The sequence below is a fragment of the Pseudarthrobacter sp. As-47 genome (assembly GCF_058215595.1).
Window position 1 is genome coordinate 3,684,202 of the sequence record NZ_CM177088.1, and the last position, 52,863, is coordinate 3,737,064.

The window sequence follows — 52,863 nt, forward strand, 5'->3', positions numbered from 1 at the left end:
CCCAGCCAGGCCACCCCGCCACGCGCCTCAGCGCGGCCCTTCCGTCCTGGCGAGCAGCCGGCCAAGGACGCTGGAGGACAGGTTCTCCAGGAGGTCCCGCGGCCCTTCGTAGACCTCCGCCGCGCCTGCATCCCGGAGTTCGCCTGCACTTGTCCCCCCGCATGTCACGGCAATCGACGGGATCCCCAGGGCTGCAGCAGCCTTCATGTCCCACACGGCGTCTCCGATGTAGACGGCGTCTGCGGCCTGGACGCCAATGGCATCCAGTGCCGCCACGAGGATGTCCGGTGCCGGCTTGCTGTTCTTTGCGTCGTTGGCGCTGGTGGCGCCGTCGATGAAGGCGTCGGCGCCCAGGACGGACTTCATGACGTCCAGGTCTTTCCTGCGCGCCGAGGAGGCCAGCGCAACGGCCAGGCCTCCGGCATGGCACCGGGCCAGCAGGTCCCTGGCTCCGTCAAAGGCACGGAGCGATGGCCAGTGGGATGCGTAGAGCGCCCCGTGGCTGGCCATGACCTCCGGGTCGAGGGACCGGTCGCGCCCCTCGGGCAGGAGGCTGTCCACCAGGCGGTCGCCGCCCATGCCCACATGGTGGTGGATGGTGGCCATCGGGATGTCGTAGCCCTGCTGCCGGAAGGCACCCCACCAGGCGACCGTATGGATGTAGGACGAGTCGATCAGGGTGCCGTCAACATCAAAAAGAACCCCCCGGCGTCGTCCGCCAGGGGGTACAGGGTTGTGGTGTGCCATCAGCCGACCGCTGCCCGCTTGGCTGCCGGTGCCTTTTTCTGGCGGGCCGCCTCTTCCTTGGCAGAATTCACGGGGCGGACGCGTTCCCGGAGGACCGTTCCTGCGCCGTCGTGGCTCTTGTCCCGGATCAGCCCGGTCCCTGCGATTTCCCGCGCCATCGCCACGCCGGCAACAGCAGCCCTTTTCGTGGGGAAGGTGACCGAGATGGCCATGAGGCTCCCGGCTTCATCCAGCATCCGCACCCTGTAGCCGCCGTCTGGCGCATCCACGAGCTCAAAATATCCGGCCATTCGTATCACTCCTCCATCAGTCACCGCGTTGTGCTTCGTCAGGAGCACTGAGGTGTTAGTAAGTATACTTATCTGTTCTGCGAAGGAGAAGCCACCCCTGTCCGCGCCGCCTCAGCACGTCCCGCCGTCTCCGGCGGAATGGGGGTGTCACTTCGCCGAACCGTATCCTGATGCAGCTCCAGGGCGCTAGTCACAAGCGCGAAGTGGCTGAAGGCCTGCGGGGTATTGCCCAGCTGCCGGCCGGCCTTCACCGCCCATTCCTCGCTCAGCAGCCCCACGTCGTTCCGCAGTTCCAGCAGCCGCTCGAAGAGGTCACGTGATTCCTGGTGCCGGCCCGCACCCAGGAGCGCCTCCACCAGCCAGAAGGAGCAGGCGAGGAAGACGCCCTCGTCCCCCGGCAGGCCGTCGTCGCTCTCTTCAGGACGGTAGCGGAGGACGAACCCGTCCTCGGTGAGATCGCGCTGGATGGCGTCGATGGTCCCGATCACCCGCGGATCGTCCGGAGGCAGGAAGCCGACGCGCGGGATCAGGAGGAGGCTGGCATCGAGCTCCGGCCGGCCGTAGGACTGGACGAACGTGTTGCGGGCGGCGTCAAACCCGTTGGCCATAACGTCCCGGTGGATGGTGTCCCGCAGCCGCTCCCACCGCTCCACCGGTCCCGGCAGCCCGGACTCGCGCACGCCTTTGACCATCCGGTCCGCGGCTACCCAGGCCATCACCTTCGAGTGCGTGAAATGGCGGCGGGGCCCGCGCATCTCCCACAGCCCGTTGTCCGGCTGGTCCCAGATCTTCTCGAGGTGCTCCATCAGGGAAAGCTGGACGTCCCATGATTCATCCGGATGCGTCAGCAGGGAGTTCCGGGTCAGGGCGAGGCAGTCCAGCACCTCGCCCCATACGTCGAGCTGCAGCTGCTCGGCTGCTCCGTTGCCGATGCGCACCGGGGAAGAGTTCTCGTAGCCCTTCAGCCACGGCAGTTCCATCTCCGGCAGGCGGCGCTCGCCGTGGATGCCGTACATGATCTGCAGGTCGGCGGGGTCGCCGGCCACCGCGCGGAGCAGCCAGTCCCGCCAGGCCGCCGCCTCGGCCGTGTAGCCGGCTGCCATGAGGGCCTGCAGCGTCATGGTGGCGTCCCGCAGCCAGCAGTACCGGTAGTCCCAGTTGCGCGGACCGCCCAGCTGCTCGGGAAGGGACGTGGTCACGGCTGCCACGATGCCGCCGGTGGGGGCGTAGGTCAGTGCCTTCAGGGTCACCAGGGACCGCATCACCGCGTCCTGGTACTTCCCCTTGACGGTGCACTGGGATGCCCAGCCGCGCCAAAAGGCGGAGGTGGTGCCCAGGACTTCTTCAGCGTCCACGCTGTGCGGCCGGCCCACGTGGCTTGGCGCCCAGGTGAGGACAAACGGGACGCGCTCCCCCGCGCTGACGGTGAAGTCGCTGAGGGTGTGCATGTTCTCGCCGCGGAGGGGTGCCGGTGTCACCAGGTAGACGGCGTCGGGGCCGGCGATGGCGTGCAGGCCCAGGTTGTCACTGCGGACCCAGGGGATGATGTGGCCATAGTCGAAGCGGAGCACCAGCTCGCTGTGCATCCGCACGGTTCCGCTGACGCCCACCACAATGCGGACGATGTCCGCCACGGAGTCGCGGGGCGGCATGAAGTCGATGACGCGCACCGTTCCTTCAGGTGTTTCCCACTCCGTCTCCAGCACCAGGGTGCCGTCCCGGTAACCCCGGCGGGTGCAGGGGCCGCCACCCTCCGGCGCCAGCAGCCAGCGCCCCGCGTCAGGACTGTCCAGCAGGGAATTGAAGCATGCCGGGGAATCGAACCGTGGCAGGCACAGCCAGTCGATGGAGCCTTCCTTGCTGATCAAGGCCCCCGTTTGAAGGTCGCCAACAACTGCATAATCCTCGATGCGCGCCATAGGCTTACACTGCCACAGTCCGCCCCGTGGTGATGGGCACGATTCGATGTAGCCTGCAGTCATGGCAGTCCACATCGGCACCTCCGGCTGGAGCTACGACCATTGGGAGAACGTCCTCTATCCGCCGGGGCTCCCGGCGAGGGACCGGCTCAAGCATTACGTTGCCCGGTTCAGCACCGTTGAGCTTAATGCCAGCTTCTACCGGTGGCCCCGGGACACCACGTTTGCGGGCTGGAACCGGCGTTTGCCTGCGGGCTTCAGCATGTCGGTCAAGGCTCCCCGCGGACTGACCCACGCCCGGAAGCTTTACCAGCCGGAGATATGGGTGGAACGGATTCAGCGGTGCTGGCACGAGCTCGGCGATAAGCGGGCAGTCCTCCTGGTGCAGCTGCCGCCCGGGATGGAACGCGACGACGCCCGGCTGGACTACTTCCTGGCCAGGATTCCGGGATGGATCCGGGTGGCTGTGGAGTTCCGGCATCCCAGCTGGGACTGCGACGACGTCTACGCTCTGCTGGAGCGGCACCAGGCCGCCTACTGCATCATGAGCGGCGCCAACCTCCCCTGCATCCTGCGCACTACTGCACCGTTCACGTATGTGCGGCTGCACGGCCCCGACCACCAGCACCTCTACGCAGGCTCCTATTCGGACGCCGACCTTCACTGGTGGGCCGACCGGATCCGCGAGTGGTCGGGCAGCGGCCTGGACGTCTACGCCTATTTCAATAGCGACGGCGGCGGCAACGCAGTGCGCAACGCCGAGACCCTGCGCTGGATCCTGGGGGAAGGGTGACGTCATGGAGGAACGGCAAGGACCAGGGTAGCTCGGCGCGCTTCAGCCTGTGGCAGAGTGGTCCCATGGACACGGCCCCCCAGACCCCGCCCCAGAACGCAGCAACACCGCCGGACCCGGACAGGAAGTCCGGCCTTTCGGGCAACACGGTGTTCAAGCTTGCCCACCGGATTTCCGACGGCGTCAACGGTGTGCGCATCCAGCTGGCCAAGCGCTGGAAGTTCGTGCCGCAGACCATCGCGTACCAGGGCTACGGATCAACCAGCCTGGTGCGCGTCCTGGGACGGGTCCTGCTGACCCAGAAGCCGATGCCCGGAAGCAAGGCGGAGCACGCAGCGCAGAACGGCAACCAGAACGTGCGCGGCTGGCGGGCCTTCACCAGCGTTCCTTTGCAGTTCACCGACGTCGAGATCACCATCGGCGATGTTGTCACCCATGTCCGGGCGGACAGGGGCGGGCTGATCGATACGGAAGTCAGCGTCCAGCTGGAGCCCGGCTGGCATACCGCGGTGCTGCGCGCCGAGGGCACGGAGCCCGTCGAGGCCAGGATCCGGGTCATCGCGCCGGACGTGAAGTTCGGGATCGTGTCAGATATCGATGACACCGTCATGGTGACTGCCCTGCCCCGGCCGTTCCTCGCCCTGTGGAACACCTTCGTGTTGAGCGAGCGGGCACGCATGGCAACACCCGGCATGGCTGTCCTGCTGGACCGGCTCACGGTGGAGCATCCGGACGCGCCGGTGATCTACCTTTCCACGGGACCCTGGAACGCCGCGCCCACGCTGGCACGCTTCCTGACCCGCAACATGTATCCGTCCGGTGCGCTGCTGCTGACCGACTGGGGCCTCACGCAGGACCGGTGGTTCCGCAGCGGCCAGGACCACAAACACCGGAACCTGGAGCGGCTCGCCAAGGAATTCCCGGACATGCAGTGGCTCCTGATCGGGGACAACGGCCAGCATGACGAAGCCATCTATTCCGGCTTCTCGCAGGAGCACCCGGACAAGGTAGCCGCGATCGCCATCCGCCAGCTGTCCGTCAGCGAATCGGTGTTCGCCGGCGGCCACTCCGAGGACGGGGACCATACCGCGTCGCAGGTTCCGTGGATCTATTCACCGGACGGCGCCGGCATCGCCAAACAGCTCACGGCCCTGGACCTGCTCTAGGCGCTGGCACCCACGGCGGGAACGTCGTCGTCGGGCACATCATTTCCCATCGCCCCGGCGCCCAAGACCTCGACGTCCAGGGCGTCACCTGCCATGGCCTCTGCTATGGCGGTGCCTGCCGCGGCGGCAAGGTCACGCTCCTCGATGAGTTCCTGGAGCCAGAAGTAGGAGGCTTTTGGGGTCCGTTCCAGTGTTTCGAAGTCCACGTGCAGGAGGCCGAAGGGCTGGTTGTACCCGGCGGACCATTCGAAGTTGTCCAGGAGCGACCACACGTAGTAGCCCCGAAGGTCAACCGATGCGGCATCCCCGCCCGGGGCGGTAGCTTTCAGGGCGGCCTCGAGGTGGTCCGAGAGGTACTTGAGCCGCCGCTCGTCCGGGATGAACCTGGTGTTGGTGGACTTGTCCCGGACGATGATGTCCTCGAAGCTGGCACCGCCCTCCGTGAGGATGACCGGCGGAAGGTTGGGGTATCGTTCGCCCATCTCCTTCAGGGCCACGGCCATGTACTCCGGCTTCACCGGCCAGCCGTAGGCGGTGATGTCCGCCTCGGGCCAGGTCTCGACGTGGAACGGTGTTCCACCGTTACCGGCCGCGCTCAGGTCGCTGCCCATGGCTTCGGCCATGCTGGCGGGCACTGCTCCGCCGCCCGGCCCTACCGCCACTTTGGTGGGCATGTAGTAGTTGAGCCCGTAGAAGTCCAGCGGCTGGGAGATCAGTTCCATATCCTCGTCCGGGTGCTCGAAGGAGCTGAAGAACTTGGCCGCCCGGATCAGGTCCGGGTATTTGCCGGTCAGCACGGGGTCCGCATAGAGCCGGTTCTGGGCCAGGTCCATCAGCCCGGCGCTGATCCTGTCCAGCGGGTTGATGGAATTGGGCACCATGGGCGAGTAGACGTTGGTCATGCCGATCTCCCCCGGCACCTTGGCGGCGCGCAGGGCCTGGACGGCGAGGCCGTGCCCCAGCAGCTGGTGGTGCACCGTCGGGAATGCCCCCAGCATCAGTTCCTTGCCGGGTGAGTGCAGGCCGAGCGTGTAGCCGTTGGTGCTGACCGTGGCAGGTTCGTTGATGGTCACCCAGCGCGCCACCCTGTCGCCGAATTCCTCCGCGAGGATGGCAGCGTATTCGCCCAGCCGGTAGGCGGTGTCCCGGTTCATCCAGCCGCCGGCTTCGTCCAGCGTCAGCGGGGTGTCCCAGTGGTAGATCGTGGCCATGGGGGAAATGCCGTTGGCCAGCAGCTCGTCCAGGAGCCTATCGTAGAAGGCCAGGCCGGCGCGGTTGGCCGGCCCGCGCCCGGTCGGCTGGATGCGCGGCCACGCGAAGGAGAAACGGTAGGAGTCCACGCCGAGTTGCTTCATGAGCGCAACATCCTGCGGCATGCGGTGGTAGTGGTCCGTGGCAATGACGGGGCTGTGGTTTTCCACGATGGCTCCGTCCTTGGCCGCGAAGACGTCCCAGCCCGCCGGGCCCCGCCCGTCCTCATCCAGCGCGCCCTCAATTTGGAAGGCAGCCGTGGCCACGCCGAGCGTAAATCCGGACGGGATAAGGGCAGCGAGTTCTTTGGCGGTGATGTGCATCTGCGGGCCTTTTGTAACGGAGCGTTTGTAAGTACGTAACAGGATCGCACAGCTGTGGGCGCCTGACGAGCACGGCGGTTCCCGGCCGGTGTCCCGGCAGCCCGCCGGGCCGGAGGGCAGCCCGTTGGGCCCTGCTAGGGTCTGTGGATGGATGAAAAACTGGGGAAGTTCATCGACGATTTCGCTGCACTTGTGCAGCTGGCACAGGCTGGCAACCATAAGGCAACAGCGGGTACGCAACTGCTTGACGCGCTGACGGAGCATCTGGGCCTGCCGGCCGAAAAACTCGCCGTGGTGGAAGAACAGATTCCGCCGCACCGGTTCGTGGATGCGGACATCGTCCTGGCTGAACTCACCGCCACGGATCCCCAAGGCAGGCTGGTGGGCATCGGCGGCGGAGGCCAGCGCCACCATGCATCCCTCAGCGACATGGTGCAGCAGTCGCAGCTTTTCCCCCAGTTTCCGCTCGCCCAGCCGGACTTCGTGAACATGGCAGTGGGCCCTGGCACGCTGCGCCAGGCCGTGGCATTCGGGTTGCGGCTTTTTTCGTACGACGGCGGCAGCCTTGCGGTCCTGCAGCGGGCCGCGGACCCGCGCTCCGGGCGGCAGTCCGCGGTACTTGAGCTGGTGGCTGGAACCGCGGAGACCGGCGCCGCGTTCCTGGCGGAGTACCGCCGGCGAATGGACAGCCAGAGCGTCCTCCAGGGCCAGGTCATTTCATTGACCATGGGCGAGTACGGACCCAGCAGCGGCGGGGTGACCTTCCACCACAGGCCCCGGCTCAAGGAACAGGAGGTGGTCCTTCCGTCCGGGCTGCTGCAGAAGGTGGCCGGCCATGTGGTCGGCATTGCCGGCCACCGGCAGTCACTCAGGGAACATGGGCAGCACCTCAAGCGCGGCGTCCTGCTCTACGGCCCGCCTGGAACGGGTAAGACCCACACCGTCCGCTACCTCCTGGGCCAGGGCGCGGGCACCACGGCCATCCTGCTCTCGGGCGGTTCACTCGCCCGAATTTCCGAGGCGGCCCGGATAGCCAGGGCGCTGCAGCCCTCCATGGTCGTCCTGGAGGACTGCGACCTCATTGCGGAGGACCGCAGCTTCGGCCACGGCCCCCAGCCGCTGCTGTTCGAGGTACTGGATGCAATGGACGGCCTGGACGAGGACGCGGATGTCGCCTTTGTGCTCACCACGAACCGGCCGGACCTGCTTGAACGGGCACTGGCCCAGCGTCCCGGCCGCGTGGACCTGGCCGTGGAGATCCCCCTTCCCGCCCTCGCCGAACGCACTGGCCTTCTCCGGCTTTACAGCAGGCATGCTGGTTTCAGTCCCGAGGCCCTGCAGTCTGCCGCGGAACGGACCGCGGGTACCACGGCGTCCTTCGCACGGGAGCTGGTCCGACGCGCGGTGTTGACCGCTGCCGCAGCGGGTGAGGCTGTGGCTGACGCCCACCTGAATGCCGCAGTGGACGAGCTCATGGCGGACGCCGAGACCCTGACCCGCAGCCTGCTCGGAAGCGCTGCCGGGACGTTGCCGTCCCACAGCCACGGGCCGCAGTAACCCGTGGGCTGCCGGTCCGCCCCTGCGGCTACTGGGAGCCGAACAGGAACTCCTTGGCGTGGGCCACCGCCTTCCGGAAGGCATCGTTCCGGAGCGTCACCAGGTGCTCTGTTTCGCCGTCAGCGGGTTCGAGGTAGCCCGTGTAGCCGGGCCGCAGGACCCAGATGTCGCCCCCGGGCGGAAGGTAGAACACGCCAAAGGACCGCTGCTGCTTCTCGTCTGCCGTCCACACCGGCACAACGGCCAGCGCTGCGCCCGTGGCAGGGTTGATCCATTGCGCACGGGGCAGCGGCTGCTCATGCGCTTCAGGGTCCAGGAAGGGAGCAGTTCCGGCTCCCCAGCGCTGTTCAAAGCGCTCGTGGAATGCCGGAATCAGGTGTGAATCGTATCGGCGCCAGTCGCTCATCCGGTTCTCCGCCTCCTCGCGGTGTTGCTGTTGTTGTGTTCCGTTCCCCGTTCCGTTCCCCGCCGGGGACGTTGCCGGGGCCCTGCCAGGATCATCGTCAGGCCCAGGGCCCGCTTTCCCACCGCACCGGGGTGACCCTGATGAGGGGGTGCCGGGGTCCGCCGGGGCTGCGCACCTTCCGGACGGGAACGGACTGTCCGGCAGCGGCGGCCCGCTGCTTGTCATATGCGGCGCGCCGCTCAGGATCCCTGAGGACGTTGTAGGCCTGCATGATCATCAGAAGCACACCTTCCGGGGAGGTACCGCCGTCGACGTCCGGATGGTGGCTGCGCATCAGGGCCCGGTAGGCGCGCGAAATTTCCTGTTGCGTGGCGTGCGGCTGGACCCGCAGGGTGTCGTAGTAGTCGGGGCTTGTTGTCATGGTGGCCCTTTTCCGCTCCGCCGGCGTCCGCGAGCGGCGCGGACGCCGGCGGACAAGAACGCCAGGCGCGGGCAACCGTGAAGAGGTCCCCCGCGCCTGCCGGCTGTGGCTAGGTTCCGATCTGGTGCTTTTCGCTCTGCTGGGTCTGGATCTCGATCCTGCGAGGCTTTGCCTTTTCAGCCACCGGTATCCGCAGGGTCAGGACGCCCTGGTCGTAGCTGGCCTTGATGTTGTCAGTATCCAGCGTGTCACCGAGGATCAGTTGCCGGCTGAAGACACCGCGGGGACGTTCGGAGGCCACCAGTTCCACATTGGGCTGGGTGGGGTCCTTGCGCTCCGCCCGGACCGTCAGGACGTTGCGTTCAACGTTCAGGTCCAGGGAATCCATCTTCACGCCAGGCAGGTCGAAGGCCACTACAAACTCGCCGTCTTCCTGCCAGGCGTCCATGGGCATGGCAGCCGGGCGGGCGGCGGTTCCGAAGACCTGCTGCGTGAGCCGGTCCAGCTCACGGAACGGGTCCGTGCGCATCAACATCATTTCCCACTCCTTCAGCTTCAGTAGGTGTTCCACCTGTGCCATATCCATCGGTTAATCTATGGTGATGGATATAGATTTTTTATAGCACCCGTGGGAAACTGAAGCAAGACCCCGGACGGATACTGGAGAACTGATGGCGGAACAGGACGCGGGACGGGAGACCGGCCCGAGCAGCAGCCGCGCGCTGTACGCCATCTCGGTGGCAGCGAAGCTGGCTGGAACAGGACAGCAGAACATCCGGCTCTACGAGACCAGGGGCCTGCTGACGCCGTCGCGGACGTCCGGCGGCACCCGCCAGTACAGTGATGACGACATCGCCGTGCTGCTGCGGATCGGCGAACTCCTGGAACAGGGCCTCAACCTCGCGGGCGTGGCCAAGGTGCTGGAGCTTGAGGCCGCCAACAACAAACTGCACCGCGCCCTCAAGCGGGCCAGGTCCAGGCCGCCAGGCTGAGGGGCCGGACAACAGTTCACCCCCCGGACCAGTCAGTCGCGGGGCGAATCCGCCTTGGACAGCTCACCGGTGATCCGCTCCCCGGGAACACGGGCGGTGCGCCACGTATCCAGTGCAATAACCCCGCCCAGGATGACCAGGGAGAGGGACAGCGACGCGAGGGCGTCGCTGAGCCAGTGGTATCCCAGGTATAACCTGCTCACGGCGGCAAGCACGATGCCAATCCCCGCCCCCACAAAACCAAGAACGGCTGCTTTGGTGTTGCTGTGCCGGGAGAACACCAGGAAGGCTCCAACCAGGAGGAAGTCGCACGCCCCCAGGACATGCCCCGACGGGAACGAAAACGTGTGGTCGATCCCGAACAGCATCTGCTCCACGGGCGGCCGCGAGCGCTGGACGATCCGCAGGATGATCTGGGAGATGATGACCCCGGTGACCATCGCCGACGCCAGCAGGATGGGGCGCCAGGCATGTTTCGCGGCGAAGCCCCACCACAGGATGACCACCAGGACGATGATGGGCAGGGCGATCGGGCCAAAGACCACGGCGAGGAAAATCATGAAGGCCGTGCCGGCGTCGGACCTTATCCCCAGGAGCCAGTCACGGACCGGCACATCTGCGGCGGAGAGGCCATCGGCCTGCAGCACGCTGACCAGTGTGGCGATGAACAGCGCAACCCCCGTCACCACCAGGATGATGGCCGCCCGGTACAGTCCCCGCCGGTCGGCGGGGTCCATGTAGCGCTCCTCCACCACGAACTTGTCGTGGAAGGCCCGCCACCTGCCGCGGCTCCGGCTGGTAGTTGCGGAGCCTGCTGAATCCTGACGTCCCACTGTGATGCCCGTCCCTGCGCCGTTGAGATTTTCCTAGGGGAAGAGTATCGCGTTCAGCACTGGCGGTAGCCTGACTCCATGGGTGCAATGAATGAACTGATTGACGCTGCCGCCGTTCATTCTGCCGCGGCGGTCCTCACGGAGGCCGCTCCCGATGTGCAGTGGGCCCGGACCCGCGCCGCCGCCTCCCTGCTGGGCGACCTGAACCTGCGCGCCCGGACAGATCTTGCGGCGCAGGCGCTGCGGGAGGATGTCCTGAGCGCCTCCGGTGCCGGATATCCGACGGCGGCGGTCAGCTTCCGTGCAGCCCTGCGGTTTCCGGAGTTCACGGGCTGGATCCTGTGGCCGGTGTCAGAGGCTGCTGCCAGCCTTGCCGTGGATTCCGGCACCGGGGAGGACTTTGACGACGCCTTGGCCCTGCTGGCGGAACTGACGCCCCGGCTCACCAGCGAGTTTGCCGTCCGCCGCCTGCTGCGCCACAACCTGGACCGGGCACTGGACGCTGCCCTGGAGTGGACGTCCCACCCGGATGAGCATGTCCGCCGCCTGGCGAGTGAGGGAACCCGCCCCTACCTGCCGTGGGCGGTGCGCGTGCCCGGCCTCGTGGAGCGGCCCGAAGCCACCCTTCCCGTCCTGGCCGCGCTGTATCGGGACTCCTCGGAGTACGTGCGGCGGTCCGTGGCCAATCACCTCAATGACCTTGCCCGGCACGCACCCGGCCCCGTGGTGGCCACGGCAAGGGAGTGGCTCTCCGCAGCTGACGGCAACACGGGGTGGGTGGTCCGGCACGGGCTCCGCACGCTCATCAAGAAAGGGCATCCGGAGGCACTGGAACTGCTTGGTTTTTCGCCGGCGCAGGTGGCGGTGGCCGGGCCCCACCTGGACCGGGAGGTCCTGACCCTGCCCGGTGAACTGACGTTCTCCTTCGAGATAGCCAACACCGGCGCGCACGACGTGCGCCTGGCCGTGGACTACCTCGTCCACTACCGCAAGGCCAATGGCAGCCAGTCCGCCAAGGTTTTCAAGGTGTCAACGCTTACCCTTGCCCCGGGTGAGAGCAGGAGGCTCTCCAAACGCCATGCCTTCAGGCAGATGACCACCAGGGTGCACCACCCTGGCCTGCACGCCCTGGAGCTGCAGATCAATGGTGCGGTGCATGGGCGCGCCGAGTTCCTGCTCGAAACCGGCAACGCCGGCTAGCACCTAGCGCGGCGGGCCGCCCGCGGGGTTCTGCCAGTGGTCCCGCCAGGTGTGCTCAGGCTCAAAGCCCAGCAGCCGGCGCGCCTTGTCGATGGACAGCATGGTTTCGTGTTCGCCCAGCTCCTTGACCACCTTGACGCCGGGGAACACTTCCGCGGCCAGGCTGGCACTGGACCGGCTCATGACGGTATCCGCGTTGGCGATGATGAACGCCTCGAATCCCGGCTTCCCGTTGTCGAGGGCGCGGACCACCGCCTGGGCCCCGTCCCGGCCGTCGATATAGCCCCACAGGTTCCATTTCCGGAGGGTTGCGTCGGAGTCGAAGGAGGGGAACTTTTCGTAGTCCTCCACGTCCATGACGTTGGAGAACCGCAGCCCGACGATGCTCAGTTCCGGGTCCCAGCGCGTCAGCTCAGCGGCCATCTGCTCTTCCAGGTGCTTCACCAGGGAGTAGGTGCTTTCGGGCCGGGCGGGGTACTCCTCGTCCACGGGGATGTAGGGCGGGTCGACGTCGAACGGCAGTCCCAGCACCGTCTCGCTGGAGGCGTACACCACCTTCTTGATGCCCGCGCGGCGCGCCGCCTGGAACACGTTGTAGGTGGACAGCATGTTGTTTTCGAAGGTGGCGGCATCGGGAATGATGCCCGGGGCCGGGATGGCACCGAGGTGCACCACGGCGTCAAAACCGTCATGCCTGTCGTCCACTCCCAGCAGCACGTCCAGGACCTGGCCGTAGTTCCGCAGGTCCACCACAACCAGGCCTGGACTGCGGCTGCCTTCGCGGTCCAGGTTGAGGACCTGGTGGCCGTCCTCCGTGAGCCTGCGGACCACGTGCCGTCCAAGTTTTCCGCTACCGCCGGTGACCGCAATTCTCATCAGGTTGTCCTTTACGTTGGTGGCTTGCGCCGGTTCAGGCGCCGGGGCGCGGGGAAGCCAGGAACTTTTCGACGGCGGCGATCGCCTGTCTGGTGATGTCGCCGGGATCTCCGCTGCCGTCCACGGAAACGAGCATTCCACGGCCGGCGTAGACCGAGACTACTTCATGCGTCTCACGGTGGTAGAGATCCAGGCGGCGCCGGAACACGTCCACCGTGTCATCCGTGCGGCCCTGCTCCGCGGCACGCCGGAGCATCCGCTGCTCCAGGACGGAGTCGGGGGCGGTCAGCTCAATGACCGCATCCAGCGCAAACCCCTGGGACACGAGCATGTTGTCCAGCTCCGCCACCTGCGGAGCCGTGCGCGGATAGCCGTCCAGCAGGAACCCCGCCTGCAGGCCGCTGTCCTGCAGGCGGTCCTTGACCATCGCGTTGGTGAGGTGGTCCGGGACAAAATCGCCGTCGTCGAGATAGCCGGCAGCCTGTTTTCCCAGCTCCGTTTCCTCGTTGACGTTGGTCCGGAAAATCTCGCCGGTGGAAAGCGTGGGAACGCCGAAGTGCCGGGCCAGGTGTTCCGCCTGCGTTCCCTTGCCGGAGCCCGGCGGACCGATGATGAGCAGCCTGGTCATGTCCTGTCCCTCTTCCTGCCCCAGCGGGGCCTGCCAGCCGCCGGTTCCGGGGGTCTGCCGCCGGGAGCACCGGCGCCTGCTTCATTCTGCCGGTAACTCCCCGGCCGGCGCCAGAGAGCCTGCACCGTATGTGTCAAGGTGACCATTTCCCCCGCCGGAGGATGTATATACTTCTGGATATCGGTTTAGCAGCAGGCCGTTGGAAAGTTCCTCGATCCAGCGACCTTCACAGCCTGCCCGCTCCGCCGGGGGGATGCTGGAAGTCACCGGGTTGTCCTGAGCGAATGGCACCAGAAAACCGTGGCCAGCGAGTCAACAGCAAAAACTGATACATCCATTACCGAGCACCTGCATGAGCTGGTCCTCAACAGCTCTGATGTTGAGGACTTCCTTAACGAGCTGGCACAGGTATCCGCACGCAACCTTTCCGAGCCCGGCGATGAGATCATGTGCGCCATCACCCTCCTGCGGCAGCGCAAGGCCGCGACCGTGGCGAGCAGCAGCCCGGATGCGAAGGCCATTGCGCACCTTGAGTATGAGTTCAGCGAGACGCCGAGCCTGACGGCCTCTGCCGCCCAGGAAAGCATCCACGTCCCCGACGCCCGCGACGACGGCCGCTGGCCCGAATACTCCTCGGCCGTGCTGGCCCAGGGCATCCGCTCCGTCCTCGCGCTGCCCTTCCAGCTGGAGGGCGGGACGAAGGCTGCCCTGCTGCTGTACTCGCGCCGGCCACACCGTTTCGAGCCGCGCATCCTTGAATTTGCCGAGGACTTCGTGGGCCAGACGTCCCTGGCCCTGCGCCTGGCGGTGCGCTTTGCCCACTACAGCGAGACTGCGGCGAACCTCCGCGCCACGTTGGAGTCCCGGACGGTGATCGACATGGCCGTGGGCATCATCATGGCCCAGAACCGGTGCAGCCAGCAGGACGCCTTCGAGATCCTGAAAACGGCCTCCAGCACCCGCAACTCGAAGCTTCATGACGTTGCCGCGGCCGTGGTGAATTCGCTGGGCCAAGGGCCGGCACGCACGCACTACGACGGCTAGTTTTCACAGGCCCCTTATATATCCGGCAAATCCCCCTGCCAGCTTGCCTCCCTAGAAATGAGGCATGACTCCGCAACAGACCAGAGAACGTAAACCCGGCCGCGCCCGGCGGGCCATCATCGCCGGGGCCGTGGCCCTCACCCTTTCCGCCGGGGGCGCAACGGCCTGGGCACTGGACCGGTTCGTGGTCCAGCACGTCGAGATCGCCGATGTCTCGGCCTACGAAGCCAGCCAGGCAGGAAACTCCACCGGAACGACGGCTGAAACCGCCACCGATTCCACGTCATCCACCGCCGTCACCACGGACACTTCCTACGTCTCCGGCTCGTTCAACATCAGCATCTCCACGGTAACCACCGGCAGCGGCGACGACACCGTCACGTACTACGTTGCCGACGTCGTGCTCGATGACGCCACCACCCTCCAGTCCGCCTTCGCCAACGACAGCTTCGGCGAGAACATCACCGAAACCACGTCCGCCATTGCCGAGGCCAACAACGCAGTGTTCGCCATCAACGGCGACTATTACGGCTTCCGGGACACCGGCATCGTGATCCGCAACGGCGTGGTGTTCCGCGACGAGGGGGCGCGGCAGGGCCTGGCGTTCTACCGCGACGGCACCGTCAAGGTCTACGACGAAACCACCACCACGGCCGGGCAGCTGGTGGCCGAGGGCGTCTGGAACACCCTCTCCTTCGGCCCGTCCCTGCTGGACAACGGCGAAGTGGCCGAAGGCATCGAGGACGTGGAAGTGGACACCAACTTCGGCAACCACTCCATCCAGGGCGAACAGCCCCGCACCGCCGTCGGCATCATCGACGACAACCACTTGGTGTTCGTGGTGGTGGACGGCCGCAGCCCCGGCTACAGCGCCGGGGTCACCATGACCGGCCTCGCGGATATCATGCAGGGCCTCGGTGCCACCACGGCGTACAACATCGACGGCGGAGGCTCCTCCACCATGTACTTCAACGGTTCTCTGGTGAACAACCCGCTGGGCGCCAACAAAGAACGCGGCACCTCCGACATCCTCTACATCGGCGGGTAGGGCCCGGACATGATCATCCTGATCCCTGCCTATGAGCCGGACCTGCAGCTTCCCGCCCTGATCCGCTCCATCCGCCAGGCGGAACCGTGGCTTCCCATCGTGGTGGTGGATGACGGCAGCGGCCCGGAGTACCGGGACGTGTTCGACGCCGTCAGGGACCTTGGGTGCCATGTGATCAGCTATGGGCGCAACAGGGGAAAGGGCTTCGCCCTCAAGTCCGGGCTGGGCTTCATTGCGGACAACCTGCCCGGCCACGACGTGGTGTGCGCCGACAGCGACGGCCAGCACCGGACGGCGGACATCCTCCGGGTGGCCGATTCCCTCCGGGAGGAGGACCGGGCGGGGCAGGGCTGGTCCACGATGGTGCTGGGCAGCCGGAAGTTCACCGGCGACGTCCCGGCGCGCAGCCGGTTTGGCAACACCGCAACGAAGATGCTCTTCACCCTGGCCACCGGCGAGCGCATTTCCGATACCCAGACCGGCCTCCGCGGCTACCCCGCCGCCATGATCCCCTGGCTCCGGTCCGTCCGCGGCGACCGGTACGAATACGAGCTGAACCTGCTGCTGGAAGCGCGGAACGCCGGCTATGCCATCCGTTCGGTGGACATCGCCACGGTGTACCTGGACCACAATTCCGGTTCGCACTTCCGTCCGCTGGCCGACTCGGTGCGGATCTACGCCCCGCTGCTGAAGTTCCTGGCTTCGTCCTTCACTGCGTTCCTGGTGGACACCGTGCTGTTCGTGCTGCTCACGCTGCTGGCCGACTCCCTGCTCCTTGCTGTGCTGGGGGCCAGGGCGGTGAGTTCCGCCGTGAACTTCATGGTGAACCGGCGCATCGTCTTTGACCATGGCAGGGACAAGCCCGCCGGCACCACCGGAATCCGCTACTTCAGCCTCGCCGCCCTGCTGCTTGCTGCCAACTTCGGCCTCATCTGGGCCCTGGAAGGCGCCGGGCTGCTGGCGCTTCCGGCCAAGATCCTGGCTGAGGCCATCCTGCTGGGGATCAGTTTTGTGGTGCAGCAACGCTTCCTCTTCACGGCACAGGCACGCGGAAAAGCAGCCAGCAAATCCTCCCGCACCGGCCCCAGGGAACCGTCAGCCAGCACTCATATACCCGGCTAGGTTCCGTCACAGCACCCGCACAGTTTGGGCGGGCACCGTGAATACCAGCCCACCAAAAACATCCCGGAGAATCCCATGAACCCCCTTATTTTCACCCTCGCCGACCTGGCAGCCATCAGCATCCTGACCTTTGTCCTGTACCTCCGCCGCCACCGCCGCCGCGACCTGGTGGTGTCCTACCTGGGCATGAACGTGGGCGTCCTGGCCGTGGCCACAGCGCTCTCGGGTTCGGCCGCCGGCCTTGGCCTGGGACTGGGCCTGTTCGGGGTCCTGTCCATCATCCGGCTGCGCTCCACCGAACTGGCCCAGCACGAGGTGGCCTACTACTTCTCGGCCCTGGCCCTTGGCCTGATCGCCGGCCTGGGGATTGAGCCCCTCTGGCTGACAGGTTCACTGATGGCACTGATCCTGCTGGTGATGTTCGTGGGAGACCACCCACGGGTCCTGCCGGCCCACCGCCACCAGACCGTCATCCTGGACCGCGCCATTGCCGAGGACGGCGAACTCTACGCCCGGCTGGAAGAGGTCCTCCACGGCAAGGTCCACTCCGCCACCATCCAGGAACTGGACCTGGTGAACGACAAGACCATCGTGGATGTCCGGTACGCCTACTCCCCCGCAGCCTTCCCTGCAGCTGTCACGGCCCTGCCGGCGCCGCGGCACGCGGAATCTGCCCCCATGGAACCTGCCTCCCTTCAACCTGCCGCCGGAGAACCAGCCACCCGCCTGACAACCCCTGCAGGTGCCGCATGAGCACGCCCGCAACGGCCGTCGTCGTCAGCAACCTCGGATCCCTCCGCCCCGTTGGGCTGGAGGAGCTCAACTCCGAGGCCGCACTGCAGACCCGCGTGGACCGCAAGTACGTGGTCCCGGCCCGGTTTGCAGGCCAGCTCCTCGCCACGTTCCGCGCCGACGTCCGCGTCCTGGAGATGGACGGCTCCCGCAGCTTCGCCTACGACTCCGTCTACTTCGACACCGCCGGCCTGGACAGCTACCTCCTGGCAGCCCGCGGCCGCCGGCGCCGGTACAAGATCCGCACCCGGACCTATGTGGACAGCGCGGTGAGCTTCCTGGAGGTGAAAACCGAAGGCGCCCGGGAAGCGACGGTCAAGGAACGCATCCCGTACCTCCCCGAGGACCGCGCCCGGCTCACGGCCGAAGGCCTGGAGTACGTCCGCGAAACGCTCACCGCGGCCGTGGGTTCAATACCCCCCGGCCGCCTCCACCCGGTCCTCGAAACCCGCTACCACCGGACCACGCTCTACCTTCCGGAGTCCGGGAGCCGCGCCACCATCGACACGGACGTGACCTGGCAGCGTCCCGGCCAGGCTGCTTGGGTGCTCGATGATGCGGTGATCCTGGAGACCAAGTCGGGCTCCACGGCCGGGCCGCTGGACCGGCATTTGTGGGCACACGGCGTCCGCCCCTCCCGGATCTCGAAATTCGCCACCGGCATGGCCGCCCTGTGCCCGGACCTACCCGCAAACCGCTGGAACCGGACGCTGCGCCGCAGCCTCTCCCTCCGGCCCGTAGCCTGACCCCCATCTCCCCCACGCTTTCACCTGAAGGAAAAACCATGAAACGCTTCCGCACACATCTGTCCGTCACCGCGCTTGCCCTGGCCCTCGGCCTGGCGGGCTGCTCCGTGGGCGGCACGACTCCCACCGGGGTCTCGGCCGTCAGCAGCCAGGCCTCCACCACCAGCGCGGGCTCTGCCGCCTCCACTGCCTCCACCGGCACTGCGGGGGCCGTCTCGTTGGACGCCCTCGCTGACGACACCCACTACGACGCCGACGACCTCACTTGGGACGCCGCCTCCGAAGTAGCCGTGACCATGGCGGACGGTGCCAGCGCTGCTGCCGCCGGAACGTCGTCGTCCGCTGTCAAGGTCGACGGCGATACCGTCACCATCACCGCCGCCGGCACCTACCGCCTCAGCGGCTCACTGTCCGACGGGCAGGTGGTGGTGGCTGCCGGTGAGGAAGACGTGGTCCGGATCATCCTTGACGGGGCAGCCATCACCAGCTCCACGGGGTCCCCGTTCGTGGTGCAGGGCGCGAACGAGGCGATCGTGTACCTCGAGGACGGAACCACCAACTCCCTCAGCGACGCCGCCACCTACGCCGGCCAGGGCACGGATGCCCCCGACGCAGCCTTGTACTCCATGGCCGACCTCACGGTCGCCGGCACCGGGTCCCTCACCGTAGACGGCAACTTCAACGATGGCATCTCCTCGAAGGACGGCCTTGTCCTCGCCGGAGGCACCGTGACGGTGGACGCCGCGGACGACGGCATCGTCGGCAAGGACTACGCGGTGCTCCTGGACGGCGCCTACAAGGTGACAGCAGGCGACGACGGCTTCAAGTCCGACAACGAGGAGGACGAGGGACGCGGCTGGGTACTGGTCAACGGCGGCACCCTGAACGTCAGCGCCGGCGACGACGGCATCAAGGCCTTCAACACGCTCACCATCGCGGCAGGCACCACCACGGTGGAGGAGTCGGAGGAAGGCCTCGAGGCCCAGCACATCATCATGACCGGCGGCACAGCCACCGTCACCGCCAACGACGACGGCGTGAACGCCTCAGGCGGCAGCACAAGTTCCAGCACCACCGCCGAAGGCGGAATGGGCGGCGGCATGGGTCGCGGGGAGATGGCCGTGGGCGACTACACCGTGGACATCAGCGGCGGCCTGCTGACCATCAACTCACAGGGCGACGGCCTGGACTCCAACGGCAACGCCAGCATCTCCGGCGGCACCGTGGTGGTCAACGGCCCCACGAACGACGGCAACGGGGCGCTTGACGTCAACGGTGAACTGGTGGTCACGGGCGGAACAGTGGCCGCCGCGGGCAGCGCGGGCATGGCTGTCACACCGGGAGCCTCCTCCACGCAGTCCGGCGTGCAGGTGACCCTTGATTCGTCCATTCCCGCCGGCACCGTAGTCCAGATCGCCGACTCCTCCGGCACCGTGGTGGCTGCATTCGTCACCACCAAGGCCGCAGCCTCGCTGGTGTTCTCCTCCGCGGCCATCAGCGACGGCGCGGAATACACGGTGTACACCGGCGGAACGGCAACGGTCAGCGCGGGCATCGGTGAAGGGTCGCTCGACGGCGCCTCGGAGCAGGGTACGGTCACGGCCGGGGAATACAGCGCAGCGCAGGGCCCCGGCGGCGGAGGCGGCCCCCGCTGGTAAACCCCAAACGCTCTCTCACCTAACGCAACGTTTCCCCAAACGCTCTCCCACCTAACGCAACGTTTCCTCCGACGCTCTCTCACCTAACGCAACGTTTCCCCAAACGCTCTCCCACGTCCGGCGGCGGCAGTCATGCCGCCGTCGGACGTTTTGCATGCGCAGGGAGGGAAGCTGCTACTTGGCGAGGAAACGCAGGAGCGCTTCGTTGACTTCGGCGGCGTGTGTCCACAGCAGGCCGTGCGGGGCACCTTCTATTTCCACATAGTCGGCAGTGGGCAAGGCCTTGGCGAACAGCCGGCCGGTGGAGTCGATGGGCAGGATATTGTCCGCGGTGCCGTGGAGGATGAGCGCGGGAACGTCGATCTTGGGGATGTCGGCCCGGAAATCCGTAAGCCATGTGGGCTGGGCTGCCACTGATGCCGTGGCACCCGCATTCGCGGCCAGGTTCCAGCTGGCGTTGACTGCCTCCTGGCTCAGTCGGGGCGTGCCCAGGAACGTGTCCGAGTTGTAGAAGTTCTTGAAGAACTCGGTGAAGAAGGCGTACCGGTCCGCAGTGACGGCCTCGTTCAGCCCATCGAAAACCTCCTGCGGGACGCCGTCCGGGTTGTCATCGGTCTTGAGCAGGAAAGGTTCCAGGGAGCCGAGGAAGGCTGCCCGCGCCACCCGGGCGGAGCCGTAGGTGCCCAGGTAACGGCCCACCTCGCCGGTGCCCATGGAGAAGCCCACCAGTACAACATCGTTGAGGTCCAGGGCTGTCAGCACAGTGTTGAGGTCTGCAGCGAAGGTGTCGTAGTCGTAGCCCTCGGTGGTCTTGCTTGATTTGCCGAAACCGCGGCGGTCGTAGGTGATGACACGGTAGCCCGCGTCAAGGAGGGCCGCTGTCTGCTTTTCCCAGGAGGAACCGTCCAGGGGGTACCCGTGGATCAGCACGACGGGCTGGCCGGAGCCGTGGTCTTCGTAGTAAAGCTCGATATCAGTGCTGTTTTCGGTTCCAACGGTGATGAAGGCCATCGCGGCGGGTCCTTTCGAGACTGTGGGATCGATGCGGCCGGGAGGGTGCCGCGGCCGCGCAGTACCTACTCTAGGGCGGTCCACCGTCCAGTCCAGCCCTTCCCGCGCGTGGCTTCCTGCCAGGCACGCCCTGCTACGGGGAGGGTTGCGGAAGCTCGCAGGTAATCTGCGGATTCGCTCCCATGTAGTTCAGCGGTCCCGCAGCGATGGTGATGGCAATGGTTCCGGCCTCCGCGCAGTTTCCGGGCGCGGCGCCGAAATAGCCGCGCTGCCAGGCGGCCACACCGCCAACAATGAGCCAGATAACGATGAGTGCTCCGACAATCCGCATGATTCCTCCACTGGGCGCCGCGCTGTGGGATCAATTATGCGCGCCTGCCGCGGGTGTGCGAGAGGGTTCCAGGGAAAGTGCGAGAGGATCGGCCGGAAACGTGCATCGAGTGAGAGAGCGTCCGCCGGAAACGTCCATCGAGTGAGAGAGCGTCCGGGGAAACCTTGCGTTAGGTGAGAGAGCGTCGGTGGGGACAGAAAAGCACCTCCGGTCCCGGGGATAATCCCGGAGCCGGAGGTGCTTTCAGTGCTTTGGGCAGGCGGTGCGGCGGTTAGGCCGTGGCTGCCGTCTTGCCGGGCAATGCCAGCCTGAAGATCTTGCCCCAGGTGGATCCGACCTGCTTCAGCAGCGGCCCGGTGGTGTACTTCAAACCGTAGCGCTGGCAGATCTCACGGACCTTGGGCGCCACCTCGGCGTACCGGTTGGACGGCAGGTCCGGGAACAGGTGGTGCTCGATCTGGTGCGAGAGGTTGCCGGTCATGATGTGCATGAACTTCGACCCGGAGATGTTGGCGGAGCCGATCATCTGGCGGATGTACCAGTCACCGCGGGTTTCGCCTTCCGCCATTTCCTCCGTGAAGGTGTCCGTGCCTTCGGGGAAGTGGCCGCAGAAGATCACGGCGTGGGCCCACACGTTGCGAACGGCGTTGGCAGTCAGGGTGCCGTAAAGGGCCTGCTTGCCGGAGCCGGTCAGCATGGCGACGGCCGGGGTTGCGGCGTAGTCCTTGGTGAACTGGGTGACAACCTTCTTGCCGAGGGCCCTGAGGTCCTTGAGCAGCGCTTCCTTGGACTTCTTGCCTTCCTTGAACTCCGTGAGCTCAAGGTCGTAGATGGCGATACCCCACTCGAAGAGGGGCGCCAGGATGGCGTTGAACAGCGGGTTGGCCAGGTTAATGGGCTTCCACGGCTGCTGTTCGTCCATCCGCAGGAGGTTGTATCCGACGTCGTTGTCCTTGCCCACCACGTTGGTCCAGCGGTGGTGGAGGTCGTTGTGGGTGTGCTGCCACGAGCGTGAGGGCGTGACGAAGTCCCACTCCCAGGTGGTGGAGTGGATGTCCGGGTCCCGCATCCAGTCCCACTGGCCGTGCAGGACGTTGTGCCCGATTTCCATGTTCTCCAGGATCTTGGCCAGGCTCAGCAGCGTGGTGCCGGTAACCCAGGCAGCCTTGTTCTTGCTGACCAGCAACGCGGCACGCCCGGAGATCTCCAGGCCACGCTGGACCTTGATCACGCGGCGGATGTAGGCGGCGTCTGCCGCCCCGCGCTTGGCGAGGATCTCGTCGCGGATGGCGTCCAGTTCACGCCCAAGTTCCGCCACCTGCTCATCGCTCAGGTGCGCGGCGGCCGGCGGCCGGACGGTGGGGCTGCCGGACTCGGCGAGTTTTCCGGGGCGCGTCCTTGACCCTCCGGCCGGCTTGCCTTCGGCGGATGTGGTCTTGCTCGGTGTTACTACAGTCATACCGTGGTGCTCCTCAGATTTCGAGGTTGACGGGTCCGGCGGCTGCCGAGACACACGTTTGGATCAATTGTCCGGGTTCGCCGTGGACTTCCCCGGTGCGGAGGTCGCGGACCTGGCCGGACAGGAGGGGGGTCAGGCAGCTGTGGCAGATGCCCATCCGGCACCCGCTGGGCATGAGGACTCCTGCGTCTTCGCCGACGTCGAGGATGGGGGTGTCGCCGTCGGCTTCCACTTCCCTGTCCGAGGCTTCGAAGGTGACCAGCCCGCCGTCGTGCCCCACGCCGCCTTCAAAGGTGGTGTTGAAGCGCTCGATCATGAGGTTGCCGGCACTGCCGGCCACCGCCACGTCCGAGCCGGGGGCCGCAGTGGTGAGCGCCGCGCGCTTCCACAGCGCCTCGGCGTCGTCCAGGAAGCTGTCCGGACCGCAGGCATACGCCGCGCGTTCCTTCCAGTCAGGGCAGATTTCGTCCAGCTGGGAGGTGTTGGTCAGGTCCATGCGGCCCTGCTCACCGGTAAACCAGTGGGCCAGGCGGAAGTTGGGGAACTGGTCCGCCAACTCGGCAAGTTCCTCGCGGAAGAGGCTGTCGCCGGGAGTGCGGGCCGAATGGACGAGCACGACGTCGGCATCCGGACGCCGCGGGACGAGCGTACGGATCATGGACATGACGGGAGTGATGCCGCTGCCCGCGGTTACCATCAGCAGGGGCCGCGGGTGCTCGGGCAGGACGAAGTCGCCCTGCGGAGGAGCCAGGAACAGGACATCGCCGGGCTTGGTGGTGCGCACCAGGGTGCCGGACACGGCGCCAACGTCCGTGACGGTGATGGCGGGGTCCTTGCCGGCAGGGGCGCTGAGGGAGTAGGAGCGCCAGTGGCGGACGCCGTCGAGTTCGACGCCGATGCGCGCCCACTGGCCCGCCAGGTGCGAGTGCCAGCCGCGGCCGGGCCGGAAAAAGATCGTTGCGGACTGGGCCGTCTCCTGGACAACGCGCGTGACGACGCCACGGAGCTGCCGTGCGGAGTAGACGGGGTTGAACAGCGCGAGGATGTCCTCCGGCGACAAGGGCGTGGTGAGGACAGTGGCCGCCTGGGCCAGCTGGCGTAACCGGATCATGCTATTAAGCCTAGAGCGGCGCGAGCCATATTTCTCTCTCTCCGTCATATGACCGTTCCGCAGTCACGCTGTAGTAAGTGGCGCAAAGCCCCCAAGCCGCACTCTAAGAGTAACGGTTCGGCAACGCATAAAGTTCCCCCACCTTTCCATAAGCCTACTTATTATATCGCCGTATTGCTGCTGGCGGGGAGAAATTATAGGTCACACTCTTTCACCGCGGCTGTTCAGGAGCCGGGATTCCATCCCAGCGAGGGCGCGATGTGCCGGGAGATAGTGCCCAGCAGCTTCGCGTTGAAGTCGACCCCCAACTGGTTGGGGATGGTCAGCAGGAGGGTGTCGGCGGCCTGGACGGCGGTGTCCGCGGCGAGCTGTTCCGCCAGCACGTCCGGGGCGCCCGCGTAGCTCTTCCCGAACCGGGCAGTGAGCCCGTCAATGATGCCCACCTGGTCCCGGCCGTCCCGAAGGGCGGCACCGGCAAAGAAGCGGCTGTCTTCCTCATCCACTATGGGTAGGACACTGCGGCTTACCGACACCCGCGGCATGTACTCGTGGCCTGCTGCAGCCCAGGCATCCTGGAACAGCTGGATCTGCTCGGCCTGGAGTTCATGGAAGGGCACGCCGGTGTCCTCGGTCAGCAGCGTGGAGCTCATCAGGTTCATGCCCAGTTCCGCGGCCCAGACCGCCGTCTTCCGGGTCCCGGCTCCCCACCAGATTCGCTCGGCGAGCCCGGGCGACTGCGGCTGGACCGGCAAGAGTCCGGTGGCTCCGCCTGCATACCGCGGGTCTGCTTCCGCGACCCCCGCGCCGGTGATGGCCTTCCGGAAGAGATCGGTGTGCCGGCGGGCCATGTCCGCGTCGGTTTCTCCGGGGCCGGGCACGTACCCGAAGGCTGCTGCTCCCTGGCGGGCCGGCTCGGGTGACCCGCGGCTGATGCCGAGCTGCAGCCGGCCGCCGCTGATCAGGTCGGCGGCCGCGGCTTCCTCGGCCATGTAGAGCGGGTTTTCGTACCGCATGTCGATGACACCCGTGCCGATCTCGATCCTGGTGGTGCGCGCGGCGATGGCGGACAGAAGCGGGAATGGCGAGGCCTGCTGCCGGGCGAAGTGGTGCACCCGGAAGAACGCGCCGTCCAGCCCGAGCTCCTCCGCCGCCACCGACAAGTCGATGGCCTGGAGGAGGGCATCACCGGCTGTCCTGGTGCGGGAGCCCTGCCCGGGACCCCAATGGCCAAATGAGAGAAATCCGATGCGCTCCATACACGGCCCAACCCCGGCCCGGCCCCCGGCATTCCCGCCCTTGTGAAGCCGGCTGGCATGATGGCGTCGTGGGTATCCCTGATGGAGCTGTGAGCATCGCCAAGACCGCTGTGCTGTTTGTCCTGGCTGCTGCGGCGGAAATCGGCGGCGCGTGGCTGGTGTGGCAGTCAGTGCGTGAAGGAAAGGACTGGTGGTGGGCCGGTCTGGGTGTCATCGCCCTGGGGGCTTACGGCTTCGTGGCCACCTTCCAGCCAGACCCCCACTTCGGCCGGATCCTGGCGGCCTACGGCGGGGTGTTTGTGGCCGGATCGCTGGCCTGGGGAATGATCTTTGACGGCTTCCGGCCAGACCGCTGGGACATCGCTGGTTCACTGATCTGCCTGCTGGGCGTGGCCGTGATCATGTTCGCCCCTCGCAGCGGGGCATAGCGCTGCGAGGACAGCGCAGCGGCGGATGCGCCCAGCCGCATAGCTAAACTGGCACCGTGACCAACTGCGAGCAGCCCGCCAGCGCCCCCGTCCCGCCGTCGCGCGGGAAGATCGCCGAACGCCTGCTGCCTGGCGGGGAGGAACCGGACCCGCGGTTCACGCTGGCCAATGAGCGCACGTTCCTGGCCTGGATCCGTACCTCCCTCGCGCTGCTGGCCGGCGGCATCGCCATTGAAGCCTTCACCTCGGACCTCTTCCTGGAACCGGTCCGCAAGGGCCTGGCGGTGGTCCTGCTTCTGCTCGGCATACTGTTGAGCGCAGGCTCCGCTGTCCGGTGGCTCCGGGTGGAACGCAGCATGCGCAACAAGGCGCCGCTGCCGCTGCCCCTCATCGTGCCGCTGCTGGCCGCGGCCGGTGCCCTGGCGGCCGCCGTCGTACTGATCTTCATTCTCTGGCGCTGACCCGTGGCGCCATCCCGCGGCCCCGCACCACTGCATGGGGATCCCGGACTGCAGCCTGAACGGACCACGCTTGCGTGGGGCAGGACCATGCTGGCCCTGGTGACGGTCAGCGCGATCTTCCTGCGCTGGCTGCCGCAGCATGGCCTTCCGATCCTGCTCCTGTTCACGGTGTCCGCCGGGACGGCCGCCGGCATCTACTTCACGCAGCGGCGCCGCTACCGCGTGAGCTCGCACGGTATCCGCAAGGAAAGGCACGACGCCGACATCACCGCCGTGCTCTGGACGGCTTCCGCCGGGGTAATCCTGGGCGCCCTCGGCATTGGCGTGGTGCTTATCGGATAGGGCAGCCCCTAGAACATCGGCAGGATAAAGCCGGCAAGGAAGGCCACGGCGCCAATGCCCGTCAGGCACCGGCCCAGCACCGATGCGGTTTTGCCGGCCTCTTCCGGTGCAGCGGTCTGCCACTGGGTGGGGCGTTTGGGGTGGTAGTAGATGGGGAGGGTGTCGCCCACAGCCAGGTCCCTGATGTCGTGGGGTGACATAGGCGCGTGGTGCACCTGGTATTTGCGGTCGAACCAGCGGAAGCCCACGCCCGTGCTGTCGGAATACACCACCGCTTCAGCCACAGCCCACGGATGAACGAAGCGGCGGAGGAAGCCTGTGTAGAAGAGCAGCGCGAGCCCGGCGGGCAGGCACATCCAGGTCAGCATTTCCAGGATTGGACCTGCCATATCAAGCACAGTGGGCATGATTCAGATGGTACAGGCGTACGCTGGGGAGACCGGTCCGGGGAGTAAGGGGAAGCCATGAATGATCAGGATATTTTGACGCGCATCCAGGCCCTCGTTGAGGAGGAGCACTCACTGCGGGAGGCCCCCGGGGACGGGCAGGTGCCGGACAAGGCGCGGCTGAAGCAGGTGGAGGAAAGCCTGGACCAGTGCTGGGACCTGCTGCGGCAGCGGCGGGCCAAGTCGGACTCCGGCGAGAACCCCAACGATGCCGAAGCCCGGCCCGTCAGCGAAGTCGAAGGCTACAAACAGTAGCGGCCCCCCAGATTGGAGCGTTCATGCGTCTGGCTGTAGCCCAGATCATCAGCAGTGCAGACCCCGCAGAAAACCTGGAACTGATCCGGGACTACGCGGCGCAGGCGAAGGCCGCTGGTGCGGAGCTGGTGGTGTTCCCCGAGGCTGCCATGCGGGCCTTCGGTCATTCCCTCCGCGACGTCGCAGAGCCACTGGACGGCCCCTGGGCCGGCGAAGTCCGGGCCATCGCGAGGGACCAGGGCATTGTGATCGTGGCAGGCATGTTCACTCCCGGGAAGGACGGACGGGTCCGCAACACCCTGCTGGTCACTGGCCCCGGCGTCGATACCTCCTACGACAAGGTCCATCTCTTCGACGCTTTCGGTTTTACAGAGTCGAAGACTGTGGACGCGGGCGAAACTCCCGTGACTTTCGAGCTCAACGGCACGGTCTTCGGCCTCGCCACCTGCTACGACGTCCGCTTCCCTGCCCTTTTCACCGCCAACGCCCGGGCCGGGGCGCAGGTCAACATCCTGTGTGCGTCCTGGGGAGCGGGCGAGGGCAAGGCTGAACAGTGGGACCTCCTGGTGCGGGCGCGCGCGCTGGACAGCACCACGTTCGTGGTGGCCTGCGGCCAGGGGGACCCGGAAACCGTCGGCGCAGGTCCGGCAGGCAGCGCCCCAACGGGCATAGGGCACAGCGCGGTGATCGACCCCCTGGGCTCCGCCGTCGTGGCGCTGGGCGGGAGGCCGGAACTCGCCGTCGTGGATATCGACCCGTCCATGGTGGATGAGGTTCGCAGCAAACTTCCCGTACTGGCCAACGCCCGGCAGTTCTGACGCCTTCGCTGCTGCCATCCTGCTGGGCCTCCCACCTTTGGCAGCGCACGACGACGGCGCACCGCACTTTCCCAGCGGCGCGCCGTCGTCGGTCCTTAAGGCTGTGAAACCCAGCGCCGGGAGGGTGAGCCGCCGGTTACGCACAGGAAACCTATGCGTTCTTCGCGTCCGACGGCGGTTCTCACCTTCCGCCCGGTCCGTCCCGCGCCGTTGCGCTGGCCTGGGGCCCTATGCCGTATCGGTGCCACCGCGTGGAGGGCGGCGGTTAACAAGCTTGAAACATGATCGACGCGTGAACTTCACGTAGGAGCGAATTGTGTAACGCAGCCGCAACTTTTGCGCGCCCTTCCTGAAACACCGGAGGACAACCATAGACGCCGGGGGAAGTGCGAGGGCCGGCAAAGAGCGCCCCGCTGGCGCAACGCGAAGGGACCCGCAGGTGGAAATTTCTGCCCAACATATCTGGCTGATGATTTCAGCCGCGATGGTTTTGCTGATGACCCCCGGGCTGGGCCTCTTCTACGGCGGCATGACCCGCGCCAAGGCAGCCCTCAACATGATCATGATGAGCTTCATCTCCGCCGGGATCGTCGGCGTGGTGTGGGTCCTGTGGGGCTACTCCATGACAACGGGCGACGGCGTGCTGGGCATCTTCGGCAATCCTTTCGCCAACTTCGGCCTGCAGAGCCTGATGGGCTCCCCTGACCTGATCAAAGCCGGCTACAGCGCCACGTTTGCGATCATCACGGTGGCGCTGATCAGTGGAGCCATCGCTGACCGCGCAAAGTTCGGCGCGTGGGCACTGTTCGTACCGCTCTGGATCACCGTGGTCTACTGCCCCCTCGCCTACATGGTCTGGGGCGGCGGGCTGATGAGCGCCGGCGGAGCAGTCACCGCCGTATTCGGCCAGGTCATCGACTTCGCCGGCGGTGCAGTGGTGGAGATCAGTTCCGGGACCGCAGCCCTTGTCCTGGCCCTGATCGTGGGGCAGCGCCACGGCTTCGCCAAGGACCCCAACCACCGCCCGCACAACGTCCCCTTCATCATGCTGGGTGCCGCGATCCTGTGGTTCGGCTGGTTCGGCTTCAATGGCGGCGCGGCCACAACGGCTGAGCAGGCCGGCCTGATCTGGGTGAACACCCTGGTGACTCCCGCCGCGGCGATGCTGAGCTGGCTGGTCACCGAAAAGATCCGCCACGGGCATCCGACGTCCCTCGGTGCCGCCTCGGGTGTGGTTGCCGGGCTTGTGGCCATCACGCCGTCCTGCGCCAACATCAGCCCGGTGGCCGCTATCGGCCTGGGCTTCGTGGCCGGAGCCGCCTGCGCCGTCTTCGTTGACCTGAAGTACCGCTTCGGCCTGGACGACTCGCTGGACGTTGTGGGCGTGCACCTTGGCGCCGGACTCATCGGCACCCTTGCCCTCGGCTTCATCGCCCTTCCGGTGGATGGCCAGGGCGGCGGACTCTTCTACGGCGGCGGTGCGCAGCAACTGATTGCCCAGACGGCGGCTGTGGTGATCACCCTGCTGCTCTCCGGCGCAGGAACCTTTGTCATTGGCCGCGCCATCAACAAGACCATCGGGTTCCGGGTCAGCCTTGAGGCGGAAACCGCTGGCGTGGATCTGGCTGAACACGCTGAGAGCGCCTACGCGTTCGGGGAAATCGGCGCGGGCTTCAATCCGCTGCATCCCGCCTCCCACTCCCCCGCGGCGGGGGTGGCAGCTGCCGCCGACCGGCCCAGCAAGAGCGCCACGCGGACTAAAGAAGACTCCTTTGCCTGACCGGCGCGGCGGTAAGGGCCGGAACGTCGTGCACTAAGCGCCGCGTCAGTCCGCCAGGATTTTGTACAGCGCCCGCCGGGTCTCATCCATTTTTTCGATGGCTGCGGCGCGCTGCTCCTCGCTGACACCACCGCGGAACTGATGGATGGCTCCCATCAGTTTGCCGATGCTCTGGTGGAACTCACGGTCGGAGCTGTCCGGCCCGGCATTCCAGGCATTGTCCATTTCTTCACCGTGCTCGGCCACATAGGCCCGGCCCTGGTCCGTGAGCGTGAACTCCGTCCCGCGGCCCTCGCTGAGGGCTGAGATCAGGTCCTCGTCAACGAGTTGCTGCAGCGTGGGGTAGATGGATCCGGGACTGGGCCGCCACGCGCCCTCCGTCCTTTCGGCAATCGTCTTGATCAATCCGTAACCGTTGGAAGGCGCCTCGGCCAGGAGCGAGAGGATAGCTGCCCGGACATCCCCCCTGCTCGCCCGCCGTGGGCCACGGCCAAACCCTGGACCGAGCCCCGGGCCAAAGCCCGGCGCGAAGCCCTGTCCGAAGCCAGGGCCAAAGCCTCCCCCGCGGTGCCCGTGCGGCCCCCTGCGGCCCCTGCCCCGCCCGAATGGCTCGTTCCTGAAATCAGCGCCGGGAAATTTCTCATCGTGCATGCCTTTCATCGTGGCACCGTCCTCTCGCGGGATAAGTTCACCGACCTCTTCGGCGATAGTTAACGATATGTCGCTAACTATCGCCTCGTCAAGATCATGAGTGTGACCAAATCCTGACCTTTCGGCACCACACAGTGCCGCTGGACCGGCGTAGTCTTTGGAGACCTCCAAGCTCGAGGGCTGAGAAATGGCGACGAAAAGGAAGCGCAGAAACGGTTTCGGCGCGGCCCTGGGAAGGTTCCTGGGGTTCCTGGCGGCGAGTGCCATGTGCGGCGTCCTGGCGGCCAGCCTGGTGGTTCCGGCGGTGGCGGCTGCGGGATTCGGCGTCAGCAATTCGATTGGGTTCTTCGACAGCCTGCCCGAGGAACTCACCGTCCAGCCGCCGTCGCAATCCACCAAAGTGCTGACTTCCGACGGCCAGCCGATCGCCACCTTCTTCGCCGAGAACCGCGTCAGGATTCCCCTGGACCAGATGTCTCCCCACATCAAGGATGCGATCATTGCCATCGAGGACAGCAGGTTCTACGAACACGCCGGCATCGATCCCCAGGGGATTGTGCGGGCACTGGTGTCCAACCTGACGCAGGGGGGCCAGCAAGGCGCGTCAACCATCACTCAGCAGTACGTCACCAACGTGGTCAACGAAGCACGGTTGTCGCAGGACAGGCCGGACGAGGTGATCCTCTCCGGACAGAAGGACGTTGGTGACAAGCTCCGGGAGATGAAGCTGGCCATTGCGCTGGAAAAGAAGTTCACCAAGGAGCAGATCCTTGAGGGGTACCTGAACATCGTCTTCTTCAACAGCGACGCGTACGGCATCGAAGCCGCGTCGCGCTACTTCTTCAGCACCACCGCCAAGGACCTCACCCTTCCCCAGGCCGCGCTGCTGGCCGGACTCGTCAACAGCCCCACGTTCTACAACCCGGCGATCAACCCGGACAAATCAATCGTCCGCCGGAACCAGGTGCTCTCGGAGATGCTGCTCCAGGGCAAGATCACCCAGGCCCAACACGATGAAGCCGTGGCCACGCCGATCGAGCTGAAGATCAGTCCGGAGCGGCAGGGCTGCGCCTACGCGGCCATGGCGCCCTACTTCTGTGACTACATTTCCCATCTCATCCTGAACAACCCTGCGTACGGGCCCAGCCTGATCGAACGGCAGCGGAAGCTCTACCGCGGCGGACTCACCATTGTCACCACCCTGGACAGCAGGCTGCAGGCGGCCGCCCAGGCGCAAGTGGACGGCACGGCCGGACCGAACCCGGACCGGTGGGGCGCCGCATTGGTCACCGTGCAGCCGGGGACCGGCAAGATCCTCGCGATGGCCCAGAACACGGTGTTCCTGCCGGAACCGGGCAAGTTCGACACGCACCTGAACTTTAACGTCGATGCCAAGGACCCGCAGGGGAACGACCTCAACGGCGCTGGCGGCTTCCAGCCCGGATCCACCATGAAACCGTTCACTTTCGCCGAGTGGCTTAACGAGGGCAAGTCCCTGACCGCGGAGGTGGACGCTTCACGGCGCGTTTATCCGCTGGACTTCCCGTGGCGGTCCAGCTGCGGCAAGGTGATGGGCGCCTACAGCACCGCGCAGAACAACCCCCAGCTGGGCGCCGCTGACGACCTCCAGAATGCCGAAGAGGGGTTCTACCGGAAGATGCCTATCAATTACGGATTGTACAACTCGATCAACACGGCCACGTTCGCCACGGCAGCGCAGCTCGATTTCTGCGGTATCCAAAAGATGGTGGACGCCGTGGGGCTGCACAGCGGACTCGATGGAGCCCCGATCAACATGCATCAGCTGGGCAACCTTCTCGGCGCTATCGGCGTCGCTCCCCTCCACCTGGCCAACGCCTTTGCCACGTTCGCCAATGACGGCCGCTACTGCTCACCGATCGCCCTGGTGGACGTCAAGGATGCAACCGGCGGCAATCTTCCCGCCCAGCCCGTGGAGTGCCGTGATGCCGTGAAGCCGGACGTGGCCCGTGGCGTCAACAATGTGCTGCAGGATGTGCTCGTCAAGGGATCCGGCGTCTGGATCAACCCGAAGACCCATGACAAGTTCCCCGTGGCGGCCAAGACCGGTACCTCGAACAACAACGGGTCCACCTGGATCGTTGGCTACACCACCGGCGTTGCCACAGCTTCCTTCTTCGGCGACGCGCTGGAGGGGCAGAAGCGGGCAGGGCAGAACGTGACCATCAACGGGACTTTCTACCCCCGCCTGGACGGCTACATGATTGCCGGGCCGCAGTGGGCCAACTACATGCTTCAGGCAGCGCCGCTGTATCCCACCAACCCGTTCCCGCCCCCGCCGCCATCAATGATGGGCCCGAGCCCGTCACCGTCACCCAGCCCCCGTCCCTAGGCCGGGCACCAGTCAGACGGAACAACACGGCCAAGTACCTGCACTGCCGGCTTCGCCTTGGGCCCGCGCTCGTTGAGACGCCGTTGTGTCCCCGTGGCTGGTGGCTGCAGGCGGATATCACGACGGCGGGCTGGGGCTCCGGAGCCCACGGCACCGGCCGATTCGGTCAACGGAGCCGCGACACCTGGCGGGCACGCGGCAACTGCAGCAGCAGTACCGGCTGGTGCGCCCGATCTGGCAACTTCGAGATTGGTGCCGGGTGGTGGGGGCGCTGTGGAGTGGTAGGTGTGGCCGGTGGGGGTTTTCAGTTCCACCGTGTGTCGTGGTCCAGGGACCGGTGTGGCTGAGAATCCGGGTGTTTCCTTGGTGTGGTTGCAGGCTTCGCAGAGGCCTTGGCCGTTGGTGCTGGTGGTGGGCCCGTCCTGGTGCCAGGGGATGATGTGGTCGTGGTGGCGGATGGGTGCGTCGCAGTAAGGGCTGCGGCAGGTGTCGTCGCGGACCTGGAGGAACCGGCAGAGCCCGGGAGGGAAGAGCCGGGCTTTCGAATCCATCGCGAGGAGTTCGCCGGTGCCGGGGGCTGTGAAGACCCGGCGGAGCCAGATGTTCAGTTCCCCGGCGTCAGCTTCTGATCCGGCACGGATTGCTTTCCTGGCCCATTCGGCGGGGACGGTGCCGTAGCCGGCGAGGCGGGCTGGTTCACTGTCGCCCTGGAAAAGGGTCCGGTCGGTCATGACGAGCTGGACTTCGATGCCGGCGATCCCGCCCGGGGTGCCCGTGATATTTTCAACGAGCCGGTCGGCCATGACCGCGCCCCGGGACCGCTCATCACCCTGTGACCGGACGGTGTCCGCGTGGCGGGTCAGGGCCGCGTAGGCGGCCACGCCCTGGGCGACGGGCAGCAGGGCGGTCAGGCGGGCCATGGTGTCCGGCGCCGGACGAAGGCTCACGGTCCGGTCATTCACCGCGTGGGCCGCTCGCCGTGTCACCGAGTGCGGGTCGCGCCGGTACGCGGCGGCCCGGACCGCGGCAAGGATGGCCCGGTCCCCGGCGCCGGCCAGTGAACCTGTACCGGAGAGGGTGCCGGTACCGGCGGCGAGTTCCTCATCCACCGCGCACCGGTCTTCGGCGGACAGGCACGCTGTTTCCTTCACGATGAGGGTGGCGCGCCATTCGTTCAGCTGCCCGGACTGCAGGGCGGCCAGGGTGTGGGGCATCTCGGTGGTGAGGGCTTTGGCCAGGCCCAGGAGCCGGCCGCCGCGGGCCGGGGACTCCCGGCGCGCCAACGCGACCTGCGCGGCAACACCGGCGCCCTGTTCCTTGGCCGGGACACCGGCCGCGGCCTGCTCCCTCCGCCGGGAGAGATCAAAAGCCACAGCGATCCGGGCCTGTTTCGCAGCCGCCAGCGATTTCAGGTCTTCAAGCTCCCGCACCTGATCAATCATCCCGGGGCCGTCAGCCGCGACCGGAACCGACAACAGCGAGCGAGAGATCTCAGCAACGGACACGACACCAGGAACCGGCAGCGCACCGGGACTTCCCGCCGCCTGCGCCCTTGCCGGTGCCCCCGCCAACCCCTGAACCGCTCCCATGAGTAAAGTCTTCCAGCAGGGTCTGACATTGCCCCGCTGCCAACAACGCTATGTGGAAAACCGGGCACCAGCAGAAGCCGCCACCAGTCTGGCAGCATTGGCGTGGTGAAGAGCCTTGAAACCGATCGGCTAATCCTCCGGCAATGGAAGCCGGAGGACGCCGGCTTTGTACTGGACCTCTACTCCCGCTGGGAGGTACAGCGTTTCATTGGCAGCCATCCCCAGGTGATGCGGGACCGGTCCCAGGCCGACGAGCGCATCCGCGGCTGGCAGCAGATGGACAACCCCGTCCACGGTGTCTGGGCAGTGCAGCTGAAGGAACAGCTGCAAGGACAGGCCGGGCTGCGCGGCCATGGCAGGGACGATGGCCCTAGCCGGGGCACTGAGCAAGACCTTCCTGCCCTGCTGGCCGGCACGCTGCTCCTCAAGTCCATTCCGGCCTCGGGCGATGATTTGCTGTTGGAACCTTCAGGGGACACCGAAATTGGCTGGCACTTCCACCCGGATTACTGGGGGCATGGCTATGCGACCGAATCTGCGGCAGCGGTCCTGTCCTACGCCTTTGCAGGCGGCCTGGAAAAAGTGGTGGCAGTGACCGCCCCAGCCAATAAACCCTCGCAGAGCGTCTGTTTGCGGATCGGGATGAGGCATTGCGGGCAAACTCGCAAATACTACAACGCGCTGTGTGAGCTCTTTGAGGCGAAAGCCCCGGCACACGCAAAGGACCACGCTGAGGCGGGGACCTAGCCAAGGCGGAACGACGACGCCGGGAGGCAGCGCCGTCGTACGTCCGGCTACGTTGCACCTTTCCAGAGCCGCTGCCACCAGGGGCGCGCAGGCTGCGGTTCAGCCGGAGGCTCGGCCGGCCGGGCCGCACGGCGCTGGCGCCACCGGCCCACTTCCTCCTCAACGTCCCGGGTCCTGGTGATGACCGGCGGACCGCCCTGCAACTGGCGCCGGGCGTCGACGACGCGGCGGTTGAAATCCTGCAGGATGTCCCGCACCTGCTGCTCCGTGTACTGGGCGTCGAGCCTGGCATCAAGCTCGGCGTCCTCCTTACGGAGCAGGATGGCCGCCGGACCGAGGCCGCTGATGTTCTCCCGCTGGATGAGGCCCTTGACCCACCAGTCGGGATCGTACGACTCCCCCAGCCCGGGAATCGGCTTGCCGGCGTACTTGAGGTTGTCGAACTTGCCCTGCGCCATGGCATCGCGGACAAGGTACTCCGCCCGGGCGGAGTCGCTCACCCTCTTGCGCTTCTCCCGCTCCTTCTCTTCAAGGGCGTCAAGCTCCGCTTCCTCATCCGCGGTGATGCCTGCCCCGCGGTAGGTGCGGAGTTCGGCGGCACGCTCAAGGCGCTTCCGGTACTCTGCTGCACCGCTCCCCATTGCCGCCACCGCCTCACGTTCGTCGCACCGCCTTCTTCCAGTATTCAGAAGCCCTTGGCCGGGTTCAACGCCCATCCCCTTAACAACGGCACGGGCCTGGATCCGGGCGGCGTCGCTTCGCTTAGGCTGGGCAGGCAGGGGCCATATGGAGGAGGCAGTGCCATGGATACCAACGGAACAACCGAGCGCTCGGCAACTTTCAGCTGGACAGATCCGCGCGTTGGCCTTGGGCAGCTGTCCAGGCTGTCCGGGCTGGACTATCTCTCCGGCATGCGGGACGGAACCATACCGCGGCCGCCCATGGCCTCCCTGATGAACCTGGCCCTTGTTGGGGTTGAGCCGGGGCGCGTGGAATTCGAATGCCGGCCTGCCGAAGCGCACTACAACCCGCTGGGCATGGTGCACGGCGGGTTGGCCTGCACGCTGCTGGACACCGTCGTGGGGTGCGCGGGGCACAGCACCCTGGCCGCTGGATTCGGTTACACGTCCATCGACCTCTCCGTCAGCTACGTCCGCCCCATCACCCTCAAGCACGGCGTACTGCGGGCCGAGGGGACCGTGACCAAGCCGGGATCGCGTGTGATCTTCGCCGAGGGGCGCATCTTCGGGCCGGCCGGTGAACTGCTGGCCACCGCCACCAGTTCACTCCTGGTCTTCGCCACTGACCAGGCACGGTAGGCCCTGCCAGCCCAGGAAGGACTGAGGCGTACGACGGCGGGACGTCCCGCCGTCGTACGCTTGCCCAGGTGCCGGACGGCTTAGCCGGTCAGGCGTTGGCGTGTTCGGCGAGGATCGCGTCGATTTGGCCAACTGCCTCCCGCATGCCCTCTTCCATGCCCATCTGGACCATCTGTTCCATCTGCTCCTCGGAGTCGAAGATGGTGGCTACTTTCATGTTGGTCCGGCCGCCGTCTTCCTCGAGCGTCACGGTGACGTGGCCGGCTCCCATTTCTGCGACCGGTTCCCCGTGTTCGTCAGCAAAGCCGTCGTCGAACTCCAGCTTGTGGGGCGCCCGGATGGAGGTGAAGCGCCACCAGCCGCGAGGCTTCTCGCCTTCGGGGGTGGTCATGTAATAGTCGGCCTTTCCGCCGGGCTGGAAGTCGAACCGGTCAAACGTTGCCGGATAATTGGGCGGCCCCCACCAGCGCTCGAGCTGGCGCGGGTCTTCCCAGAGCTGCCAGACGCGTTCGACCCCGGCGTCGAACTCGGCGGTGAGGGTGAAGCTGAGCGCCTCAAGATTCTTGGTGATACCAGTAACGGACATTGCAGAACCCTTCCTTATCCTTCAGCCAGAATGCCTGCGATCCGGTCGACGCGCTGCCGCCAGATCGCCTCATATTCGTCGAGCAGCCGCCGGGCTTTTTCCAGTCCTTCATGGTTACCCCGCACAATCTGCTCCCTTCCGCGCTTTTCCTTGGTCACCAGGGATGCGCGTTCCAACACCGCAACGTGCTTCTGGACTGCGGCGAAGCTCATGGCATAGAGGGCAGCGAGACCGGAAACCGAGTACTCTCCCACCGTCACGCGGCGCACGATGTCGCGGCGGGTGGAATCTGCGAACGCCTGGAAGAGGCGGTCCAGTTCGGCGTCACGGAGCTGATCTACAACCATTTGGTTGTACGATAGTCCTGCCCGGCCCAGGCTGTCAATGGCCTCCAGAAACGGGGGTTCCCACTCCGGCGGGAAGGGCGTTGTGGCCGGTATCTTGAAGGCCATGAGCATCTTCCTCGCCGGCGCCGGGCCGGACCATCTGGCCTTTCCGGAAGTCTTTGACCGATTCGCGCAGGCCGTCCGCCGGCGTTCCGGGGACGAGGCGCCCGCCCGGGTGGCGGTGGTGGTTCATGACCGTAACGGGAACCCGGAAAGCCTCCTCCCGGCTTATGTGGATCCGCTGCTCGCGCGGATGCCGGTTGAGGTGGTGCCGGTCCTCCTGGGTGCGGGCGCGCCCGCCAACCCTTCGGTGTTCGACGGCGTTGACGGGCTGGTGGTGGGCGGTGGACTGACGCCGGCCTACTGGGAGGGACTCACCGCATCGGCAGCCGCCATTTCCCGGGCAGTGGCCGGCCACGTGCCCTACCTCGGCTTTTCCGCCGGGGCAATGATCGCACCGCGCAGGGCGCTGGTGGGCGGCTACCGGAGCCGCGGCATCGAGGTCTGCGGCGAAGAATGCTCGGAGGGCCTGGCCGAGCTCGAGATCCGGGACGGCCTGGGCCTGGCCCCGTTCGCCGTTGACGTCCACGCCGCGCAGGCCGGCACGCTCAGCCGCGCGCTGGGAGCGGTGGCTGCAGGATTGGTGGAGAGGGCCGTGGCCGTGGACGAGAACACCGCCGTGGTGCTGTCAGCGGCAGACGGCGACAGCTTCGAGGTACTGGGTCACGGCAACTGCTGGGACATCCGCCGGTCCGGCAGCGCCTGCAGCGTTTCTGTGCTGCAGGCCGGCTGAGGGTCCCGGGGTGCGGCTTAGCTGTCGGCGAGGGGAGCAGCGGGCCCGGTCACCCTTATGCGTCGAAGTGCGTCTTGACCCTGTCGCCGGTCAACTGTTCAATCAGCTCCGCGGCAACATCCCGCAGCTTCTGGTTGCGGTTGCTGGAGACCTTGGTGAGGATGTCCATCGCTTCCGCCTGGGAGCACCTGTTCTGGGCCATGATGACGCCGCATGCCAGGTTGATGGCAGTCCGGCTCTCCATGGCAGCTTCCAGGTTGTCCGCCCGGCTTTGTGCCGTGTCGAGGCGGACCGAGAGATGAAGCGTGTTGTGGGCGGCTGCGGCGAAGCCCAGGGCTTTTTCGTAAACGCCTGCGGTGAATACGCCAGGCTTGGACGCAAAGAAATTCAAGGCGACCCGGGCTTCACTGCTGATTTCAAGGGGCACACCGAGTGAACTCCGGATGTTCGCCTCAGCCAGCTTCCGGGTCAACGCCGGCCAGCGGGGATCCGTAGCGACGTCGTCGACGATGACCGGGGACATCTCCCGCATTGCCTTGATACAGGGACCGTCCCCCACGGCCTGTTCAACCTCATCGAGCTCCACTGCACGCGGGCTGCTGCCGGCAACGGTAGTGGGCTTGCGCCGCAGCCTCAGCGTGACTGCACATTCGATATGGTCACCCGCTGCTTCGGAAACCGATGCAGCGGCCAGCCCGGCAAGCCCGGTAAGGAACTCAACAACGTTCTCAGCGCCCACCAGAATGCTCTGGAGCTCTTCTATCGGTTCTTTCTCCGGTGCACTCGACATGGGCCCATCTTACTGTCCCGCCCCTTCCCGGGCAGCGGACCGAACAGCGGGATGGCAGCGGCATCCGCCTCCCGCCCGATGCATGGCTCTATGCTGAGACTATGGCGCAGCACCTTCCCCTTGACGAGCTCAGCACTGTCATAGCTCGCATCCAGGGGCTGCTACTGACGGAGGAAAAAGTCACCACGGCCGTCCGGATCCTGGCGCAGGCCGCCAAGGAGTCGGTTCCCGGGACGATCGGAGCAGGAGTATCGCTTCTGGATTCGCGCGGGCGCCGGACCAGCAGCGGCTATACCGACGGGATCGTAAGCCGGGCCGATGCCACGCAGTACGAGTGCGGGGAAGGACCGTGCCTGACCGCCTGGGCGGCAGAGGAACCCGTACTGGTCAGGGACCTGGGGAAGGAATCCCGCTGGCCTGCATGGCGGAAAGCCGTCCGTGGGCTCCCCGTATTGTCAGTGGTCAGCGCTCCCCTGATGGCCGGCCGGGAGTCCCTGGGTGCCCTGAAGCTGTACGCCGCCACCCCTGACGTCTATGACAAATCCAGCGCCGCGCTGCTCCAGCTCTTCGCTGCCCCGGCCGCCACGCTGCTGGCACACATCCAGGCCAGTGAAGCCCCGCACAGGATGACCGAGGTCCTGCAGGCATCCCTGTACAGCCGGGACCTGGTGAACAGGGCCTGCGGAGTGCTGATGGAACGGTACGGGATGACCCATGAGGCAGCACTGCAGCGGCTGATGAAGCTTGCCCGCGACGAGAACGCTGCCTTGCAGCACGTCAGCGAACGCGTCCTGGCCGGGACGCTGCCTGCCGGCGCTTAGGACCTTCCCATGGGCTTCGATCCGAACGAACCGGAACAACGCCGCCGGCTCCGCGCCGCCATCAGGGCGGCGGATATTCCGGTGTCCGATCTGTGGCTGAAGTACTTCAGCCTCTCGGGAGACGCCGGGGAATACGAGGTGGAAGCGTACCTGCAGGGGCTCCTTTCCCTGCCGCCGGTGCAGCGCGACCTGCTGGCCCTGGCAGCGAACGAACTCATTGACGATCTGCCCCGCCCACGCGCACCCTACTCGGACGACTTTCCTGGTTCGGGCGATGCCCCCGGACCCTCCGCGGAAGGACCTGGCGGCGGAGCAGACACGACCGGCCGGCAAACGGAGCAGGACGAGTAAACCGGGCGGCTCCGGCATATCCATAGGTCCCGGACCGGCGTAATGTCGGTAGTAGGAGATTTCGGGAGTGCGGGACGTCCGGGGTTGAATACTCGGGCCAGCCAGCGTACAGAGCAGCGGCCGCCAGCCAGGGGCGAGTCTTCTGGTGCATCCAGGATCGAGGCCTGATGGCCAAGGAAAGCACTCTCACAACATCTGACCGGATGCAGGACCTGCTGCTGGAAAGTCCCGGGTTTCCCGAATTCCTCCTGGGCCTGGCCACCCTGTCGGCCTCCCTGCTTGGTTCCGACGGTCCTGTCACCTGCACCATCACGGTAGAACGCGACGGCGGGTTGTCAACGGTTGCCAGCAGCAGCGAGGAAGGCCGGCGGCTGGACGAAACCCAGTATTCGTACGGCGAAGGACCCTGCCTGACGGCCTTGCGGCAGCACCGCCTTGTGTGGGTGCCGGACCTGCTGGGCGACGAGCGCTGGAGCGGATACGCAGAAGCGGCCGCCCGGGAGGGAATCCGCTCCGTGCTGGCAGTCCCCATCCCCAGCGACGCATCCTCCCGGGCGGGCCTGAACTGCTACGCAAAGACCATCAACGCCTTCGACGAGGAAACCGTGGTGCTCCTGGAACAGCACGCGGCCTCCATGTCCAGGGTCCTCCGGATCGCGCTGCGCCTGCACGGGGCGGACGTCCATCCCGAGCACCTGAGGGCGGCCCTCAAATCCAGGGCCATTGTGGACGCGGCCGTGTCCCTGATCATGCTCCAGCACAGGGGCGGACGGGACGGCGCCCTGGAGATCCTCCGCCTGGCGGCGAAGTCCAGCAACCGCAAAATCCATGCGATCGCCCACGACATTGTGCAGGGAGCCGAACTCCCCGCACCCCACGACGGCGGAGGGTAGGAATGCATCCATTGGGTGCCGACGGCCCCGAACAGCCGGACCGCGCAGCTGAAGAACGCAGGGGAACTGCCCGGCGCTTCCGGGACACGGACCTGCCGCTGGACAAGCTGTGGATCTACTACTACGGCATTGGCGGCGATATCGATGAGGTCTCCCTCGATGCCTACCTCCACGAGGCGCTGGACATACCGGCCGCGCAGGTGAACCTGATCGCCACGGCGATGACGGAGATGACGGAAGAGGACACGCGGTGACAGCTCACGGACACAGCACGGGCGGTTATGGCTCCGGACGGCCTGAGCTCCCGGATGTGGACCTGAGGCTGCAGGATCTGGTCCTGGACAGCCGTGACATCGCCGAGTTCCTTAACGACCTCGCCGTGGTGGCCGCATCCCGGCTCTCCACCCTAGGCAATCCAATCCTCTGCGGCGTGACCGTGATCCGGCATAAGCGGCCCGAGGCGGTGGCCAGCAGCGACGCGGAAGCACACTCCCTGGACGAGCTGCAGAATGGGTTTGGGGACGGCCCCTGCCTCACCGCGCTCCGCACGCGAACTATGCTGCTGGTTCCCGATCTTGTCAGGGAACACCGGTGGGAGGCCTATGTGCGGGCCGCCGTGGCGCGGGGCGTTTCCTCCATCCTTGCCGTACCCATGGATTTGGCCGGTGAGGCAGAGGCCGTCCTGAACCTCTACTCCGGCCGGGTCAACGGGTTCTCGGCAGATGGCATCGCCACGGCGGAGGCTTTCGCAGGGCAGGCAGCAGGTTCACTGAAGCTGGTGCTGCGTATTACCCAGCTGTCCGAGGCCAGGAACGACCTTGCCCTCGCCCTCAAATCACGGACCATCATCGATATGGCCATTGGAGCCATCATGGCCGAGAACAGGTGTACCAGGGACACCGCTTTCGGCATCCTTACGAAGGCGTCCAGCACCCGTAACGTCAAGCTCCGCGAAGTGGCGGCGGCCGTGATCGCCTCCATCTCCGGCGAGAACGAGATTGGCACCTACTTCGACGAGTAGGGTCCGTGCCACCCGAAAGCACGGTCGCCCTGGCGGAACGTGATGAGACTCACGCGCAACATTCTTGAGGCCGGCACCTGCCGCTGGGCACTATGGAAAGGCGTCGGCAGGCTTGATCTCCCCGCGAGGGAGTGACTGCCGAGGACCGGTGCGCTTGGTCACATCCGGCCGGATCCGGTTGCCAACCCCCTTCGGCAACCTGCACCATTGAAGTACGGGAACGCGCTTTCCCATGCAGTACCGCCTCATAGACGAGGCCACGGCCTGGTCAATGAAGATTCCAGGCCGCCCACCGCAAGAAATGGAAGTTGAATAATGACGTTCGATGCCACTGACTCCGTGACCCTGAAGATTTGGGACCGGTCCGCCCTGCACCACACCCTTGACTCCGCTGTGAGCGAGCTTTCCGCGCGGCACAACACCACCACCTGCCGCGTTGCCGTGACGTGCAGCGGGCCCAACACCTTCACCCTGAGCCTGCGCGGCGAAGGCAAGGCACTGGCCTCCGCCTAAGCGGCCACCCCTGAAAGGCAAGCGGACGACGCCGGCACTCCCCGGCGTCGTCCGCTTCCTTTAAGCGCGGCGCGGCATCCTTGCCGCTGCCAGGCACACGGCAAGTAAAATGTTTGGAATCCAAGCGGAAGCGCCGTCCAGCATCAAAGGTAACCATGAGGCAGCAACCACGGGCGCAAGCCGAACCCGGTGCACCGGGCACAGGAAAAACGGGCCCAGCCCGGCCGGGCCCGGTGTCACTCTCATTGATCCCCTCAGCCCTTGTGTCGGCGTCGGGCTTCCTGCTGTTTGCCCGGGAGGACCGCCTCTCCGGCTTCCTCCTCCTGGCCGCCGCGCTGGTCCTGGCCGGCTTCATCAGCAGGCGCCTCCTGATCGACCTCGCGCTGATCGCCGTGGGCCTGACGGCCATGAGCCTGGTCCCCATCACCACGGACATCAGCACCGAGCACATGCTGGTCATGGGAACTGCCATGATCCTCGCCGTCGGGATTCCGTATTCGGTCTCAAGGTTCATCACCAAGGACCACGCCATCCGCTTTCCCATCAGGACGGGGCAGCCGTGGACGCGCGCCGAAAAGTGGTACCTGCCTGCCGTCCTGGTCATCGGGTATGCGCTGATGCCGGTGTATATGATCCGGACCGGCGTCTACACCAACTGGCCGGCTGTGAGCGACCCGGACGGCATCGCACGGCTCTTCCTCGGCACCAACGTGCTGGGCATCTGGGACGAACTCTTCTTCATCTGCACCGCCTTCACGCTGCTGCGCCGCCATCTGCCGGACTGGCAGGCCAACCTGCTGCAGGCGGTCCTGTTTACGTCATTCCTGTGGGAGCTTGGGTTCCATTCCTGGGCGCCCTTCTTCATCTTCCCCTTCGCCCTGCTCCAGGCCCGGCTGTTCACGGTGACCAAGTCGCTGTCCTACATTGTCAGCGTCCACCTGCTGTTCGACTTCGTGCTGTTCCTGGTCCTCATCCATGCCCACAACCGCGAGTGGATCGACATTTTCCTGTACTAAAACCCCAGCATGAAAGCGAACCACCATCTTGTATGCTCCCGGCCGCAACGCCCGCTTTGATATCGCTTCCCTGCCGTTGCCGGTGATCCAGGCGCCGATGGCGGGCGGGCCGTCCACGCCTGAGCTGGCAGCGGCGGTGAGCTCCCAGGGAGGACTGGGATTCCTGGCCGCCGGCTACAAGGCCGCGGCGGCGGTGAAGGCGGAGATCGAGTCCACGCGGCGGCTGACCGGAGCCCCCATCGGCGTCAATGTCTTCGTCCCGCAGCGCCCGGTCATCAGCCCCGGGGCACTGGAACAGTACGCGCTCTCCCTGGCTCCTGACGCAGAGCGTTTTGGCGTCGCCCTCGGGGATCCGCGCCATGACGACGACGACTGGGACAACAAGATCGAGGTCCTGCTGGAGCGTGTCCCCGAGGCGGTTTCCTTCACCTTCGATGTGCCGGAACCCGCGGTCATCGCCGCACTGCAGCAACGGGGCGCCTGGGTCATCGGGACGGTAACGTCGCTGCCTGAAGCCGTGCGTGCCCTGGAAGCAGGCGTTGATGCGCTGTGCGTGCAGGGACCGGAAGCAGGAGGACACCGCGGCACCTTTGACACAGCCCGGCGGCCGGAGGGTGAATCCCTCCACGGCCTGCTTGAAGAATTGGCGGACCTCGGAGTGCCGCTGATAGCGGCCGGCGGGATTGCCACGGGCGCCGATGTCCGGGCCGCCCTCTCACGTGGAGCTGTGGCGGTCCAGGCGGGCACGGCATTCCTCCGCGCGGACGAGGCCGGCACCAAGGCAGCCCACCGGCTGGCCCTGTCCACTGGGCGCTTCACCACCACTGCGGTCACGCGGGCCTTCTCGGGGCGGAACGCCCGCGGACTCTACAACGAATTCATGCGCCGCCACGATGGCGAGGCCCCCGACGGCTACCCGGAGATCCACCACCTCACCACTCCCCTGCGCGCAGCAGCAGCCGCTGCAGGGGATGCGGACTGGCTGAACCTGTGGGCCGGAACCGGTTTCGACCGGACCCTTGCAGGCCCTGCGTCGCGCATCCTCGCGGCCCTGCGGCCGTAGCCGAACCGGGCTATTCCTCGCCCGTATCCTGTGCTTCCAGGAACGTGTCCATGGCTTCGCAGGCCCGTTTCCAGCGGGCATGCAGGGCGTGCCGGCTCAACGGTTCGGACATGCCGTTGAGCACTTTCTCGATGGCATCGGATGCGGCGTCCCGGGCCCGGTCCTGCGCCGCCGGGGTGTAGTAGTTCATGCCGGTTATTCGATACGCCCGCAGCAGCGGATGGCAGGAAACCCCTCCGGCACACGACGGCGGCCGGCCCCTTTCCGGGACCGGCCGCCGTCGAACGCGCTGTGTTGCCTAGAGCGTGGCGGTGTCGATCACGAAGCGGTAGCGGACGTCCGAGGCGAGGACGCGCTCGTAGGCCTCGTTGATCTTCTCCGCGGGGATGACCTCGATCTCGGCACCGATGCCGTGCTCGGCGCAGAAGTCCAGCATTTCCTGCGTTTCGCGGATGCCGCCGATCATGGAACCGGCGAACGAACGGCGCCCTCCGATGAGCGCGAACGCGTTGACAGGAAGCGGCTCGGCGGGGGCGCCAACGTTCACCAGGGCACCGTCGAGTTTCAGCAGCTGCAGGTAGGAGCTGATGTCGATCGAGGCACTCACGGTGTTGATGATGAGGTCGAACGTGCCGGCGAGGTCGCTGAAGGTGCTCTCGTCGCTGGTGGCGTAGTAGTGGTCGGCACCCAGCTTCAGGCCGTCTTCCTGCTTCTTGAGCGACTGGGACAGCACGGTGACCTCGGCGCCCATGGCGTGGGCGATCTTGACGGCCATGTGGCCGAGCCCGCCGAGGCCGACGACGGCAACGTTCTTGCCGGGTCCGGCGCCCCAGTGGTGCAGCGGGGAGAAGGTGGTGATGCCGGCGCACAGCAGCGGCGCGGCGACGTCGAGCTCGAGTCCTTCGGGGATGCGGACCACGAAGTCTTCGGTCACCACGACGTGGGTGGAGTAGCCGCCCTGGGTGATGGTCCCGTCGCGGTCAACGGCACCATACGTGCCCACGTTGCCCTTGAGGCAGTACTGTTCCTCGCCCTTCAGGCAGTTCTCGCACTCCTTGCAGGAGTTGACCATGCAGCCAACGCCTACGCGGTCGCCCACGGCGTGCTTGGTCACCTTGGCGCCAACCTGGGTGACGACGCCAGCGATTTCGTGGCCGGGAACCAGCGGGTACTGCTGCGGTCCCCAGTCGCCGCGGACCGTGTGGATGTCCGAGTGGCAGATTCCGGCGAACTTGATGTCGATCAGGACGTCGTGGGGGCCCACCTCGCGGCGTTCGATGGTGGTGGGAATAAGGTCCTCGGTGGAGGACGGGGATGCATAGGCCTTGACGGTAGTCATGGGTCTCCTGAAGTTCTGTTGGGGATTATTGAAATGCTACAGGGGCTGGGTTCCATCAAACCGGATACGGCGGCCCGTAGCGGTGGCCCTGTTGTAACTGGTTCTGGCAGTCCTACCCTTGACGGCCCTCGTACTCGGCATCGGTGATGTGCTCAGCCCAGGCTGTGGTGGCTGCGTGGTCGTCGTCGTTTTCAAGGATGGCCAGGTGTTCCATGAAGGTGCCCTGGGCTGAAGCATGCCAATGCTCTTCGCCCGGCGGAGTGTAGAGGGTCTGGCCGGGGTGGACGTCGATAATGTTGCCGTCGCGGGTGCCGAAGCGTGCCACGCCGGAGGTCACGTGCAGGTACTGGCCGCGGGCGTGCGAGTGCCAGGCCGTGCGGGCTCCCGGCGGGAAGCGCACCTTGGCTACGACGGCGCGCTGCTCCGGCCCGTGCGGGACGGCGATCATGTCGACCCAGACGTCGCCGGCGAACTGCCCGGGCGGGTTCTTGATCGTTTCGCGGACGGGTTCGATGTTCATGGTGTTTCCTTTCGAACGGGAACGTGCCTCCATCAAACCGGCTGCCCGTGAGCGTAGCGAGGGCCCTGCTGAACCGGGTTATGGCAGACCCTCTTTAGGGCAGTGGCATTCGTCGTAACGTGTCCTGTATGGATAACCGAGCCGAGGTACGGCAGTTCCTCTCCACGCGCCGGGGGCGCATCACTCCGGAACAGGCGGGCATTGAACCGTATGGCGGGCGGCGGCGCGTGCCCGGACTGCGCCGGGAGGAAGTGGCCCGGCTCGCCGGCGTCAGCGTGGACTACTACACGCGGCTGGAACGCGGGAACCTCGCGGGTGTGTCGGACAGCGTCCTGGACGCGATCGCGGGGGCGCTGGAGCTGGACCGCGCCGAGCACGACCACCTGTACGACCTTGCCAGGACCGCCAACATGTCCGGCCGGAAGCGGGCCTCCGCCCCGGTTCCGGCAAGCGTGCGTCCCGAGCTGCGGTATCTCCTGGACACCATTACCGGGGCACCGGCCTTCATCGGGAACAACCGGATGGACATCGTGGCCGCCAACACCCTCGGCTACGCCTTGTACTCGGACATGTACCGGGGGCCTGCCCGGCCGGCCAACCATTCACGTTTTATCTTCCTGGATCCCAGGGCGCACAACTTCTACACGGACTGGGAGCGGGCTGCGAGCGCCAACGTGGCCATCCTGCGGCGGGAGGCCGGCCGCAACCCGCATGACAAGGGCATTGCGGAACTCATTGGCGAGCTGTCAATGCGCAGCGACGAGTTCCGCACCCGCTGGGCCGCACATAATGTCCGGCGGCACTATTCCGGGACCAAGTTTTTCCAGCACCCCGTGGTGGGGCTCCTGGAACTGAACTACCAGGTCCTGGGTTTGGAGGAGGACCCCGGGCACTCGCTCACGGTCTACCCGGCCACGCCCGGCAGCCCGTCCGAGGAAGCCCTGAAGCTCCTGGCTTCCTGGGCGGTGACAGAGAACATCGCAGAGCTGGCGCAGGCGAACGCACGGGGCTAGGCGGGCTGTCCCTCCTGGACGGACTCCGCCGGCTCAAGTCCGGACTCGTAGCCAATGAGCCAGTGGAGGCCGTGCTGGTCGATAACCTGGCCGTCTGATGCGCCCCAGGGCTTGGGACCGAGCGGGTCCACCACCCGGCCGCCCACGGCGAGCTTGTCGAACCAGCCGTGGAGGACCTCCGGTTCGGCAGTCCCCAGCAACGAGAGCATCACACCCTGGAGGCGGACGCTGTTCTGCCCTTCCGCCGCGTCCGAACCCGCCACGGCAACCACGCCCTTGAGGACCCCATGGGCTATTGCATCCGGTGGCCCGTCCTTGCGCCCGAACTCCTCATAGCTGTGCAGGAAGAGTTCCCCGCCGAAAACGTCCGCGTAGAAGCTCAACGCTTCGCGGGCTGTGCCGGGAAAGCTGACATAGATCTGGGGTGCCGTCATCCGCCCAGCTTACAGACGGCCTGCGGGGTCGATCGGGCGCCCTGCCCGTTCCTGTCCTGTGAGCCACGACTTCCGCGCCGCCCTTCCAGTCACGTTAAGCCCCGTTGCGGATCATGGCGTCCGGCGGCGTGGTTTGTCCTCCCCATGGCTTCATAAGTAGCGCTGTTTCCTCGCGTTGAGCGTCTGTTGCGGGGTGCTGGCCAGGGGGCGGGAACCCGTGTTTAGGTGTTTCCACGGCCATGGGATGCCGTCGAATCACAGCACGCCTAGGAAAGGAGGACTGATGCCTCAAACATCCAACCGCACGCCGGGCATCATGTCCTCCTGTCCGCCCCGCAGCTGCCGCACCGGCCGAATGTGCCGCGTGCAGGCCTGCCTGCACCGCAGTCCAGCACCTGGCCGCTGACCAGCCGGCACCTCCGGTTCCCGCGTTTTCCTCCCCGGGCTCATTCACAAGGCCTGCTCAGCTGCGCCTTCCTGCCCTCCTCCCCGCACCCCTTTCCAGCAAAGCACCCTTTTCCAGACCAGCACCCTTCTACCGAAAGGCCACGCATGTTCCTCACTGCATCTCCCCCGACCGCCTCCGCCACAGGCGGGCACACCTTCACCCGGCGCCGCGCCCTGGGCAGCCTCCTCGCACTGCCCGCACTGGGGCTGCTGACCGCGTGCGGCGGAACCGCCACAGCCGTCGGCCAGCGGGCGGGGCAGTCACTGGCACCGCTGGCCACGTCCGTGCCTGCCGGGACCACCATCACGGTGGGCGATCCCAGCATCCGCGTGGCGCTGGAACTTTCCGGCCTCATCAAGAACCTCGATGGCATAAATCTGGAGTTCGCCAACATCTCCGGCGGCCCGCAGACCACCGAAGCGTTCCGCGCCAAAGCCCTCGATGTTGGCTCAGTGGCGGACATCCCGCCCATCCACGCAACCTGGACCGGCCTGGACGTCCGCATCATCGCCAGCGCCTACCGCCAGGATGCCGTAAACCACCCGCTCTACGAACTGGGCATCGCACCGGGAGCCGGCATCAGCACGCTGGAGGAGCTTCGCGGCAGGAAAGTCGCCTACAGCCCGGGCCAGGCCCAGGGCGCACTGGTGCTGCGCATCCTCCAGAAGGCCGGGCTGGCCCAGGACGACGTCAAGCTGGTGGAACTGCCCAGCACCGGCGACGCCTACGCGTCGGCGCTCTCCAGCAGGCAGGTGGACGCCGCACCGCTGGGCGGAGTCCAAATCAAGCGCTACCTCGCCAAGTACAAGGCCGACGGCGGCACCACCCTCCGGCACGGCCTGCGGGATGATCCCGGCCATCTCTACTCCCCGGCGACAGTCCTTGCCGACCCGGCCAAAGCGGCGGCCCTGGCTGCCTACGTCGAGGCGTGGGGCAAGGCTCAACGCTGGATCGAGGACCACCCCAAGGAGTGGCTGGAGGGCTACTACATCAAGGACCAGGGCCTTTCCCGCGAGGACGGCCAGTACCTGATCGACGCAGCCGGAAAGCGGGATGTCCCCACGTCCTGGGCGGACGGGATTGCCCGGCACCAGGAAACCATCGACCTGCTGGCCCGGGAACAGAAGAAGCCGCAGCTGAAAGCGGCCGACCTCTATGACAGCCGTTACGAAGCCATCGCAGGCACGGCCTTCGCTGCGGCGGGCAAGGGCGGTGCAGCGTGAGCGCCGCCCCCGTACTGGACCGGCCCGCCGTCGAACCCCACCTGGACTCCGACCCCGACAAGCGCGCGGACGTCCGGCCCACCGGAAGGCGGCTCGGCCCGGGACGGCGCCGCAGGTTCGCCTGGCTGCTGGGCCCCGTCGCCCTGCTGGCACTCTGGACCCTCACGTCCGCCACCGGCATCCTCGACCCCCGGATCCTGTCCGAACCCTGGACCGTGGTAGCCACCGCCGGTGAGCTGATTGCCGACGGCCGGCTGCAGGAAAACCTGGCCATTTCCGCCCAACGCGCCGGCCTGGGACTGTTCTTCGGCATCCTTGTTGGGGCAGTGCTGGCCCTGCTGGCAGGGCTGAGCCGCGTGGGTGAAGCGCTGATCGACGGGCCGGTGCAGATCAAGCGCGCCATTCCCGGCCTGGCGCTGATTCCGCTGCTCATCCTCTGGTTCGGCATCGACGAAACCATGAAGGTACTCACCATCACCCTGGGCGTCTTCGTGCCGATCTACCTCCAGACGCACGCCGGACTGCGCGGGATCGACCTGCGCTATGTGGAGCTTGCCCAGACCGTGGGCCTGGGCCGCGCCGCCTTCATCCGCAAGGTGGTCCTCCCCGGCGCCCTGCCCGGATTCTTCCTGGGCCTGCGCTTCGCCGTCACCGGAGCCTGGGTGTCCCTGGTGGTGGTGGAACAGATCAACGCCACCAGCGGCATCGGCTACATGATGGAGCTCGCCCGCACCTATGGCCAAACCAACATCATCGTCCTTGGACTGGCCGTCTACGGCATTCTGGGGCTCCTCTCAGACGGAATTGTCCGCTTCATCGAACGAAAGGCCCTTTCATGGCAGCGCACCCTGGCGGGATGACCGCCGTCGCACCCTCCGCCGTCGCCCCTCGTGCCGGCACGGCGGCCTCCGGCACGGTCTCCGTGCGGAACCTGATCCGCAGCTTCGGGCCGAAAAGCGTCCTGAACGGCGTGGACCTGGACATCGCCCCCGGCGAGTTCGTGGCCCTGTTGGGCCCCAGCGGCTGCGGCAAGAGCACACTGTTGCGCGCCCTCGCCGGGCTGGACCACGACGTCCGCGGCAGCGGGGTGATCACCGTCCCCGAGCGCGTGTCCGTGGTGTTCCAGGATTCGCGGCTGCTTCCCTGGGACACCGTCCTGGGCAACGTCACCTTGGGGCTGCGGGAGCACGACGCCGAGTCGCGGGCACGCAAGGCCCTCGCCGAAGTAGGACTTGCCGGCCGCGAAAGTTCCTGGCCCCACGAGCTCTCCGGCGGTGAGCAGCAGCGCGTGGCGCTGGCGCGTTCCCTGGTCCGGGAGCCGCAGCTGCTGCTGGCCGACGAACCGTTCGGTGCGCTCGATGCCCTGACCCGGATCAGGATGCACGGGCTTCTGCAGGACCTGGTGGCCGCGCACCGCCCGGCCGTCCTGCTGGTGACCCACGACGTGGACGAAGCCATTGCCCTCGCGGACCGGATCGTGGTCCTGGACAGGGGCCGCGTTGCCCGAATCCGCACGGTGTCACCTGACATCGGTTCCGCCGCGGACGCTGCCGGCCACGAAGCCCTCCGCCGCGATCTCCTCGCCGACCTCGGTGTCGTCGGCACCACCCACTGAACTCCAGATCCGAAGGACCACCCCATGACTTCCGAAAACTCCTCACCACAGCGCCAGCTCCACCTCAACGCCTTCCTGATGAGCACCGGCCACCACGAAGCCTCCTGGCGGCTGCCCGAAAGCGACCCGCACTCCAGCACCAACGTGGAGCATTACAAGCAGCTCGCCCAAACTGCCGAGCGCGGCAGGCTGGACTCCATCTTCTTCGCCGACTCCCCCGTCCTGTTCGGCGAGGTGGGACGCCGCCCTTCCGGCAAGCTCGAACCCACGGTGCTCCTCACCGCCATCGCCGGGGCCACGGAGCACATCGGGCTGATCGCCACCGCCTCCACCACCTACAACGAGCCCTTCAACCTTGCCCGTCGGTTCGCATCGGTGGACTGGGTTAGCGGCGGACGCGCGGGATGGAATGTGGTCACCACAGCCGGGCCCGACGCCGCCCGGAACTTCGGCGTGGACGACCAGCCCGCCCACGCCGTGCGGTATGAGCGTGCCGCCGAGTTCATCGAGGTGGCCCACAAGCTGTGGGACAGCTGGGAGGACGGCGCCGTGCTCGCGGACAAGGCGGAGGGCGTGTGGGGTGATGCCGAAAAGATCCGGGTCATTAATCACGAGGGCAAGCACTTCAGGGTCCGTGGCCCCCTGAACGTGCCCCGCTCCCCGCAGGGGCACCCGCTGATCGTCCAGGCGGGCTCGTCCGAAGACGGCAAGGGCCTCGCCGCCCGGTACGCGGACGCCGTCTTTACCGCACACCAGACACTTGCTGACGCACAGGCCTTCTATGGCGACCTCAAGAACCGCACCGCGGCTGCAGGACGTGATCCGGAGACCATTAAGATCCTGCCGGGCATCGTTCCGGTCATCGGCGCAACCGAGGAAGAAGCGCTGGAGCTGGAACGCGAACTGGACCGCCTCATCAAGCCCGAATACGCCCGGATCCAGCTGGCCAAGACCCTCCGCGTTGCGCCGGAGGACCTGCCGCTTGACCGCCAGCTGCCGGAGAACCTGCCCAGCGAGGACGAGATCGAGGGCGCCAAAAGCCGCTACACACTGATCGTCCAGCTCGCCCGGCGGGAGCAGCTCACCGTGCGGCAGCTGATCGGCCGCCTGGGCGGCGGCCGCGGACACCGGACTTTCACGGGCACACCGGTGCAGGTGGCGGACGCCATCCAGGAATGGTTCGACGGCGGCGCGGCGGACGGCTTCAACATCATGCCGCCGGTGCTGCCCTCGGGGCTTGAAACATTCGTGGACCAGGTGGTGCCGATCCTGCAGGAGCGGGGACTGTTCCGCACCGGCTACACCGGCCGGACGCTGCGGGAGCACTACGGCCTTGCGCGGCCGGAGAACAAGTACGCCGGTGCTGCCGCTCCGGAGCTGGCCTCGATTGGTCCGGCATTCTGAGTGGACAGGCCGGGCACCGGGCGGGAAGGTGGGCGGTCAGCTGCCCTCCCGCCGCCAGCGGTAGGGGGTGGTGGTGGAGACCTTGACCAGCCCGGAGCGCTCCAGGATGGGCCGTGAGAACTCGGTCGAATCGCTGTGGATGAGCGTCTTGCCCAGGCCGAGGGCCGACTGTGCCCGGCGGGCGGTCAAAGCCCGGTAGATCCCGCGGCCGCGCCATTCCGGACGCGTGGCACCGCCCCAGATCCCGGCGAAGGCCGTGCCTTCCACCGGCTCGAGGCGGCCGGCACTGACAATCCCGCCGTCCGCCTCGGCCACCCACAGCTGCATCCCGTCACCCAGCGAGAGCCGGTGCAGCAGGGCATCGGCCATCCCGTCGGACACCGGATCGCCGAAGACTTCATCCTGCATGGCGCACATCGCCCGGACATCCGGTTCGTCCACCACCTG

The 52,863-nt window shown here is 66.5% G+C and carries 61 protein-coding genes (1 of these 61 only partly in view); 34 read left to right on the plus strand and 27 right to left on the minus strand.

Annotation, left to right across the window (positions count from 1 at the left end):
* Positions 1-27: 27 nt before the first annotated feature.
* The 3 genes from AC4BCK_RS17070 to AC4BCK_RS17080 form a co-directional block, all read right to left on the minus strand.
* The gene (locus AC4BCK_RS17070; protein ID WP_366279316.1) at positions 28-747 is read right to left on the minus strand and encodes an HAD family hydrolase; all 720 of its coding nucleotides are present in this window, start codon (positions 745-747) and stop codon (positions 28-30) included.
* A complete protein-coding gene (locus tag AC4BCK_RS17075) occupies positions 747-1,037 on the minus strand; it encodes a hypothetical protein (protein ID WP_490566240.1) in 291 nt (96 codons plus the stop codon). The genes AC4BCK_RS17070 and AC4BCK_RS17075 overlap by 1 nt, the downstream gene beginning before the upstream one ends.
* A gap of 68 nt (positions 1,038-1,105) precedes the next feature.
* A complete protein-coding gene (locus AC4BCK_RS17080) occupies positions 1,106-2,956 on the minus strand; it encodes a glycoside hydrolase family 15 protein (protein ID WP_366279313.1) in 1,851 nt (616 codons plus the stop codon).
* A 61-nt stretch (positions 2,957-3,017) separates the two neighbouring features.
* Between AC4BCK_RS17080 and AC4BCK_RS17085 the strand changes: the two genes are divergently transcribed.
* Complete coding sequence (locus AC4BCK_RS17085; protein ID WP_490566241.1) at positions 3,018-3,749, plus strand: DUF72 domain-containing protein; 732 nt, start codon at positions 3,018-3,020, stop codon at positions 3,747-3,749.
* 65 nt (positions 3,750-3,814) lie between these two features.
* Entirely contained in the window at positions 3,815-4,915 is a 1,101-nt protein-coding gene (locus AC4BCK_RS17090) for an App1 family protein phosphatidate phosphatase (RefSeq protein WP_174177283.1), read from the plus strand.
* Here AC4BCK_RS17090 and AC4BCK_RS17095 read toward each other — a convergent pair.
* Positions 4,912-6,489, minus strand: coding sequence for a glycoside hydrolase family 1 protein (locus tag AC4BCK_RS17095; protein ID WP_251422601.1), 1,578 nt, complete (start codon positions 6,487-6,489; stop codon positions 4,912-4,914). The genes AC4BCK_RS17090 and AC4BCK_RS17095 overlap by 4 nt on opposite strands.
* Before the next feature lie 147 nt (positions 6,490-6,636).
* On the opposite strand from AC4BCK_RS17095, the gene AC4BCK_RS17100 reads away from it, so the two are divergent.
* On the plus strand, positions 6,637-8,046 hold the full coding sequence (locus AC4BCK_RS17100) for an AAA family ATPase (RefSeq protein WP_400598419.1): 1,410 nt from the start codon (positions 6,637-6,639) through the stop codon (positions 8,044-8,046).
* A gap of 28 nt (positions 8,047-8,074) precedes the next feature.
* On the opposite strand, the gene AC4BCK_RS17105 is transcribed toward AC4BCK_RS17100, so the two are convergent.
* The 3 genes from AC4BCK_RS17105 to AC4BCK_RS17115 form a co-directional block, all read right to left on the minus strand.
* A complete protein-coding gene (locus AC4BCK_RS17105; RefSeq protein WP_174177286.1) occupies positions 8,075-8,452 on the minus strand; it encodes a hypothetical protein in 378 nt (125 codons plus the stop codon).
* Between the two features lie 97 nt (positions 8,453-8,549).
* On the minus strand, positions 8,550-8,873 hold the full coding sequence (locus tag AC4BCK_RS17110) for a J domain-containing protein (protein WP_251422596.1): 324 nt from the start codon (positions 8,871-8,873) through the stop codon (positions 8,550-8,552).
* A gap of 109 nt (positions 8,874-8,982) precedes the next feature.
* Positions 8,983-9,408, minus strand: a complete 426-nt coding sequence (locus tag AC4BCK_RS17115; protein WP_251422810.1) for an Hsp20/alpha crystallin family protein — start codon at positions 9,406-9,408, stop codon at positions 8,983-8,985.
* Positions 9,409-9,544: 136 nt separating this feature from the next.
* On the opposite strand from AC4BCK_RS17115, the gene AC4BCK_RS17120 reads away from it, so the two are divergent.
* Positions 9,545-9,865 carry a MerR family transcriptional regulator gene (locus tag AC4BCK_RS17120; protein WP_174177288.1) on the plus strand — a complete coding sequence of 107 codons (321 nt, stop codon included), beginning with the start codon at positions 9,545-9,547 and terminating at the stop codon, positions 9,863-9,865.
* A gap of 32 nt (positions 9,866-9,897) precedes the next feature.
* On the opposite strand, the gene AC4BCK_RS17125 is transcribed toward AC4BCK_RS17120, so the two are convergent.
* Positions 9,898-10,698, minus strand: coding sequence for a phosphatase PAP2 family protein (locus AC4BCK_RS17125; RefSeq protein WP_363938953.1), 801 nt, complete (start codon positions 10,696-10,698; stop codon positions 9,898-9,900).
* Between the two features lie 78 nt (positions 10,699-10,776).
* Between AC4BCK_RS17125 and AC4BCK_RS17130 the strand changes: the two genes are divergently transcribed.
* The gene (locus tag AC4BCK_RS17130; RefSeq protein WP_363958188.1) at positions 10,777-11,898 is read left to right on the plus strand and encodes a DNA alkylation repair protein; all 1,122 of its coding nucleotides are present in this window, start codon (positions 10,777-10,779) and stop codon (positions 11,896-11,898) included.
* A 3-nt stretch (positions 11,899-11,901) separates the two neighbouring features.
* Here AC4BCK_RS17130 and AC4BCK_RS17135 read toward each other — a convergent pair whose 3' ends face one another.
* Both AC4BCK_RS17135 and AC4BCK_RS17140 read right to left on the minus strand, forming a co-directional pair.
* Positions 11,902-12,774, minus strand: a complete 873-nt coding sequence (locus tag AC4BCK_RS17135) for an NAD-dependent epimerase/dehydratase family protein (RefSeq protein WP_174177292.1) — start codon at positions 12,772-12,774, stop codon at positions 11,902-11,904.
* Positions 12,775-12,808: 34 nt separating this feature from the next.
* Positions 12,809-13,402, minus strand: a complete 594-nt coding sequence (locus AC4BCK_RS17140; protein WP_377087370.1) for an adenylate kinase — start codon at positions 13,400-13,402, stop codon at positions 12,809-12,811.
* A gap of 300 nt (positions 13,403-13,702) precedes the next feature.
* Between AC4BCK_RS17140 and AC4BCK_RS17145 the strand changes: the two genes are divergently transcribed.
* From AC4BCK_RS17145 to AC4BCK_RS17170, 6 genes are all read left to right on the plus strand, one after another.
* On the plus strand, positions 13,703-14,446 hold the full coding sequence (locus tag AC4BCK_RS17145; RefSeq protein WP_174177296.1) for a GAF and ANTAR domain-containing protein: 744 nt from the start codon (positions 13,703-13,705) through the stop codon (positions 14,444-14,446).
* A gap of 64 nt (positions 14,447-14,510) precedes the next feature.
* Positions 14,511-15,494 (plus strand): phosphodiester glycosidase family protein, encoded by a 984-nt coding sequence (locus AC4BCK_RS17150; RefSeq protein WP_363958182.1) that lies wholly within the window; start codon positions 14,511-14,513, stop codon positions 15,492-15,494.
* 9 nt (positions 15,495-15,503) lie between these two features.
* Positions 15,504-16,616: a GtrA family protein gene (locus AC4BCK_RS17155; protein WP_363958179.1), complete on the plus strand. Its 1,113-nt coding sequence runs from the start codon at positions 15,504-15,506 to the stop codon at positions 16,614-16,616.
* Between the two features lie 75 nt (positions 16,617-16,691).
* Positions 16,692-17,369: a DUF4956 domain-containing protein gene (locus tag AC4BCK_RS17160; RefSeq protein ID WP_490566242.1), complete on the plus strand. Its 678-nt coding sequence runs from the start codon at positions 16,692-16,694 to the stop codon at positions 17,367-17,369.
* Positions 17,366-18,154, plus strand: coding sequence for a polyphosphate polymerase domain-containing protein (locus AC4BCK_RS17165; RefSeq protein ID WP_174177304.1), 789 nt, complete (start codon positions 17,366-17,368; stop codon positions 18,152-18,154). Before AC4BCK_RS17160 ends, AC4BCK_RS17165 begins: the two co-directional genes overlap by 4 nt.
* 38 nt (positions 18,155-18,192) lie before the next feature.
* Complete coding sequence (locus AC4BCK_RS17170; RefSeq protein WP_363958170.1) at positions 18,193-19,812, plus strand: carbohydrate-binding domain-containing protein; 1,620 nt, start codon at positions 18,193-18,195, stop codon at positions 19,810-19,812.
* Between the two features lie 174 nt (positions 19,813-19,986).
* Here the strand turns inward: AC4BCK_RS17170 and AC4BCK_RS17175 are convergent, their stop codons facing one another.
* The 5 genes from AC4BCK_RS17175 to AC4BCK_RS17195 all read right to left on the minus strand — a co-directional run bounded on the left by AC4BCK_RS17175 (position 19,987) and on the right by AC4BCK_RS17195 (position 24,980).
* Positions 19,987-20,823, minus strand: coding sequence for an alpha/beta fold hydrolase (locus tag AC4BCK_RS17175; protein WP_490566243.1), 837 nt, complete (start codon positions 20,821-20,823; stop codon positions 19,987-19,989).
* Between the two features lie 133 nt (positions 20,824-20,956).
* A complete protein-coding gene (locus AC4BCK_RS17180) occupies positions 20,957-21,154 on the minus strand; it encodes a hypothetical protein (protein WP_364410010.1) in 198 nt (65 codons plus the stop codon).
* 271 nt (positions 21,155-21,425) lie between these two features.
* Positions 21,426-22,613 (minus strand): fatty acid desaturase family protein, encoded by a 1,188-nt coding sequence (locus AC4BCK_RS17185; protein WP_490566244.1) that lies wholly within the window; start codon positions 22,611-22,613, stop codon positions 21,426-21,428.
* 13 nt (positions 22,614-22,626) lie between these two features.
* Positions 22,627-23,724 (minus strand): ferredoxin reductase, encoded by a 1,098-nt coding sequence (locus AC4BCK_RS17190; protein ID WP_141002268.1) that lies wholly within the window; start codon positions 23,722-23,724, stop codon positions 22,627-22,629.
* A gap of 224 nt (positions 23,725-23,948) precedes the next feature.
* Complete coding sequence (locus tag AC4BCK_RS17195) at positions 23,949-24,980, minus strand: LLM class flavin-dependent oxidoreductase (RefSeq protein WP_490566245.1); 1,032 nt, start codon at positions 24,978-24,980, stop codon at positions 23,949-23,951.
* Between the two features lie 89 nt (positions 24,981-25,069).
* On the opposite strand from AC4BCK_RS17195, the gene AC4BCK_RS17200 reads away from it, so the two are divergent.
* Genes AC4BCK_RS17200 through AC4BCK_RS17210 form a run of 3 tightly spaced genes read left to right on the plus strand, consistent with a single transcriptional unit; the run spans position 25,070 to position 26,211 of the window.
* Positions 25,070-25,408: a YnfA family protein gene (locus tag AC4BCK_RS17200; protein WP_471899648.1), complete on the plus strand. Its 339-nt coding sequence runs from the start codon at positions 25,070-25,072 to the stop codon at positions 25,406-25,408.
* 56 nt (positions 25,409-25,464) lie between these two features.
* Complete coding sequence (locus tag AC4BCK_RS17205) at positions 25,465-25,869, plus strand: YidH family protein (RefSeq protein ID WP_490566246.1); 405 nt, start codon at positions 25,465-25,467, stop codon at positions 25,867-25,869.
* A 3-nt stretch (positions 25,870-25,872) separates the two neighbouring features.
* Positions 25,873-26,211 (plus strand): DUF202 domain-containing protein, encoded by a 339-nt coding sequence (locus tag AC4BCK_RS17210; RefSeq protein WP_174177319.1) that lies wholly within the window; start codon positions 25,873-25,875, stop codon positions 26,209-26,211.
* A gap of 8 nt (positions 26,212-26,219) precedes the next feature.
* Here AC4BCK_RS17210 and AC4BCK_RS17215 read toward each other — a convergent pair whose 3' ends face one another.
* A complete protein-coding gene (locus tag AC4BCK_RS17215) occupies positions 26,220-26,618 on the minus strand; it encodes a DUF3592 domain-containing protein (RefSeq protein ID WP_251422560.1) in 399 nt (132 codons plus the stop codon).
* A 57-nt stretch (positions 26,619-26,675) separates the two neighbouring features.
* On the opposite strand from AC4BCK_RS17215, the gene AC4BCK_RS17220 reads away from it, so the two are divergent.
* The 3 genes from AC4BCK_RS17220 (at position 26,676) to AC4BCK_RS17230 (ending at position 29,510) form a co-directional block, all read left to right on the plus strand.
* Positions 26,676-26,912 carry a DUF2630 family protein gene (locus tag AC4BCK_RS17220; protein ID WP_174177323.1) on the plus strand — a complete coding sequence of 79 codons (237 nt, stop codon included), beginning with the start codon at positions 26,676-26,678 and terminating at the stop codon, positions 26,910-26,912.
* Positions 26,913-26,935: 23 nt separating this feature from the next.
* Positions 26,936-27,730, plus strand: a complete 795-nt coding sequence (locus tag AC4BCK_RS17225) for a carbon-nitrogen hydrolase family protein (protein ID WP_251422557.1) — start codon at positions 26,936-26,938, stop codon at positions 27,728-27,730.
* Between the two features lie 439 nt (positions 27,731-28,169).
* Positions 28,170-29,510 carry an ammonium transporter gene (locus tag AC4BCK_RS17230; protein WP_490566247.1) on the plus strand — a complete coding sequence of 447 codons (1,341 nt, stop codon included), beginning with the start codon at positions 28,170-28,172 and terminating at the stop codon, positions 29,508-29,510.
* 45 nt (positions 29,511-29,555) lie between these two features.
* On the opposite strand, the gene AC4BCK_RS17235 is transcribed toward AC4BCK_RS17230, so the two are convergent.
* The gene (locus tag AC4BCK_RS17235; protein WP_490566248.1) at positions 29,556-30,170 is read right to left on the minus strand and encodes a PadR family transcriptional regulator; all 615 of its coding nucleotides are present in this window, start codon (positions 30,168-30,170) and stop codon (positions 29,556-29,558) included.
* 178 nt (positions 30,171-30,348) lie between these two features.
* Between AC4BCK_RS17235 and AC4BCK_RS17240 the strand changes: the two genes are divergently transcribed.
* Entirely contained in the window at positions 30,349-32,532 is a 2,184-nt protein-coding gene (locus AC4BCK_RS17240) for a transglycosylase domain-containing protein (protein ID WP_364320917.1), read from the plus strand.
* Here the strand turns inward: AC4BCK_RS17240 and AC4BCK_RS17245 are convergent.
* Positions 32,529-33,974, minus strand: a complete 1,446-nt coding sequence (locus AC4BCK_RS17245; protein ID WP_490566249.1) for an HNH endonuclease — start codon at positions 33,972-33,974, stop codon at positions 32,529-32,531. The two genes, AC4BCK_RS17240 and AC4BCK_RS17245, sit on opposite strands and share 4 nt — an antisense overlap.
* A 252-nt stretch (positions 33,975-34,226) precedes the next feature.
* Between AC4BCK_RS17245 and AC4BCK_RS17250 the strand changes: the two genes are divergently transcribed.
* On the plus strand, positions 34,227-34,868 hold the full coding sequence (locus AC4BCK_RS17250) for a GNAT family N-acetyltransferase (RefSeq protein WP_363938977.1): 642 nt from the start codon (positions 34,227-34,229) through the stop codon (positions 34,866-34,868).
* A 47-nt stretch (positions 34,869-34,915) separates the two neighbouring features.
* Here AC4BCK_RS17250 and AC4BCK_RS17255 read toward each other — a convergent pair whose 3' ends face one another.
* Positions 34,916-35,509 carry a DnaJ family domain-containing protein gene (locus AC4BCK_RS17255; protein WP_400640962.1) on the minus strand — a complete coding sequence of 198 codons (594 nt, stop codon included), beginning with the start codon at positions 35,507-35,509 and terminating at the stop codon, positions 34,916-34,918.
* A gap of 162 nt (positions 35,510-35,671) precedes the next feature.
* Between AC4BCK_RS17255 and AC4BCK_RS17260 the strand changes: the two genes are divergently transcribed.
* A complete protein-coding gene (locus AC4BCK_RS17260; protein WP_490566250.1) occupies positions 35,672-36,187 on the plus strand; it encodes a PaaI family thioesterase in 516 nt (171 codons plus the stop codon).
* An 88-nt stretch (positions 36,188-36,275) separates the two neighbouring features.
* On the opposite strand, the gene AC4BCK_RS17265 is transcribed toward AC4BCK_RS17260, so the two are convergent.
* Together AC4BCK_RS17265 and AC4BCK_RS17270 are read right to left on the minus strand one after the other, a co-directional pair.
* Positions 36,276-36,773 (minus strand): SRPBCC family protein, encoded by a 498-nt coding sequence (locus AC4BCK_RS17265; RefSeq protein ID WP_251425583.1) that lies wholly within the window; start codon positions 36,771-36,773, stop codon positions 36,276-36,278.
* 14 nt (positions 36,774-36,787) lie between these two features.
* Positions 36,788-37,120, minus strand: coding sequence for an ArsR/SmtB family transcription factor (locus AC4BCK_RS17270; RefSeq protein WP_310113216.1), 333 nt, complete (start codon positions 37,118-37,120; stop codon positions 36,788-36,790).
* Positions 37,121-37,223: 103 nt separating this feature from the next.
* Here AC4BCK_RS17270 and AC4BCK_RS17275 point away from each other — a divergent pair, with 103 nt between their 5' ends.
* The gene (locus tag AC4BCK_RS17275) at positions 37,224-37,952 is read left to right on the plus strand and encodes a type 1 glutamine amidotransferase family protein (RefSeq protein WP_364274363.1); all 729 of its coding nucleotides are present in this window, start codon (positions 37,224-37,226) and stop codon (positions 37,950-37,952) included.
* 55 nt (positions 37,953-38,007) lie between these two features.
* Here the strand turns inward: AC4BCK_RS17275 and AC4BCK_RS17280 are convergent, their stop codons facing one another.
* The gene (locus AC4BCK_RS17280) at positions 38,008-38,742 is read right to left on the minus strand and encodes a GAF and ANTAR domain-containing protein (RefSeq protein WP_364409749.1); all 735 of its coding nucleotides are present in this window, start codon (positions 38,740-38,742) and stop codon (positions 38,008-38,010) included.
* A 101-nt stretch (positions 38,743-38,843) separates the two neighbouring features.
* On the opposite strand from AC4BCK_RS17280, the gene AC4BCK_RS17285 reads away from it, so the two are divergent.
* The 8 genes from AC4BCK_RS17285 to AC4BCK_RS17320 all read left to right on the plus strand — a co-directional run bounded on the left by AC4BCK_RS17285 (position 38,844) and on the right by AC4BCK_RS17320 (position 44,420).
* Positions 38,844-39,563, plus strand: a complete 720-nt coding sequence (locus AC4BCK_RS17285) for a GAF and ANTAR domain-containing protein (RefSeq protein WP_174174836.1) — start codon at positions 38,844-38,846, stop codon at positions 39,561-39,563.
* Positions 39,564-39,572: 9 nt separating this feature from the next.
* Positions 39,573-39,914 carry a hypothetical protein gene (locus AC4BCK_RS17290; RefSeq protein WP_246255897.1) on the plus strand — a complete coding sequence of 114 codons (342 nt, stop codon included), beginning with the start codon at positions 39,573-39,575 and terminating at the stop codon, positions 39,912-39,914.
* Positions 39,915-40,081: 167 nt separating this feature from the next.
* On the plus strand, positions 40,082-40,807 hold the full coding sequence (locus tag AC4BCK_RS17295) for a GAF and ANTAR domain-containing protein (protein ID WP_251425591.1): 726 nt from the start codon (positions 40,082-40,084) through the stop codon (positions 40,805-40,807).
* Between the two features lie 2 nt (positions 40,808-40,809).
* Complete coding sequence (locus tag AC4BCK_RS17300; protein WP_251425593.1) at positions 40,810-41,061, plus strand: hypothetical protein; 252 nt, start codon at positions 40,810-40,812, stop codon at positions 41,059-41,061.
* Entirely contained in the window at positions 41,058-41,828 is a 771-nt protein-coding gene (locus AC4BCK_RS17305; RefSeq protein ID WP_251425595.1) for a GAF and ANTAR domain-containing protein, read from the plus strand. The genes AC4BCK_RS17300 and AC4BCK_RS17305 overlap by 4 nt, the downstream gene beginning before the upstream one ends.
* Positions 41,829-42,143: 315 nt before the next feature.
* Positions 42,144-42,341, plus strand: coding sequence for a hypothetical protein (locus AC4BCK_RS17310; RefSeq protein ID WP_066279129.1), 198 nt, complete (start codon positions 42,144-42,146; stop codon positions 42,339-42,341).
* 245 nt (positions 42,342-42,586) lie between these two features.
* Positions 42,587-43,357 carry a CPBP family glutamic-type intramembrane protease gene (locus AC4BCK_RS17315; RefSeq protein WP_174174842.1) on the plus strand — a complete coding sequence of 257 codons (771 nt, stop codon included), beginning with the start codon at positions 42,587-42,589 and terminating at the stop codon, positions 43,355-43,357.
* 28 nt (positions 43,358-43,385) lie between these two features.
* A complete protein-coding gene (locus AC4BCK_RS17320) occupies positions 43,386-44,420 on the plus strand; it encodes a nitronate monooxygenase (RefSeq protein ID WP_281358962.1) in 1,035 nt (344 codons plus the stop codon).
* A gap of 10 nt (positions 44,421-44,430) precedes the next feature.
* On the opposite strand, the gene AC4BCK_RS17325 is transcribed toward AC4BCK_RS17320, so the two are convergent.
* The 3 genes from AC4BCK_RS17325 to AC4BCK_RS17335 form a co-directional block, all read right to left on the minus strand.
* A complete protein-coding gene (locus tag AC4BCK_RS17325) occupies positions 44,431-44,610 on the minus strand; it encodes a hypothetical protein (RefSeq protein ID WP_174174844.1) in 180 nt (59 codons plus the stop codon).
* Between the two features lie 108 nt (positions 44,611-44,718).
* Complete coding sequence (locus tag AC4BCK_RS17330; protein WP_174174846.1) at positions 44,719-45,759, minus strand: NAD(P)-dependent alcohol dehydrogenase; 1,041 nt, start codon at positions 45,757-45,759, stop codon at positions 44,719-44,721.
* 112 nt (positions 45,760-45,871) lie between these two features.
* Entirely contained in the window at positions 45,872-46,279 is a 408-nt protein-coding gene (locus tag AC4BCK_RS17335; protein ID WP_490566251.1) for a cupin domain-containing protein, read from the minus strand.
* A gap of 128 nt (positions 46,280-46,407) precedes the next feature.
* On the opposite strand from AC4BCK_RS17335, the gene AC4BCK_RS17340 reads away from it, so the two are divergent.
* The gene (locus AC4BCK_RS17340) at positions 46,408-47,292 is read left to right on the plus strand and encodes a helix-turn-helix transcriptional regulator (protein ID WP_174174850.1); all 885 of its coding nucleotides are present in this window, start codon (positions 46,408-46,410) and stop codon (positions 47,290-47,292) included.
* Here the strand turns inward: AC4BCK_RS17340 and AC4BCK_RS17345 are convergent.
* Complete coding sequence (locus AC4BCK_RS17345; RefSeq protein ID WP_174174852.1) at positions 47,289-47,726, minus strand: VOC family protein; 438 nt, start codon at positions 47,724-47,726, stop codon at positions 47,289-47,291. The two genes, AC4BCK_RS17340 and AC4BCK_RS17345, sit on opposite strands and share 4 nt — an antisense overlap.
* Before the next feature lie 552 nt (positions 47,727-48,278).
* On the opposite strand from AC4BCK_RS17345, the gene AC4BCK_RS17350 reads away from it, so the two are divergent.
* Genes AC4BCK_RS17350 through AC4BCK_RS17365 form a run of 4 tightly spaced genes read left to right on the plus strand, consistent with a single transcriptional unit; the run spans position 48,279 to position 52,416 of the window.
* The gene (locus tag AC4BCK_RS17350; RefSeq protein ID WP_363958139.1) at positions 48,279-49,397 is read left to right on the plus strand and encodes an ABC transporter substrate-binding protein; all 1,119 of its coding nucleotides are present in this window, start codon (positions 48,279-48,281) and stop codon (positions 49,395-49,397) included.
* Complete coding sequence (locus tag AC4BCK_RS17355; protein WP_363958136.1) at positions 49,394-50,257, plus strand: ABC transporter permease; 864 nt, start codon at positions 49,394-49,396, stop codon at positions 50,255-50,257. Before AC4BCK_RS17350 ends, AC4BCK_RS17355 begins: the two co-directional genes overlap by 4 nt.
* On the plus strand, positions 50,233-51,012 hold the full coding sequence (locus AC4BCK_RS17360) for an ABC transporter ATP-binding protein (RefSeq protein ID WP_400591885.1): 780 nt from the start codon (positions 50,233-50,235) through the stop codon (positions 51,010-51,012). Before AC4BCK_RS17355 ends, AC4BCK_RS17360 begins: the two co-directional genes overlap by 25 nt.
* Before the next feature lie 24 nt (positions 51,013-51,036).
* Positions 51,037-52,416, plus strand: coding sequence for an LLM class flavin-dependent oxidoreductase (locus AC4BCK_RS17365; protein WP_363958131.1), 1,380 nt, complete (start codon positions 51,037-51,039; stop codon positions 52,414-52,416).
* Positions 52,417-52,452: 36 nt separating this feature from the next.
* On the opposite strand, the gene AC4BCK_RS17370 is transcribed toward AC4BCK_RS17365, so the two are convergent.
* Positions 52,453-52,863 carry the 3' portion of a GNAT family N-acetyltransferase gene (locus tag AC4BCK_RS17370; RefSeq protein ID WP_363958128.1) on the minus strand. It continues 387 nt past the right edge of the window, so the window shows 411 of its 798 coding nt (coding positions 388-798); its start codon lies off the right edge, out of view — the gene reads right to left on this strand; it ends in the stop codon at positions 52,453-52,455.

Excerpts from the sequence above, each read along its gene's own strand:
- AC4BCK_RS17175 (WP_490566243.1), bottom strand. The coding sequence starts at position 20,823 with ATGGCCTTCATCACCGTTGGAACCGAAAACAGCACTGATATCGAGCTT.
- AC4BCK_RS17120 (WP_174177288.1), top strand. The coding sequence starts at position 9,545 with ATGGCGGAACAGGACGCGGGACGGGAGACCGGCCCGAGCAGCAGCCGC.
- AC4BCK_RS17245 (WP_490566249.1), bottom strand. The coding sequence starts at position 33,974 with ATGATTGATCAGGTGCGGGAGCTTGAAGACCTGAAATCGCTGGCGGCT.
- AC4BCK_RS17165 (WP_174177304.1), top strand. The coding sequence starts at position 17,366 with ATGAGCACGCCCGCAACGGCCGTCGTCGTCAGCAACCTCGGATCCCTC.
- AC4BCK_RS17195 (WP_490566245.1), bottom strand. The coding sequence starts at position 24,980 with ATGGAGCGCATCGGATTTCTCTCATTTGGCCATTGGGGTCCCGGGCAG.
- AC4BCK_RS17225 (WP_251422557.1), top strand. The coding sequence starts at position 26,936 with ATGCGTCTGGCTGTAGCCCAGATCATCAGCAGTGCAGACCCCGCAGAA.
- AC4BCK_RS17285 (WP_174174836.1), top strand. The coding sequence starts at position 38,844 with ATGGCGCAGCACCTTCCCCTTGACGAGCTCAGCACTGTCATAGCTCGC.
- AC4BCK_RS17110 (WP_251422596.1), bottom strand. The coding sequence starts at position 8,873 with ATGACAACAAGCCCCGACTACTACGACACCCTGCGGGTCCAGCCGCAC.
- AC4BCK_RS17290 (WP_246255897.1), top strand. The coding sequence starts at position 39,573 with ATGGGCTTCGATCCGAACGAACCGGAACAACGCCGCCGGCTCCGCGCC.
- AC4BCK_RS17360 (WP_400591885.1), top strand. The coding sequence starts at position 50,233 with ATGGCAGCGCACCCTGGCGGGATGACCGCCGTCGCACCCTCCGCCGTC.
- AC4BCK_RS17085 (WP_490566241.1), top strand. The coding sequence starts at position 3,018 with ATGGCAGTCCACATCGGCACCTCCGGCTGGAGCTACGACCATTGGGAG.
- AC4BCK_RS17090 (WP_174177283.1), top strand. The coding sequence starts at position 3,815 with ATGGACACGGCCCCCCAGACCCCGCCCCAGAACGCAGCAACACCGCCG.
- AC4BCK_RS17255 (WP_400640962.1), bottom strand. The coding sequence starts at position 35,509 with ATGGGGAGCGGTGCAGCAGAGTACCGGAAGCGCCTTGAGCGTGCCGCC.
- AC4BCK_RS17330 (WP_174174846.1), bottom strand. The coding sequence starts at position 45,759 with ATGACTACCGTCAAGGCCTATGCATCCCCGTCCTCCACCGAGGACCTT.
- AC4BCK_RS17325 (WP_174174844.1), bottom strand. The coding sequence starts at position 44,610 with ATGAACTACTACACCCCGGCGGCGCAGGACCGGGCCCGGGACGCCGCA.
- AC4BCK_RS17310 (WP_066279129.1), top strand. The coding sequence starts at position 42,144 with ATGACGTTCGATGCCACTGACTCCGTGACCCTGAAGATTTGGGACCGG.
- AC4BCK_RS17275 (WP_364274363.1), top strand. The coding sequence starts at position 37,224 with ATGAGCATCTTCCTCGCCGGCGCCGGGCCGGACCATCTGGCCTTTCCG.
- AC4BCK_RS17150 (WP_363958182.1), top strand. The coding sequence starts at position 14,511 with ATGACTCCGCAACAGACCAGAGAACGTAAACCCGGCCGCGCCCGGCGG.
- AC4BCK_RS17295 (WP_251425591.1), top strand. The coding sequence starts at position 40,082 with ATGGCCAAGGAAAGCACTCTCACAACATCTGACCGGATGCAGGACCTG.
- AC4BCK_RS17115 (WP_251422810.1), bottom strand. The coding sequence starts at position 9,408 with ATGTTGATGCGCACGGACCCGTTCCGTGAGCTGGACCGGCTCACGCAG.
- AC4BCK_RS17335 (WP_490566251.1), bottom strand. The coding sequence starts at position 46,279 with ATGAACATCGAACCCGTCCGCGAAACGATCAAGAACCCGCCCGGGCAG.
- AC4BCK_RS17265 (WP_251425583.1), bottom strand. The coding sequence starts at position 36,773 with ATGTCCGTTACTGGTATCACCAAGAATCTTGAGGCGCTCAGCTTCACC.
- AC4BCK_RS17350 (WP_363958139.1), top strand. The coding sequence starts at position 48,279 with ATGTTCCTCACTGCATCTCCCCCGACCGCCTCCGCCACAGGCGGGCAC.
- AC4BCK_RS17160 (WP_490566242.1), top strand. The coding sequence starts at position 16,692 with ATGAACCCCCTTATTTTCACCCTCGCCGACCTGGCAGCCATCAGCATC.
- AC4BCK_RS17180 (WP_364410010.1), bottom strand. The coding sequence starts at position 21,154 with ATGCGGATTGTCGGAGCACTCATCGTTATCTGGCTCATTGTTGGCGGT.
- AC4BCK_RS17240 (WP_364320917.1), top strand. The coding sequence starts at position 30,349 with ATGGCGACGAAAAGGAAGCGCAGAAACGGTTTCGGCGCGGCCCTGGGA.
- AC4BCK_RS17105 (WP_174177286.1), bottom strand. The coding sequence starts at position 8,452 with ATGAGCGACTGGCGCCGATACGATTCACACCTGATTCCGGCATTCCAC.
- AC4BCK_RS17095 (WP_251422601.1), bottom strand. The coding sequence starts at position 6,489 with ATGCACATCACCGCCAAAGAACTCGCTGCCCTTATCCCGTCCGGATTT.
- AC4BCK_RS17235 (WP_490566248.1), bottom strand. The coding sequence starts at position 30,170 with ATGAAAGGCATGCACGATGAGAAATTTCCCGGCGCTGATTTCAGGAAC.
- AC4BCK_RS17365 (WP_363958131.1), top strand. The coding sequence starts at position 51,037 with ATGACTTCCGAAAACTCCTCACCACAGCGCCAGCTCCACCTCAACGCC.
- AC4BCK_RS17300 (WP_251425593.1), top strand. The coding sequence starts at position 40,810 with ATGCATCCATTGGGTGCCGACGGCCCCGAACAGCCGGACCGCGCAGCT.
- AC4BCK_RS17280 (WP_364409749.1), bottom strand. The coding sequence starts at position 38,742 with ATGTCGAGTGCACCGGAGAAAGAACCGATAGAAGAGCTCCAGAGCATT.
- AC4BCK_RS17270 (WP_310113216.1), bottom strand. The coding sequence starts at position 37,120 with ATGGTTGTAGATCAGCTCCGTGACGCCGAACTGGACCGCCTCTTCCAG.
- AC4BCK_RS17140 (WP_377087370.1), bottom strand. The coding sequence starts at position 13,402 with ATGACCAGGCTGCTCATCATCGGTCCGCCGGGCTCCGGCAAGGGAACG.
- AC4BCK_RS17170 (WP_363958170.1), top strand. The coding sequence starts at position 18,193 with ATGAAACGCTTCCGCACACATCTGTCCGTCACCGCGCTTGCCCTGGCC.
- AC4BCK_RS17215 (WP_251422560.1), bottom strand. The coding sequence starts at position 26,618 with ATGCCCACTGTGCTTGATATGGCAGGTCCAATCCTGGAAATGCTGACC.
- AC4BCK_RS17340 (WP_174174850.1), top strand. The coding sequence starts at position 46,408 with ATGGATAACCGAGCCGAGGTACGGCAGTTCCTCTCCACGCGCCGGGGG.
- AC4BCK_RS17220 (WP_174177323.1), top strand. The coding sequence starts at position 26,676 with ATGAATGATCAGGATATTTTGACGCGCATCCAGGCCCTCGTTGAGGAG.
- AC4BCK_RS17185 (WP_490566244.1), bottom strand. The coding sequence starts at position 22,613 with ATGACTGTAGTAACACCGAGCAAGACCACATCCGCCGAAGGCAAGCCG.
- AC4BCK_RS17260 (WP_490566250.1), top strand. The coding sequence starts at position 35,672 with ATGGATACCAACGGAACAACCGAGCGCTCGGCAACTTTCAGCTGGACA.
- AC4BCK_RS17130 (WP_363958188.1), top strand. The coding sequence starts at position 10,777 with ATGGGTGCAATGAATGAACTGATTGACGCTGCCGCCGTTCATTCTGCC.
- AC4BCK_RS17345 (WP_174174852.1), bottom strand. The coding sequence starts at position 47,726 with ATGACGGCACCCCAGATCTATGTCAGCTTTCCCGGCACAGCCCGCGAA.
- AC4BCK_RS17100 (WP_400598419.1), top strand. The coding sequence starts at position 6,637 with ATGGATGAAAAACTGGGGAAGTTCATCGACGATTTCGCTGCACTTGTG.
- AC4BCK_RS17070 (WP_366279316.1), bottom strand. The coding sequence starts at position 747 with ATGGCACACCACAACCCTGTACCCCCTGGCGGACGACGCCGGGGGGTT.
- AC4BCK_RS17190 (WP_141002268.1), bottom strand. The coding sequence starts at position 23,724 with ATGATCCGGTTACGCCAGCTGGCCCAGGCGGCCACTGTCCTCACCACG.
- AC4BCK_RS17135 (WP_174177292.1), bottom strand. The coding sequence starts at position 12,774 with ATGAGAATTGCGGTCACCGGCGGTAGCGGAAAACTTGGACGGCACGTG.
- AC4BCK_RS17075 (WP_490566240.1), bottom strand. The coding sequence starts at position 1,037 with ATGGCCGGATATTTTGAGCTCGTGGATGCGCCAGACGGCGGCTACAGG.
- AC4BCK_RS17155 (WP_363958179.1), top strand. The coding sequence starts at position 15,504 with ATGATCATCCTGATCCCTGCCTATGAGCCGGACCTGCAGCTTCCCGCC.
- AC4BCK_RS17080 (WP_366279313.1), bottom strand. The coding sequence starts at position 2,956 with ATGGCGCGCATCGAGGATTATGCAGTTGTTGGCGACCTTCAAACGGGG.